This window comes from Pseudomonas sp. MWU13-2517, from assembly GCF_023242545.1.
GTDB lineage: Bacteria > Pseudomonadota > Gammaproteobacteria > Pseudomonadales > Pseudomonadaceae > Aquipseudomonas.
This window is the reverse complement of record NZ_JALMFA010000021.1, coordinates 57,672-112,857: the sequence shown is the minus strand read 5'-3', so window position 1 is coordinate 112,857 and position 55,186 is coordinate 57,672. Positions and strand designations below refer to the sequence as shown.

The following is a 55,186-nucleotide window of genomic DNA, read 5'->3' as shown; positions in this document are numbered from 1 at the left end:
AGAAGATCGAACCGTTAATAGAGCCAAACAACCTTGCCCTATCAACTCCTTCGGGGCTTCGATGAACTGAAGCCGTTCGCTGCTGATTCTGCGTAACATCTTGTTTAACAAGGAGTTTTCAGTTTCGACTGCGCCGGAAGTGGGGCGAATTATAGGCCTCCAGATTCTGCCGTCAAGCGCTAATTACGTTTTTGTTGCAGAAGGTGCTTTTTTCGCAATAAGGCGGGGAATTCGGCGCATCACTGGGGGCAATCGCAATACTAAAAGGAGCGCACCTATAGACGCATAGACGGCCCACTCCTTCAGATCAGCCCGCACAATCCACAACATATGCAGTAAACCGAGCCCAAGAACGGCATACACCAGGCGATGCAGCTTCTTCCAACGGCTACCCAACTGGCGCTGGCTATAGCGATTAGAAGTCACCGCAAGCACCAACAAGAAAAGGAACCCCAGCGCACCTACAATAATGTAAGGCCGTTTACGCAGCTCCACCCCGAATTGCGACCAATCAAGCCCCAGGATAAACAAGCAATAAGCTGCCAGGTGCAAAACCACATATGCGAAACACCAGAGCCCCAACTGTCGACGGACAGCAATCCACCCAGCCCACCCACTAAGCTTCTGCAGCGGTGTCATGCTCAAGGTGATCAACAGCAAGACCAACGCCCCAAGCCCCAACCGATCCATGAGCACTTTCCCAGGATCAGGCCCGAGCACAGAACGCCATGCTTCATAGAGCCAGTAAAACGGCCATATCGCCGCCACGATAAACACGCCAATGCGCCAGATCGGATAACGCATCAGTAGTTCTTCCGCAAATCGAGGCCCGTATAAAGAGAAGCGACCTCATCCGAATAGCCATTGAACATCTGCGTCTCGCGCACATTCGGACTGAACAAACCGCTCGGCAGGCGTCGCTCGCGTGCCTGAGTCCAACGAGGATGATCGACCGTAGGGTTCACGTTTGCGTAGAACCCATATTCGTCGGCCGCAATGCTCTGCCAGGTAGTCTTAGGCTGCTCACTAACCAGACTGATCCGCACAATGGACTTCACGCTCTTGAAGCCATACTTCCACGGCACCACTAAACGCAACGGCGCACCATTCTGGTTAGGCAGTTCCCGCCCATACATGCCCACAGCAAGGATTGCCAAAGGATTCATCGCCTCATCCAGGCGCAGCCCTTCTACATAAGGCCAATCGATCAAGCCGAAACTCGAACGCTGACCCGGCATGCTCTTAGGGTCCTGAAGCGTTTCAAAACGGATGTACTTGGCATTTGAGGTCGGCTCAACCTGCTTGAGCAAGGCAGAGATCGGAAAGCCGATCCACGGAATAACCATCGACCATGCTTCGACACAGCGCAAACGGTAGATCCGCTCCTCCAATTGATAAGGCTTCATGAAGTCTTCCAAGGCATAACGCCCCGGCTTAGCCACCTCGCCATCAATCACCACACTCCAGGGTTCGGTCTTGAGTGAGCCCGCGTTCGCCGCCGGGTCCCCCTTGTCGGTACCGAACTCATAAAAGTTGTTGTAGTGAGTTGCATCCTTGAACGGCGTAATAGCCTCGTCCTTTACCGTAACCGCCTGCCATTTGGCGCTCGACAGTTTCTCGGCGAACCAGGCCGGCGCCTTGCCCGGCTCAACATCAGCATAACGCGAAGCATCATCAGCACTGGCCCAGCGCGGCAAACTACTGGCGGCGATACCGCCAAGCGCACCACCGAGCAAGCTACGACGAGAGAGGTAGAAGGATTCAGGCGTGACATCCGATTCATGACAATCGGAGGCTTTGGGAAGTTTGATTAACATGGCTACTCCGCAGTATTGGAAGGCTGATGCACCAATAGACTGCGGAGTATGGGGGAAATTACATTAAGGCAATGTTTTGTCCCGGCGCAGATGCAGCAAATACTGAATCGGCCCCGACGCGGCATAGGCCAGGAAGGCCAGCAACAGAATGCGCGGCGGATCGCTGAAAACTACAGCGAACACCAACACCACCACCAGGATCGCCACGAAAGGCACACGCCCCTTGAGGTCGAACTCCTTGAAGCTGTTGTACTTGATATTGCTGACCATCAGCATGCCGGCCGCCGCTACCATCAAGGCCACCAGGAACGACATTTTCGAACCCTGGATGCCGTAGTCGCTGAAAGCCCACACGATACCCGCCACCACTCCCGCAGCAGCCGGGCTGGCCAAGCCAATGAAGTAACGCTTGTCAGCCGTACCCACCTGAGTGTTGAAACGGGCCAGGCGCAGGGCAGCACCAGCGACATAGATGAAGGCGACCATCCAGCCGACCTTGCCCATATCACCCAGGGCCCACGCAAACGCCAGAAGCGCGGGAGCCACGCCAAAGGCAACCATGTCCGACAGCGAGTCGTACTCTGCCCCGAAGGCGCTTTGAGTATTGGTCATGCGCGCAACGCGACCATCAAGGCCATCGAGCACCATGGCCACGAAAATCGCGATGGCGGCAAAGCCGAAATACTTGCTGGCACTCGCGGCATCACCTGCCGCCAGGGCGCTTTGGGCACTCATGGAGTTGATGATGGAATAGAACCCGGCAAACAGGTTCGCCGTGGTGAACAGGTTGGGCAGAAGATAGATGCCACGATGCCGGACCTTGCGGCCTTCCGCGTCATGCCCTTCTTCGACATGCTCATCGATTGGCAGCAGGCTTTCGGCGTCAGAAGCCTTGTTTGGCTCGTCGGGACGTTCGCTCATGGACTTTACCTTGCAACTGTTTGAAAAAATTCGACAAGTACTTGCGGCGTGTGTTCGCCCGCAAACGATGCAGCTTTATACCAGAACCCGCTCTCCCAAACGAAAAAACGCGGCCTAGGCCGCGTTTTCCCTTGATGCATCCGACTTAGTTTTTGGCTTTGTCGACGATCTTGTTGGCACCGATCCACGGCATCATGGAGCGCAGTTGCTCACCGATAATTTCGATACCGTGAGCGGCGTTGTTACGACGCTTGGCGGTCATCGAAGGGTAGCCGGTTGCGCCTTCGCTGATGAACATTTTGGCGTATTCGCCGTCCTGAATACGTTTCAGAGCGTTGCGCATAGCCTGACGCGACTCAGCGTTGATCACTTCCGGACCGGTCACGTACTCGCCGTATTCGGCGTTGTTGGAGATCGAGTAGTTCATGTTGGCGATACCGCCTTCGTACATGAGGTCAACGATCAGCTTCAGTTCGTGCAGGCATTCGAAGTAGGCCATCTCCGGCGCGTAGCCAGCTTCAACCAAGGTTTCGAAACCAGCCTTGACCAGCTCTACGGTACCGCCACACAGAACGGCTTGCTCGCCGAACAGGTCAGTTTCGGTCTCGTCCTTGAAGGTGGTTTCGATGATACCGGTACGACCGCCACCGACGCCGGAGGCATAGGACAGCGCAACGTTCTTGGCATTGCCCGAAGCGTCCTGGTAGATCGCGATCAGGTCAGGAATACCACCGCCTTTGACGAACTCGGAACGTACGGTGTGACCCGGCGCCTTAGGCGCGATCATGATCACGTCGAGGTCGGCGCGTGGCACCACCTGGTTGTAGTGAATCGCGAAACCGTGGGAGAACGCCAGGGTGGCGCCCTTCTTGATGTTCGGCTCGATTTCATTTTTGTACAGCGCGGACTGGAACTCGTCCGGGGTCAGGATCATGACCAGGTCGGCAGCAGCAACAGCGGAAGCAACATCAGTTACTTTCAGGCCATGGGCTTCTGCCTTGGCAACGGTAGCCGAGCCTTTGCGCAGGCCGACAGTCACGTCAACGCCGGAATCTTTCAGGTTGCAGGCTTGTGCGTGCCCCTGGGAGCCGTAGCCGATGATGGCGACTTTCTTGCCCTGGATGATCGACAGGTCACAATCTTTATCGTAATAAACTTTCATGAGGTTCCTCTATATATCCAGGCCGTAAGGCCATTCGCTAATTTGGGTTAGATGCTGAGTACTTTGTCGCCACGGGCAATCCCGGTGACACCACTGCGTACCGTTTCCAGAATCGAGGCCGTCCCGATCGACTGGATGAAGCTGTCCAGCTTGTCGCTTGTACCGGTCAGTTGAACGGTATAAACGCTGGCGCTCACATCGACGATCTGCCCGCGATAAATGTCGGTCGTGCGCTTGATCTCGGCACGTTGAGCACCCGTGGCCTTGACTTTAACCAGCATCAGCTCGCGCTCGATGTGGGCACTCTCCGACAGGTCGACCAGCTTGACCACTTCGATCAGCTTGTTGAGGTTCTTGGTGATCTGCTCGATCACTTCATCGTGGCCCACGGTGGTCAACGTCAGGCGCGACAGGGTCGGGTCTTCGGTTGGAGCCACAGTCAGGCTTTCGATGTTGTAGTTACGTTGCGAAAACAGGCCGACAACACGAGACAGAGCGCCGGGTTCGTTCTCCAGAAGCAGGGAGATAATATGCCGCATGATTAAGTACGCTCCGTCTTGTTCAACCACATGTCGCGCATAGAGCCGTCTTTGATCTGCATTGGGTAGACGTGCTCGCTGGTATCCACCTGAATATCGATGAACACCAGGCGGTCCTTCATGGCGAACGCCTCTTCCATCTTCGGCTTCAGATCTTTCAATTCAGTGATGCGAATGCCGACGTGGCCATAGGCTTCAACCAACTTGACGAAATCTGGCAGCGACTCCATGTAGGAATGGGAGTGACGACTGTTGTAGCTCATGTCCTGCCATTGACGAACCATGCCCAGCACGCCGTTGTTCAAGCACACGATCTTCACCGGAAGGCCGTACTGCAGGCAGGTCGACAGCTCCTGGATGTTCATCTGGATGCTGCCCTCACCGGTGACGCATGCAACGTCGGCGTCAGGGAAGCTCAGTTTCACACCCATGGCGGCCGGGAAACCAAAGCCCATCGTGCCCAGGCCACCGGAGTTGATCCAGCGGTTAGGCTTATCGAACTTATAGTATTGCGCGGCGAACATCTGGTGCTGGCCCACGTCGGAGGTCACAAAGGCGTCGCCCTTGGTCACTTCGCACAGGGTCTCGATCACGGTTTGTGGCTTGATGATGCTGCCGTCACCCTTGTCGTAAGGGAACAGGCCGCGGTCACCGCGCCATTCATCGATCTGCTTCCACCAGCTGGCAACGGACTCTTTGTTCGGCGCTTCGCCGATGTCCTTGAGCGCGGCGACCATTTCGGTCAATACGCTTTCCACCGGCCCCACGATGGGCACATCGGCCTTGATGGTCTTGGAGATGGACGCCGGGTCGATGTCGATGTGGATGATCTTGGCATTCGGGCAGAATTTGCTCGCGCCATTGATCACACGGTCATCGAACCGCGCGCCGACCGCCAGAATCACATCGGCGTGGTGCATGGCAAGGTTGGCGGTGTAGCTGCCGTGCATACCGAGCATGCCGACGAACTGACGGTCCGTACCCGGAAACGCGCCAAGGCCCATCAAGGTATTAGTTACCGGCAGGTTAAGCAGTTTGGCCAGTTCGGTGAGCGGCGCGGAACCGCCCCCCAGAATCACGCCACCGCCCGAGTACAACACAGGGCGCTTGGCCGCCAGGAGCATTTCCGCCGCCTTGCGAATTTGACCCGAGTGCCCACGAACGGCCGGGCTGTAGGAACGCAGCTTGGCTTTCTTCGGGAAGATGTATTCGAATTTTTCTGCCGGGTTGGTCATGTCTTTCGGGACATCGACCACCACAGGACCCGGGCGACCGGACTGTGCGAGGTAGAAGGCCTTTTTCATGACTTCCGGGATTTCCGACGGATGCTTGATCATGAAGCTGTGTTTCACGATCGGCCGGGAGATACCGATCATGTCGGTTTCCTGGAATGCATCGGTACCTACCATGGTGCTTGGCACCTGGCCGGAAATGATCACCATCGGGATGGAGTCCATATACGCAGTCGCGATGCCGGTAATGGCATTGGTTGCGCCTGGGCCGGACGTTACGAGTACCACGCCGGCTTTACCGGTGGCGCGGGCGTAACCGTCAGCCATATGGGTCGCGGCCTGTTCGTGGCGAACCAGGATGTGGGTAACAGCCGGTTCCTTGAACAGTGCGTCGTAAACATGCAACAGAGCACCACCTGGGTACCCGTAGATATAGTCGACGCCTTCGTCACGCAAAAAGCGGACGAGCATCTCACCACCAGATAAAAGCTCCACGTTGTTCACCTCTAAAACGCCAGAATACCGTCCGTTGAAACCGACGGGTCTTAATAGGTTTACTTCTCAACAGAGCATGAGCGACGGTGGTCGCCGACTACGTCAGCACTGACTGAGCAAGTATTGGGATCGTCCCAAGTGTTGCGGGCTTTTCCCACCCAGCGCGAGGTAACGCGTTGCGGGTGTTACAGGTCGGCGCGGATGTGCGCCTCATGATCTGCTGAGCGGGCCTGCTTCTGGCAGTCCCGATACAGCGGACTTTGGATTCTTCTGTTTCAGCCCCTTCAAGTCAAGCAATAATTGCGCTTTTTTCCAACAAAGCGCACGAGAACGTAGAAGAAAGGGGTTTGAGGAGGGATAAAACTCGCCTGAATGTCGTCAAGCGGTAGAAATATGCGCAAGACTGCCGAAAAAACCGGCAGTCAGGCAATTAACGAGCGTCGACGATCAGTTGGTCGAACTTTTTCAGCGCATTACGCAAACCAAGGCTTTCCACCGGCCGATCAGCGTAGACCATCTCAGCCATTTCCAGGATTCCCGACGCATTGGGCAGTGGCAGATCCTGCTCGAGAATCTGCTTCATGCGCACCAGGAAGATCCATTGCAGCCACTGATGGAAGTCCAAAGTATCGACCGCAAAGGGCTCGACGCTGCCGAGTGCATCGACGCTGGGAGGGACTTCGTCCCACCAGCCCTGCACACGCAACTCGCGCTCGATCAACAACAACTGTTCGGCAATCGCGGGCAAACGTGCATCCATCAGAGGCTGACCTTGGCTTTCTGCCGCGCTTGGGCAGCACCGGCGGCATCACCTTGGGCCGCACGCGCATCACCAATCAAAGCCCACAGGTTGGCCTGCAGGTCGGGGCGACCATTGGCCAGGCTCAGGCCACGACGGGCGAACTGTTCGGCTTGCGGTGCATCACCCTGAGCCATACGCACCTGGGCAAGTCGATACAGCACTTGCGGCTCGCGCGGTGCCACACGCTGGGCACGCTCAAGGCTCGACGATGCGCCGTTCAAGTCACCACCGGCTTGCTGTTGCTGGGCGGTCGTGAGCAAAGCCAGTACGGGTCCGTCCAATTGCTCGTCAGCCGACAGACCGCCAGCACTCGACGAAGGAATGCCGCTCGGTGTGGATGGTGGCATGTTGTAGGTACCCTGATTGATCGGTGCGGCCTGGACCGGCGCCGAATCAATCGGACCCGAAGTGCTCGGCCCGGGCGTCCACGGCTCGGCACTGATCGGCGCCGACGTAGCAGCACCGGCACCCGGCACCATGACGACCACACCCGAATCCTGCGGCACGGCTTGAGGCGCCTGGGCAGGACGCTTGACGACGGTCTGACGGAAACCGCCATTGGCCGAAATCCGGTCGTTGTTGGAAACGGTCGTGCTCGAATCCACCACGGGAATGGAGCCGCGTTGCACACTGGAGCAACCGTTGAGCAAAGCCAGAGCTGTAATAGCTGGAATCCACCACTTGTTCACTTGAAACCCTCTTTGCTTAATTCATCCAGCCCTTGACCCAATCCATCACCGACTCCGCACCAGCGGGGGCACTGCCACCGCACGCGGCGCCTGGTGGTGGCTCGCTGCCGCGAATATACGGCATCTGTACCGCGCCCGGACAGTTGGCATCAGAACCCTGGCCGGTGTGCGGATCAATCCACGCCTGCACGATGTTGTCCGGCTGCGGCATGTTCAGCGGCAGCGGATCAGCCTTGCGCATGAAGCTGGTCCAGACCTGCAATGCACCGGTGGCACCGGTGAATGGTGTCTTGCCGTTGTCATCTCGGCCCAGCCACACCACCGCCAGCACGTCCTGGCCGAAGCCGGCGAACCAGCTGTCGCGAGAATCGTTACTGGTACCGGTCTTGCCCGCCAGCGTCAGGTTGGATGGCAGCACGCTGTAGACCGAACGCCCGGTGCCTTCACGCATCACGCGTTGCATAGCGTTCTGAATCAGGTAGATGGAGCCCGCGTCGAAGCGTTGCTGAATCTGGAACGGATAACGTTTGAGCGGCTCACCCTCGGCGGTCAGCACGCTGCGAATGCCGCGCATCGGTGTATTGAAACCACCGTTGGCGAGAGTCTGGTACATCGTGGCCACTTCCATCGGGGTCATGGCCCCGGCGCCCAGCAGCATCGACGGGAACGCCGGAAACTCACGATTGATGCCCAGGCGCCCCAAGGTTTTCAGCACATTCGGCACACCCACTTCAAGCCCAAGGCGCGAGGTGGAGATATTGTAGGAATGCGCCAGGCCCTGATACAGGAACACGGTGCCGTGGGAGCGACGATCAAAGTTCTGCGGCGTCCACACTTGGCCATCGGCACCTTTGACCGACAGCGGATCATCCGACAGCCAACTGGTCAGGGTGTATTTGCTCGGTTTCTCCAAGGCCGTCAGGTAGACCGCGGGCTTGACCAGCGAGCCGATCGGGCGCACGGCATCCAGTGCACGGTTGAACCCGGCAAAACTGGCTTGGCGACTGCCGATCATGGCCTGGACTTCACCGGTTTCCGGGTTGGTCACAACCATGGCCGCTTCCACTTCATCCGAGCCCTTGCGACCTGTCAGACGCTTGAAGGTGTCATTGACGGACGCTTCGGCCTTCATCTGCAGAATCGGGTCGAAGCTGGTGAAGATCCGCAAGCCTTCTTCGGTCAAGTCTTCGTCGCGGTAGTCTTCACGCAGTTGGCGTTTGACCAGGTCGATAAAGCCTGGGAAGGAACTGTCGGCGAGCTTGCCGCGAGTTGTCACACCCAGTGGCATTTTCTTCGCCGCAGCTACTTGTTCGGCGGTGGCGACGCCCTGCTGCTCCAATACATCAAGCACCAGATTGCGGCGCTCGAGGGCACGCTCCGGGTTGCGACGTGGGTTGTAGTAGGAAGGCCCCTTGACCATCCCCACCAGCAACGCGACTTGATGCAGTTTCAATTCGGACAACGGCTGGCCAAAGAAGAACTGGCTGGCCAGGCCGAAGCCGTGCACCGCACGCTGGCCATCCTGACCGACGAATACCTCGTTGAGGTACGCCTCGAGGATCTCCTGCTTGCTGTAATGCAGTTCCAGCAACATCGCCATCATGGCTTCGGTGAGCTTGCGGGTGAGGCTGCGCTCATTGGTCAGGTAGAAGTTCTTGACCAGTTGTTGCGTAAGCGTACTGCCACCCTGAGTCATCCTGCCGCCGGACGTGTTGACCCAGATAGCCCGGGCAATCGACTTCGGCGACACGCCCCAGTGGCTGTAGAAATCGCGGTCTTCTACCGCGACCAGGGTTTCCAGCAGGTACGGAGGTACTTGGTCGAGCTTGATCAGGATGCGATCTTCAAGGTTCTTCGGGTAAATGCCGCCGATCAGCAGCGGCTCCAGCCGGACCACGGGTAATTTCGAGCCATTGAGCGAGGACAGCTCAGCCACATAATCGCCGGAGAAGCGCACGCGCACCGGCTGAGCTTTTTCCAGGCCCTCATAGAACTGGAAGCCACGGGTGTTCAGGTCGACGGTATTGCCACTGACGGCAGCCGCGCCCGGGCCGTTGCTCACGGGTTCGCGACGATAGCCCAGCGCGTCGAGCTCAGTGAGGAAGTCATCCTTGCTCAGTTTCTGGCCGGTGAACAATTCCAGCGGGCGAGCGTATACCTTGGCCGGGATGGTCCAGCGCTTGCCGGAGAATTTCTCCTGAACCACAGCGTCGAGGTACACCGCGAAGCCGGCAAGCACCACGAGGCCCACCAGGCTGAGCTTGAGCGCCCAGCCCAACCAGAGACGCATGCCGCGGGAAGGAGGTTTTTTACGGGAACGGGGAGATCGGGTTCGAGTCATGGCGGCGGATTATACGCACTTTATTGATGATCAACATGAGCCGGACAGCGGTTTGCATGACCGGCTGTAGCGGCCATAATGCCCGCCATGATTTCTCCCAGACTTTGAAGGATCGCCCGTGAGCCAGTCCCTGATCGCTGCCCTGCAAAACCCGGCTTTATACCCTCACCCGGTTGAAGCGTTTCAAGTCATCGAGACCCATATTTCCTGGGTGATACTGACTGGCTCTTATGCTTATAAACTGAAGAAACCGATGAACTTCGGCTTTCTGGACTTCACCAGCCTGGATGATCGCGGCCACTTCTGTCGTGAAGAATTGCGCCTGAACCAGCGCCTAACCGAAGATTTGTACCTTGAGGTGTTACCTATCACGGGTACCGCCGAAGCCCCGCAAATCGGCGGCGAAGGCCCAGTGATCGAGTACGCGTTGAAAATGCGCCAGTTCCCGCAAAGCCAGATGCTCAGCACCTTGCAGGCAAACGGCGAGCTGACCAGCACGCACATCGATGAAATGGCCAAGCAAATCGCGCACTTCCACCTCAATGCGCCGAAGGTTCCACAAGACCACCCTGCCGGCACCCCGGACGAAGTGATGGCACCGGTACGCCAAAACTTCGAACAAATCCGCCCGTTCCTCAGTGACAAGGCCGACCTGGTTCAATTGGAAGCGCTGCAAGCCTGGGCCGAAAGCAGCTTCGAACGCCTCAAACCACTGCTGGCACAACGCAAGCGCGATGGGTTCACCCGCGAATGCCACGGTGATATCCATTTGGGTAACGCCACCTTGATCGATGGCAAAGTCGTGATCTTCGACTGCATCGAATTCAATGAGCCGTTCCGCTTCACCGATGTGTACGCCGACACCGCCTTCCTGGCCATGGACCTGGAAGACCGCGGCCTCAAATCCCTGGCGCGACGCTTTATCAGCCAGTATCTGGAATTGACCGGCGATTATCAGGGCCTTGAGGTACTGAATTTCTATAAAGCCTACCGAGCATTGGTACGCGCCAAGGTTGCACTGTTCAGCATGCCGAGCGAAGCCGACCCGGTGCAACGCGCCACCACCCTGCGCCAATATCGTAACTACGCCAACCTGGCGGAAAGCTACAGCACCATTCCTTCGCGCTTCCTGGCAATTACCCACGGCGTATCGGCCGTGGGCAAAAGCCACGTCGCCATGCGCCTTGTTGAAGCGTTGGGTGCCATACGCCTGCGCTCGGATGTTGAGCGCAAGCGCTTGTTTGGTGAGCAGCAGATCGAGAACGCCCCGCAGGCCGGAATCTATAGCCAAGATGCCAGCGCTGTGACTTACGCGCGCCTGAACGAAATTGCCGACACGGTGCTGCGCGCGGGCTTCCCGGTGGTGCTGGACGCCACCTTCCTGAAGCGCGAGCAGCGTGAAGCAGCAGCCAAGGTAGCCGAGGCCACGGGGGCGCCTTTCCTGATTCTGGACTGCAATGCACCACAAGCCGTTATCACCAGTTGGTTGGCACAACGTCAGGCAGACAAAAACGATCCTTCTGACGCGACGCTCACTGTTATTGAAGAGCAGCAAGCCCACCGCGACGCCCTGACTGCCGAGGAGCTGCTCCTGAGCAAACGCGTAGAGACCAATGAAAGCGGGACTCTCGACGCACTCGTGGCGCACATTCGTCAGCGCCTACCCGGCCTGTAAGAAATATTTCTTGGCCGTGTCACTGAACTGCAGCGCACGGCCAAGAAATAGTGGCACTATAATGGCGTCATAATTCCACCAGGAGTCGCCATCATGGGTCAGCCCAAACTGCTTGATACTCCGCTCTACGCGCTCCTGCACAAAGACGACATTCGTGGCTTTAACCATGAGCGCCCTAAAGATGGTGTCATCAACCTGCGCGGCGGTGACTTTCGAGGGCTGGACCTGCGCGAACTGGATGCCACGGGCGTGGACTTCACCGATGCCTATTTCCGCTCAGCCGACCTGCGCGGCCTGGATCTACGCGACTGCTCGTTGGAAGGCGCCAGCCTGGCCCATGCACAGATCTCCGGAACCTACTTTCCACCAGAATTGACCGCCGATGAGATCCTGATGTCCGTCAATTTCGGCACCCGGCTTCGTTACCGCACCAAGTAAACCCGCCTTCCGCGCCCCCGGCACGCCCTCAAGCGTGTCGGCCATTGCTCGCCTGCCTGTCGCTGAAAATGCGGTGTCACTCTTATAGCTTTTCAGCCGTTTCCGCCCAAAGAACTACGCTTTTCCTACTGAGCGCTACACTCCTTTTCAGGTTTGCCTGGTCACGATACCCACCGCACCATTCGGCCGTCGCAAGGAGGCTTGATGAACGATGAGCTGCAACACCTGAAAAACCTTGGCAAGACGTCAGCGCAATGGCTGCATGCGGTGGGTATCCATAGCGCTTCGGACTTGCGCCGCCTGGGCGCGGTTGATGCCTACCGAGCCGTACGGACCCGCGGTTTCCGGGCATCGAAAGTGCTGCTGTATGCCATTGAAGGCGCACTGATGGATGTGCACTGGAACGACATTCCCGCAGAGCGCAAAGAGGCGTTGAACCGTCAGCTGGATGCAATTTCAGCGCGTCAGAAGAATTAGAACTGCCACGAAGCCCAGTATTTACAGGCATTCCAGACATTTTTTTGAGAAAACTCGGAAAGCTGCAAAAACAACTGTTGACTCACAAATGAGAATCGTTATGATTATCACAACTGGTCGCGAGATCAGCCGATAAACTGAAAGACCCTTGGTTCGGACTCTCAGATTATCTCCTCATCAGGCTAATCACGGTTATTTGACCCGGCTCTTGCCGGGTCTTTTTTTGCCTATAAAAAGCTGCCCGTAAAGCTGCGCTCAGCGCGCAATAATCAACGGATGCCCGAGTTCCGGATGCGGTTGAACCAGCACATCCAAACCAAACACGGCCTTGAGCAAGTCCGGCTGAAACACCTTCGACGGCGTGTCCAGGGCATGTGGGCGGCCGTTTTCCAGCAATAGAATACGATCGCAGTAGCGAGCCGCCAGGTTCAGGTCATGCAGAATCACTAATACCGCGGCCCCTTGGTCGGCAAAACGACGAATAGCCTGCAACGTCGTGTGTTGATGCAGAGGATCCAGCATTGATGTCGGCTCATCCAGCAGCAAGGTTTGACCCGCTTCGCCCGGCCATAGCTGCGCCAGCACCCGTGCCAGGTGCACACGTTGGCGTTCGCCGCCGGACAAAGCCAAATAGCTGCGACCACTCAAATGCCCGACATCCGCCGCATGCAAGGCAGCGGCGATGATTTCCTCATCACGCGCCTTCCCTGTCTGATGGGGCAAGCGGCCCATGCCGACGACCTCTTCGACACGAAAAGCAAAATCCAGGGTCGACGTCTGCGGTAATACCGCCAGGCACCGGGCACGTTGCGGGCCGCTCCAATGCGCCAACGCCTGTTGAGCCAGCCATACATTGCCCTGGTCCGGATGCAACTCCCCGCACAACGCACCGAGCAAGGTACTTTTGCCGGCGCCGTTAGGCCCGAGCACACCGAGCACTTCGCCTGGCAACAGATCCAGCGTGATATCCGTCAACACAACCTTGTGACCGCGCCGAATCTGCAGCCCTTCCACACGTAGCATCAGGCGCGCCCCCGCAACAACAGATAGAGAAAGAACGGCGCGCCAATGAACGCGGTCACGATGCCGATCGGCAGCTCAGCAGGTGCAAGGGCCAGGCGCGCCACCAAGTCCGCAAACAACAACAGGCTTGCGCCGGCCAGCACAGACGCCGGCAACAGCACCCGATGGTCCGGACCCGCCAGCAACCGCACCAGATGCGGCACCACCAGGCCGACAAATCCGATCATCCCCGCCGCCGCTACCGCAGCGCCCACCCCCAGCGCCGTGCAGAACACCAACTCGCGCTTGAGCCCTTCGACATCAATGCCCAAGTGATTGGCCTCGGACTCACCCAATAACAGTGCATTCAACGCATTGGCCCGGCGTGGCAACCAAAGTGCCACACCCGCGCTCACCAGCAGCAATGGCCATAACCGCGAATAGCTGGCGCCATTGAGGCTGCCCAGGTTCCAGAAAGTCAGGGTGCGCAAGGTGGCGTCGTCCGCCAAATAGGTGAACAGGCCCACCGCCGAGCTGCCGAGGGCCGTGAGTGCGATGCCGGCCAGCAACATCGTCGCGACATTTGTCTGGCCATTGCGGCGCCCCAACCGGTAGACCAGCGCGGTAACACCCAAACCACCAAGAAATGCACACAGCGACAACAAATAGGGGCCGAAGGCATCCGGCAATCCGCCAAAAAACGAACCACCGACAATCGCGATCGCCGCCCCCAGCGCAGCGCCGCTGGACACCCCGACCAGCCCGGGATCAGCCAACGGGTTGCGAAACAGGCCCTGCATCGCCACACCCGACAGCGCCAACACACCGCCCACCGCCAAGCCCAGCAACGTGCGCGGAAGACGGATTTGCCCCAGAATCAATTCGGCCTGCTCCAGACCTTGCGCTTCAATCGGCAAGCCTATCAAGCGCAACGCGGCCTTGAGCGTATCCAGCAATGGCAGGCTGACAGGCCCCAGTGCCAACGAAAGCCAGATTGCCAAGACACATAACAGCGACAACCCGACAAACAGCGTCTTCGGTTTTACCAATGTGGTCATGGGGCTGGTGTGGCCTGGAGTGGATAGAACCCGGCAGACAGCTCAGCCAGGCTTTTCGGCAAACGCGGTCCGAGGCCGCCGACCAGCAGGGTCGGGTCCAACTCAAACACTCGCCCCTGCTTGGCCGCCGGGGTTGAAGCCAGGATCGGGTTCTCTTTGAACAGGGCCGCACGCGCCGCATCGCCGGTCAAAGCGCGGTCGGCAAATACCAACACGTCAGGGCTCAACCCCGCCAGCGACTCGACCGAAAACGGTTTGTAACCGGTGTGGGTCGCCAGGTTATGGCCACCCGCTTGCTGCACTATCCAATCGGCGGCCGTGTCTTTACCCGCAATCAGCGGCTTGCCACCCGCGTGGCCCAGCAACAACAGCACACCCGGCACCTTTTGTGTAGCCTGCGCTTTGGCGACCCACTGCTTCTGCTGCTCTAGGGCGTGCTCATACCCGGTAAACAGTTCGTTCGCCTTGGCTTCACTTCCCAGCAATTTGCCCAAGTGCTGCAGGTTGCCTTTCAAGGCCGGCAAATCCGGTTGGGCCGAGAACATTTCCACCTGCACACCGGCACCACGAATCTGCGCCAGCACAGGCGGCGGCCCCATTTCTTCGGTACCGACAAGGATTTGCGGGCGCAGGCTGAGAATGCCCTCAGCCGACAGTTGCCGCTGGTAACCAATACTCGGTAATGCCTTGAGCGACGCCGGGTGCTGGCTGGTGGTGTCGACCCCCACCAACTTAGACTCCGCGCCCAAGGCCGTCACCCATTCCGACAACGCCCCACCGGCACTGACCCAGCGTTGTGGCTGTTCAGAGGCTTGTGCCCCGTGGTTGACCAGCAGTGAAGCAACAAGCGCAATAGCGCTGGTACTCAGGCGCATAACAGGGTTTCCTTCCAAAGGCAGGGCCACTCAAGCGCTCATTGATGTGACAGATAACGCCCGCCTTACATCGTATGAAGCACCCGGTCAGCCGACGGGCGAAGCGGGCATTTGATAATTGTTTGCATTTGAACGTCAAGGCACTTAAGGATTGAAATGAAGTTTCTCTGCCCCTCCGACATGCTCGCGCCCGACAGCAGCCGTGGCTTTGAAATCGACGGTTGCAAACTATTGGCCGTGCGCCGAGACGGCGTTGCCTACTTCTATATCAACCGTTGCCCCCATCGCGGCATTCCACTGGAGTGGCAGCCCGACCGGTTCCTGGACCCCAGCGCCAGCCTGATCCAGTGCGCCACCCATGGCGCGCTGTTTCTGATCGAGAGCGGCGAATGCATCGCCGGCCCCTGTGCCGGCCAAAGCCTCACGCCTCTGCACGGCCGCGAAGACGAACAAGGCTTGTGGGTTGAACTCTAGTCGCCCAGCACTACATCCAACCGACGGTCGACGTAAATTTCCTCAGGCGTCACTCGCACACCATAGGCCAGGACCTCCACACCGGCAGCCTTGGCCTCACGCAGCGCAGCGGCATAACCGGCATCAATCTCCACCGCAGGCCGCACCGCCTCGATCCCGGAGAGATTGACGCAATACAACTGCACCGCCCGCACACCGGCACGCGCCAAGTGCGCCAGCTCACGCAAGTGCTTGGCGCCGCGCTGGGTCACTGCGTCGGGAAAAGCCGCTACCGCCGAGCCGTCAAAACCCAGGGTGACGCTTTTCACCTCCACATAGGCTGCGCCATGGGGATATTCCAGGCGAAAGTCGATGCGGCTTTTTTCCTGGCCGTAGGGCACTTCGCGCTTCAACGCATTAAAGCCGTTGAGCTCGGTGATCACCCCGGCGTGCAGGGCTTCTTCTACCAACTGATTGGCGCGCGCCGTGTTGACGCATGCCAGTCGGCCTTGGGGCGTTTCGGCGATCTCCCAGGTGCCCGGCAGCTTGCGCTTGGGGTCGTCGGAGCGGCTGAACCAGACTTGCCCACCCTCCAGCATGCAATTGAGCATCGACCCGGTGTTCGGGCAGTGAATGGTCAGCAACTCGCCGGTAACCGTTTCAATATCGGTGAGAAAGCGCTTGTAGCGGCGAATCAGCCGCCCTTGTTCCAGAGGAGGATGAAAGCGCATCAGCCTTGCCAGCTCCGCAGCCCACGGGCAATCCGTTCTACCGCCTCTTGCAGCCGATCAAGGTTTTGCGTGTAGGCAAAACGCACATGGTGACTGGCTTGATAGCGTCCGAAATCCAGCCCGGGCGTAAAGGCGACATGCTCCGTTTCGAGGAAATGACGGCAGAATGCGAAGGCATCACCGCCGAACGCGCGGATATCGGCATACAAGTAGAAAGCGCCCTCAGGCTCCACGGCGATGCCGAAGCCCAAGTCGCGCAAAGCAGGCAGCAGAAAGTCCCGACGACGACCAAACTCCGCGCGGCGCTCCTCCAGAATCCCCAGGGTTTGCGGGGTAAAGCAGGCCAGTGCCGCATGCTGGGCCATACTTGGCGCGCTGATGTAGAGGTTTTGCGCCAGTTTCTCCAATTCCCCGACAGCAGCGGGCGGTGCTACCAGCCAACCCAGGCGCCAGCCGGTCATGCCGAAATACTTCGAAAAACTGTTCAGGACAAAGGCATCGTCGTCGACTTCCAGGACGCTGGCGGCGTCGGTGCCGTAAGTGAGGCCGTGATAGATCTCGTCCACTACCAGGTGGCCCTTATGCGCCCTGATCGCACTCGACAACCCGGCCAATTCATCGCGTGTGAGAATCGTACCGGTAGGGTTGGCAGGCGACGCCACCAATGCACCAACGCTGTCGTGATCCCAATACTTTTCAACCAGATCGGCATTCAATTGGTAACGCACCTCCGGGCCCACCGGCACCAGTTGCGCCGCACCTTCCACCAGCCGCAGGAAATGCCGGTTACAGGGGTAGCCGGGGTCCGCCAGCAGCCAGTGCTTGCCGGGGTCCACCAGCAAGCTGCTCGCCAGTAACAAGGCACCGGAGCCACCGGGCGTAATCAGGATGCGCTCAGGATCGACACTCAACCCGTAGCGCTGCTGATAGAAACCGCTGATGGCCTCGCGCAACTCAGGCAACCCACGCGCCGCGGTGTAGCGGGTTTTGCCGTTGGCCAACGCTGCCTGGCCCGCCTGGATGATGGGCTCGGCCGTGGTGAAGTCCGGCTCGCCGATCTCCAGATGAATCACATCATGACCCGCCGCTTGCAGTTCATTGGCTCGCGCCAGCAACGCCATGACATGAAAGGGTTCGATGGCGCGACTGCGCGCACTGTAGGGCTGAGCCATGAGCCTTCCTTAAACGTGAGGACAAAATTTGGATTCTACCGAACCCACGCGGTAAAACATGTTCTATTGCCTGCTCGGCCACTTGAACGGTGCGGGCACACGCGCACAAAAGGACTAAAATCAATATTCGAGACGATTCACACCCAGTCACGGCGGGCTGCTGCTATTTGCTCCCGTGCGATGGGCCTCGACAACCGGGAGTGGCGCACCCTGAATCTATCTGGTAAGTTCGCCCGCTTGCAGCCGCAGGGCCGGCAGGTGTCGGTGACGTTGCAATCCTGCGCAATGGATTAGAAGAGTGAGAGGCGGTCTATTCATGTCCACCCAAGCAAAGCAACAACAATCCTCAGCCCTCAGCGGCTTCACACCTTATGTTGAGACAAAAGGTGAGGAGTACATGAGCGAGCCCATGCGCAAGCACTTCTCCAATATCCTGAAGAAGTGGAAGCAGGACTTGATGCAGGAAGTCGACCGTACGGTTGACCACATGAAGGACGAAGCAGCCAACTTCCCGGACCCGGCCGACCGTGCCAGCCAGGAAGAGGAATTCGCCCTCGAGCTGCGCGCCCGCGATCGGGAACGCAAGCTCATCAAGAAAATCGACAAGACCCTGCAACTGATCGAAGACGAGGAATATGGCTGGTGCGAATCCTGCGGTGTCGAGATCGGTATTCGCCGCCTGGAAGCTCGCCCTACTGCGGACCTCTGCGTAGACTGCAAGACCTTGGCTGAAATCAAGGAAAAACAGGTCGGCAAGTAATTCCTGTCGGGCTGAACGAATGGAGCGTGCGAACGCTCCATTTTTGTTTCTGGGCTTTACCTACTTTCCAGTAATATCAGGCCCATGACAGCCTCTACCTATATCGGGCGCTTCGCCCCCACGCCCAGCGGCCATTTGCATTTTGGCTCCCTGGTTGCAGCCCTCGCCTCCTACCTCGATGCTCGCGCCAACCATGGCCGCTGGCTGATGCGCATGGAAGATCTCGACCCCCCGCGTGAAGAGCCCGGCGCCCAGGCGGCGATTCTGCATGCCCTGGAAAGCTACGGTTTTGAATGGGATGGCGAACTGGTCCGACAAAGCGAGCGGCATGATGCTTACGCCAAAGTGTTGAATGATATGTTCAACCACGGCTTGGCGTACGCCTGCACCTGCTCACGTAAACAGCTGGAAAGTTACAACGGGATTTACCCTGGCTTGTGCCGCAATGCGGGTCACGATCAGCAGGACGCCGCTATCCGTTTGCGTGTTCCAGAACTGGAATACCACTTTACCGACCGTGTACAAGGCGAATTCCGACAACACTTGGGTCGCGACGTAGGCGACTTCATCATCCGTCGCCGCGACGGCCTGTATGCCTACCAATTGGCCGTGGTGCTCGACGACGCCTGGCAAGGGGTAACCGATATTGTGCGCGGCGCCGACCTGCTCGACTCCACACCGCGCCAACTGTATCTGCAAGAGTTACTGGGCCTGCGTCAACCGCGCTACCTGCATGTGCCACTGATCATCCAGCCGGACGGTAACAAGCTGGGCAAATCCTACCGTTCCCCGCCGTTGGCACCCGACCAGGCCACGCCTTTGCTATTGAGAGCGTTGCGTGCCCTTGGCCAGCAACCGGGCGACGAACTGCTTCACGCCAGCCCCCGGGAGCTGCTGGATTGGGGCATTGCACACTGGGACGCCGCAAGGATCCCGCGCACACTCACGCTGGCCGAGGCGCAATTGAGCTGAAGGCGCTTGCAGCTTGCCAGCCATCCGTTACCATCGCCGCACGTTTTCACTCAGAGGCCAACATGTACATCTATCGATTGGTCCTGCTGCTGGTCGTCGGGATCTACCTGTTTTCCCCCGCCATCATGGATTGGTGGATCGACGCCACGGGCGCCTGGTACCGCCCTTATCTGCTGTGGCTGATCCTGATCGTCGTGACTTTCATCCTGCAGAGCCAAAAAGATGCCGATGAGCTTTAGCCTCACCCAGATGCTGTTGATCAGCGCCGCCTACCTGGCGGCGTTGTTCGGCGTCGCCTGGATCAGTGAGCGCGGAATGATTCCGCGGGCGATCATTCGCCATCCGCTGACTTACACCCTGTCCCTGGGCGTCTATGCCAGCGCCTGGGCCTTCTACGGCACCGTGGGCCTGGCCTATCAGTACGGTTATGGCTTCCTCTCCAGCTACCTCGGGGTTTCCGGCGCTTTCCTGCTGGCGCCCGTGTTGCTGTACCCGATCCTGAAAATCACCCGTACCTATCAGTTGTCATCCCTGGCAGACCTGTTTGCCTTCCGCTTTCGCAGCACCTGGGCCGGCGCGCTGACCACCATTTTCATGCTGATAGGCGTCCTGCCCTTACTGGCCCTGCAAATCCAGGCGGTGGCCGACTCCATCAGCATCCTGACCCGCGAGCCGGTGCAGCATCGAGTTGCCCTGGCCTTCTGCGCGCTGATCACCCTGTTCACGATTTTCTTCGGCTCGCGCCATATCGCCGCGCGTGAAAAACATGAAGGCCTGGTATTCGCGATTGCCTTTGAGTCAGTCATCAAGCTGATCGCCATCGGCGGCGTCGGCCTCTATGCGCTGTATGGCGTGTTCGACGGGCCGCAACAGCTGGAACTGTGGCTGTTGCAAAACCAGACCGCCCTCGCCGCCCTGCACACACCCTTGCAGGAAGGCCCGTGGCGCACCCTGCTGCTGGTGTTCTTCGCCTCGGCGATCGTGATGCCGCACATGTACCACATGACCTTCACCGAGAACCTCAACCCGCGCTCACTGGTCAGTGCCAGTTGGGGCTTGCCGCTGTTCCTGTTGCTGATGAGCCTGGCGGTACCGCTGATCCTGTGGGCCGGCCTGAAACTGGGGGCCACCACCAATCCGGAATACTTCACCCTCGGCGTCGGTATCGCCGCGAATAACCCGGCCCTGGCGCTACTCGCCTACGTTGGCGGTTTATCGGCGGCCAGCGGTCTGATCATCGTCACCACCCTGGCCCTCTCGGGGATGGCGCTCAACCATCTGGTACTGCCGCTCTACCAGCCGCCCGCCGAAGGCAATATCTACCGCTGGTTGAAATGGACGCGCCGCGCACTGATCGTGGCCATCATCATGGCCGGCTACGGTTTCTACCTGCTGTTGGGCGCCGGCCAAGACCTGGCCAACCTCGGGATCGTCGCGTTCGTCGCCACCTTGCAGTTCCTGCCGGGCGTGTTGTCGGTGCTGTACTGGCCGACGGCCAATCGCCGTGGCTTTATCGCCGGGTTGCTGGCAGGCATCCTGGTGTGGATCGTCACCATGTTGTTGCCATTGGTCGGCAACCTCCAGGGGTTCTACATTCCGCTGCTGAACATGATTTACGTGCTGGACGACACCAGTTGGCACATGGCGGCGATCGCATCCCTGGCCGCCAACGTGCTGATGTTCACCCTGATCTCACTGTTCACCAACGCCAGCCCCGAAGAAACCAGTGCCGCCGAGGCCTGCGCAGTCGACAACGTGCGCCGCCCGCAACGCCGCGAGCTGCACGCCGCCTCACCCCAGGAGTTCGCCACGCAACTGGCCAAGCCCCTGGGTGCCAAGGCGGCACAGAAAGAAGTCGAACAGGCGTTGCGCGATCTCTACCTGCCGTTTGACGAGCGCCGTCCCTATGCGCTGCGCCGCCTGCGTGACCGTATCGAAGCCAACCTCTCCGGCCTCATGGGGCCGAGCGTGTCACAGGACATGGTAGAAACGTTCCTGCCCTACAAGGCAGGCGGCGAAAACTACGTCACCGAAGACATTCACTTCATCGAGAGCCGACTGGAGGATTACCACTCACGCCTCACCGGCCTCGCCGCTGAACTCGATGCGCTGCGTCGCTACCACCGCCAGACCCTGCAGGAGCTGCCGATGGGCGTGTGCTCTCTGGCCAAGGATCAAGAGATCCTGATGTGGAACAAAGCCATGGAAGAACTCACCGGCATCGCCGCCCAGCGGGTGGTGGGTTCGCGCTTGAATACCCTGGGCGAGCCGTGGAAAGAACTGCTGCAAGGCTTCATCGACCTGCCCGACGAGCATTTGCACAAGCAGCACCTGGCGCTCGACGGCCAGACCCGCTGGCTCAACCTGCACAAAGCGGCGATTGACGAACCCCTCGCCCCCGGCAACAGCGGCCTGGTGCTGCTGGTGGAAGACCTGACCGAAACACAGATGCTCGAAGACAAGCTGGTGCACTCCGAGCGCCTGGCCAGCATCGGCCGACTGGCGGCGGGTGTGGCCCACGAAATCGGCAACCCGATCACCGGTATTGCCTGCCTGGCGCAGAACCTGCGGGAGGAGCGCGAGGAAGACGGTGAAATCACCGAGATCAGCGGGCAAATCCTCGAACAGACCAAACGTGTTTCGCGCATCGTGCAGTCGCTGATGAGCTTCGCTCACTCAGGGGCTCATCAGAACCAGGATGAAGCCGTGTGCCTGGCCGAAGTGGCGCAGGATGCCATTGGGCTGCTGGCCTTGAACCGGCGCAATTTCGAGGTACAGTTCTTCAATCTATGCGACCCCGATCACTGGGTCGACGGCGACTCCCAACGCTTGGCGCAGGTGCTGATCAACCTGCTGTCCAATGCCCGTGACGCATCACCGGCCGGCAGCGCGGTACGTGTCAAGAGCGAGGCTTTCGAGCATACGATCGATCTGATCGTGGAAGACGAAGGCAGCGGCATTCCACAGAACATCATGGACCGATTGTTCGAACCTTTCTTCACCACCAAGGACCCAGGTGAAGGTACCGGTCTGGGCCTTGCACTGGTCTATTCCATCGTTGAAGAGCATTATGGACAAATCACCATCGACAGCCCGGCTGACACCGAAAGCCAACGCGGCACCCGTATCCGGGTGACCTTGCCGCGTCATGTCGAAGCGACGTCCGCTGTGAACTGAGACCGTCGAGAGAATTGAATCAATGCCGCACATTTTGATCGTCGAAGACGAAACCATTATCCGCTCTGCCTTGCGTCGCCTGCTTGAACGTAATCAGTATCAGGTCAGCGAAGCCGGCTCGGTGCAGGAAGCGCAAGAGCGGTTCACTATTCCCACGTTCGACCTGATTGTCAGCGACCTGCGCCTGCCGGGCGCACCGGGTACCGAGCTGATCAAGCTGGGCCAGGGCACTCCGGTGCTGATCATGACCAGCTATGCCAGCCTGCGTTCGGCGGTCGACTCCATGAAGATGGGCGCGGTGGACTACATCGCCAAGCCCTTCGATCACGACGAGATGCTCCAGGCCGTGGCCCGCATCCTGCGTGACCATCAGTCGGCTGGCAGCGCACCGACCGAACAGCGTCCCACCGGCAAAGCCGCCAACGGCGCGGACAAGCCTGGGGTCGACAACAGTAATGGCGAGATCGGCATCATTGGCTCGTGCCCACCGATGCAGGATCTTTACAGCAAGATCCGCAAAGTCGCGCCTACCGACTCCAATGTGTTGATCCAGGGCGAATCGGGCACCGGTAAAGAACTGGTGGCCCGTGCGCTGCACAACCTGTCCAAGCGCGCCAAGGCACCGATGATTTCGGTGAACTGTGCGGCGATCCCCGAATCCCTGATCGAGTCCGAATTGTTCGGCCACGAAAAAGGCGCGTTCACCGGTGCCAGCGCCGGGCGTGCTGGCCTGGTGGAAGCAGCGGACGGCGGCACCCTGTTCCTCGACGAAATCGGCGAACTGCCCCTGGAAGCCCAAGCGCGATTGCTGCGGGTACTGCAGGAAGGCGAGATTCGTCGTGTAGGCTCGGTGCAATCACAAAAGGTCGACGTGCGACTGATTGCAGCCACTCACCGTGACCTCAAGAGCCTGGCCAAGATCGGCCAGTTCCGCGAAGACTTGTACTACCGCCTGCACGTTATCGCCCTCAAGCTGCCGGCGCTACGCGAGCGTGGTGCCGACGTCAACGAGATCGCCAACGCGTTCCTGCTGCGCCAAAGTGCGCGCATCAACCGTACCGACCTGAAGTTTGCCGCGGACGCCGAACAGGCGATTCGGCATTACTCGTGGCCGGGTAACGTGCGCGAGCTGGAAAACGCGGTGGAGCGTGCGGTGATTCTGTCGGAAAGCCCGGAAATTTCCGCTGAGCTGCTGGGCATCGATATCGAACTCAGTGATCTGGAAGATGACGACTTCCTCGAGCTGGCGCCACAGCAGGGCGGCGGTAGCAATACCAGCCATGAGCCGACGGAAGATTTGTCACTGGAAGACTACTTTCAGCATTTCGTTCTTGAGCATCAGGACCACATGACTGAGACCGAGCTGGCCCGCAAGCTTGGCGTCAGCCGTAAGTGCCTGTGGGAACGGCGCCAACGCCTGGGCATTCCACGGCGCAAGACCGGGGTAGCCAGCGAAAGTTGAAGGTGCGTGCCTGCGGGTAACACCCTCAGATGTGAAAAAACTGTTACCTCAGAATTTTTACGTAACAAAAGCCGGGGCTTACGGTAACGAAGCCCCGGCTTTTTTTCGCCCGGAAAAACCTTCGAAACCCCTCATCCCCCCGGTTTTGCTGGGCGGTGCAAAAGTTGGCACGCACCCTGCTATATGCTTAGTACAAAAACAATAACAAGCTTTGTACAAGACAATAAAAATAAGACGAATCGACTCACGCATAACAAAAACAACACGGCGGAGGCGCAGCTAACTGATTCTTTTGGAGAGGCGTTGCATTTGGGGCTTGCCCCGCAACCAGGCCGAGAACAACAAAAACTGCCCTAAGGCAGAGCCTGAACTGGTTGGATCATAGATCAGCAACACAGCGACCAAAGCAATCCGTTTGCTCTTGGCTCCCGATTGGGAGTGTCAGGAAGGTGAAGCTTCCTGGCGAGGGCGATCAACAAAAACAAGAAGCCCGAAACCAATAATAAAAATAGAGCACGCAACTACTTCTGGGGGAGCTTCGGCTCCCCTTGTAGTTTCTGGCATTTCGATTGAGCGATTTGGCGATTTAAAGCTAATGGCGCAAGGCCGCAGCTTGTTCCTACACCATCCCCCGACTAAATGCTAGAATCCCCGCCCATCATGCGGTCATTCTTCGTTATGGCCGAACATTCCTTCAAACAGTGCATCCCATGCTGAAGAAGTTGTTCCAGTCATTCCGTTCTCCCTTGCGTCGTACGCAACACAAACGCAGCACGCCTGAAGTGCTCAATAGCAGCCAGCATTCGCTGCAGCGCGCTCAATTCAGCCGTTATGCAGTGAACATCGTCGAACGTTTACAGAACGCCGGCTACCAGGCTTATCTGGTGGGCGGGTGCGTGCGCGACATGCTGCTCAATATCACGCCCAAGGACTTCGACGTCGCCACCAGTGCCACGCCTGAGCAAGTGCGCGCCGAGTTTCGCAATGCGCGAATCATTGGCCGCCGCTTTAAACTGGTGCACATCCACTTTGGTCGCGAGATCATCGAGGTCGCGACGTTCCGCGCCAATCACCCGCAAAACGATGAGGAAGAAGACACCAACCAGTCTTCCCGCAACGAGAGCGGGCGCATTCTGCGGGACAATGTCTATGGCACCCTGGAAGAAGACGCGCAACGCCGCGACTTCACCATCAACGCCTTGTATTACGATCCGGTCAGCGAGCGCATTCTCGATTACGCCAATGGCGTACACGACATTCGCAACAACCTGATTCGCCTGATCGGCGATCCGGTTCAGCGCTACCAGGAAGACCCGGTACGTATGCTGCGAGCGGTGCGGTTTGCCGCCAAGCTGAACTTCGGTATCGAGAAGCACACCGCCGCGCCAATTCGCGAGCTGGCGCCGATGTTGCGCGAGATTCCTTCCGCGCGCCTGTTCGAAGAAGTACTCAAGCTGTTCCTCTCGGGCTACGCCGCCGATACGTTTGAAATGCTCGTCGACCTGCAGTTGTTCGATCCACTGTTCCCGGCCAGCGCCGAGGCTTTGGAATACAACCCGACATACACCCACACACTGATCAGCGAAGCGCTGATCAACACCGACCTGCGCATCAAGCAGAACAAACCGGTGACCCCGGCGTTCCTGTTTGCCGCCCTGCTGTGGCCTGCCCTGCCCAAACGCGTATTGCGCCTGCAGGACCGAGGCATGCCACCGATTCCTGCCATGCAGGAAGCCGCTCACGAACTGATCGCCGAGCAGTGCCAGCGCATCGCCATTCCGAAACGCTTCACCATGCCGATCCGCGAGATCTGGGACATGCAGGAGCGCCTGCCGCGCCGCAGCGGCAAACGCGCCGACCTGCTGCTGGACAACCCACGTTTCCGTGCGGGCTACGACTTCCTGCTGCTGCGCGAAAGCGCTGGCGAACAGACCGACGGACTGGGCGAATGGTGGACTGACTATCAGGACGCCAATGACAGCCAGCGTCGCGACATGATTCGCGACCTCGGCAGCAAAGGCGAGGGAGAAGGCCCGAAAAAACGTCGCCGCAGCGGTACTAAACGCAAGCGCAGCGGCGCCGACGCTTCAGGCGAATAAACGTGGAGCGGATCTACATCGGCATGGGCAGTAACCTCGCTGCCCCGCAACAGCAACTGCGCAACGCCGTCCAGGCGTTGGCGCTGTTACCCGGCACGACCCTCGCAGGCGTATCGGCGTTCTATCAAAGTGACTCCCTGCTCCCGGGCCAGCCGCGCTACACCAATGCGGTTGCGGCCCTGGACAGCCGCCTGGCGCCACTGGAGCTGCTCGATGCGCTGCAAGCCATCGAGAATGACCAGGGCCGCGAGCGCCTGGAACGTTGGGGCCCGCGCACCCTGGACCTGGACATTCTGCTGTTTGGCGATCGCCTGATCGACGAACCTCGCCTGAAGGTACCGCACTACCAGATGCAGTTGCGGCCGTTCGTGCTCTACCCCTTGGCCGAGTTGGCACCCGCCGACCTGCAGCTGCCTGACGGTCGGCGACTCGGCACCTTGCTTGAAGCCTGCCCGTTTGTCGGCCTGGAACGCCTGGCTGCGGCTGAATCGCATCAGTAACACGGGTAACACCCCACTCGTAACAATGCGGTAACACATCCAATTGACTTCCCGTGTCCTCCTCACGACTATAGGCGTCCAGCTGCCGTCAACCCGGCACTGAAGGGCGCAATCCAGGCCATATAAGCACTGCTCTCAAGACAGTGCGCCTGTATAAACGAAGACTCACGCGCGTTACTCGCTGTTTCCAAGCGCCTGAACGAGGACCCTTTTCATGCCAAGCATTACCCTGACCACCTTGCAGAGCCTCAAGCTCAAGGGTGAAAAAATCACCATGCTCACCTGCTACGACGCCACCTTCGCCCACGCCAGTTGCCAGGCCGGGGTCGAGGTGCTGTTGGTAGGCGACTCCCTGGGCATGGTTCTTCAAGGGAATGACAGCACACTGCCTGTTACCACCGATGAACTCGCCTACCATACCGCCAGCGTCAAGCGCGGTAATGACGGTGCGTTCATCATCGCCGACTTGCCGTTCATGGGTTACGCCACCACCGAGCAGACCTTCCAGAACGCCGGCAAACTGATGCAAGCCGGTGCGCATATGGTCAAGATCGAGGGCGCCGTATGGCTCGCCGACTCGATCCGCCTGCTGGCTGAGCGCGGCGTTCCGGTGTGTGTGCACATGGGCCTGACGCCGCAGTCGGTGAATATCCTCGGCGGCTACAAGGTACAAGGCCGCAATGAAGCCCAGGCGCGCCAGATGCGCGCCGATGCCATTGCCCTGGAACAGGCCGGCGCAGCCATGATCCTGCTGGAATGCGTGCCAAGCGAACTCGCCGCAGAAATCACCCAAGCCGTCAAAGTGCCGGTGATCGGCATTGGTGCCGGGTCCGCGACCGACGGCCAGGTACTGGTGGTGCACGACATGCTTGGCCTGTCCATAAGTGGCCATGTGCCAAAGTTCGTCAAAAATTTCATGGCCGGCCAGGACAGCATCCATGCAGCACTGAGCGCTTACGTCAGCGAAGTCAAAGCTGTCACTTTCCCAGGCGCCGAACACGGATTCTCTGCATGAACACTGTAAAGACCGTACGTGAACTGCGGGCCGCCGTGACTCATGCCCGCAGCGCCGGCAAGCGCATCGGCTTTGTGCCGACCATGGGGAACTTGCACAGCGGCCATGCCACCCTGGTAACCAAGGCCGCCCAGCAGTCGGACTTCGTGGTCGCGAGTATTTTCGTCAACCCGCTGCAATTCGGCGCCGGCGAAGATTTGGACAAATACCCTCGCACCCTCGCCGCCGATCAGGAAAAGCTGCTGCAAGCCGGCTGCAACCTGCTGTTTGCGCCTACCGTCGAGGAAATGTACCCAGGCGGCATGACGGGCCAGACACGCGTCAGCGTCCCCCAGTTGTCCGAAGGCCTGTGCGGCGCCAGCCGTCCCGGGCACTTCGAAGGTGTGGCGACGGTAGTCAGCAAGCTGTTCAACATGGTCCAGCCGGACATCGCCGTATTTGGTCAGAAGGACTACCAGCAGTTGGCCGTGATCCGTGCCATGGTCCATGACCTGAACATGCCGATCCAGATCATCGGCGAGCCCACCGTGCGTGCCGAAGATGGCCTCGCGCTGTCTTCGCGCAACGGTTATCTCACCGACGAGCAGCGCGCCATTGCCCCGGTGCTTTATCGCAGCCTCAGCCAGATTGCCGCGTCGATCAAAGCCGGTGACCACGACTTCGCCAAGCTGCGTGCCGAACAGGTGCAGCAGATCGAAGCCGCAGGTCTGCGCATGGACTACCTTGAAGTGCGCCATGGCGTGAATCTGCGCCCCGCCACGGCCGAGGATCGCGATGTGGTGATTCTGGTAGCCGCCTACCTGGGCGCCACTCGCCTGATCGACAACCTGCATTTGACCCTCAACTGAATACCTTCAGTTGCCCTCCCCGCTGTGCCGGTATAAAAAAGTACCGGCTACAGCGCAGACAAAGCCAAGACATATCGACACGCTAGGTTTAATGTAATCGCCCTGCGCTCTTGGTTAGCGCTGTCCGGCATCGGCCACTTGATCAAAGACAGGACGTTCCGGACTTTGAAGTGTCCTAAAGGCAGTCCCCGTAATAAAAAGGAAACCCGCAGCGATGGCGTACTACCGCACTCCCCATGACGTTACCGCTCTGCCCGCCTGGCAAGCGCTCAATCAACATCGCCAAGCCATGCAGGATTTCAGCATGCGCGAGGCATTCAATGCCGATCCCCAGCGCTTTTCCCAATTCACGTTGAGCAGCTGCGGGCTTTTCCTCGATTACTCGAAAAACCTGATCACCCGCGAAACCCGTGACCTGCTGGTAGGCCTGGCCAACGAAGTCGGCCTCAAGGATGCGATCAACGCGCTGTACGCCGGTGAGCCGGTCAACTCGTCCGAAGGCCGTCCTGCCCTGCACACCGCGCTGCGCCGCCCGGTGGGCGACAAATTGTCGGTCAATGGCGTGAACATCATGCCGGACGTGCACAAGGTGCTGAACCAGATCACTGACCTGGTCGGCCGTATCCACGACGGCCTGTGGCGTGGCTACACCGAGAAGCCCATCACCGACGTGGTGAACATCGGCATCGGCGGCTCGTTCCTCGGCCCGGAGCTGGTCTCCGAAGCGCTGTTGTCCTACGCCCATAAAGGCGTGCGCTGCCATTACCTGGCGAACATCGACGGCAGCGAGTTCCACGAGCTGACCATGAAGCTGCGTGCCGAGACCACGTTGTTCATCGTTTCGTCGAAATCCTTCAACACCCTTGAAACCCTGAAAAACGCCCAGGCCGCCCGCGCCTGGTACCTGGCCCAGGGCGGTTCGGAAGCCGAGCTGTACCGTCACTTCATCGCCGTATCGAGCAACAACGCCGCGGCCGTGGCTTTCGGTATCCGCGAAGAAAACATCTTTCCGATGTGGGACTGGGTCGGCGGCCGTTACTCGCTGTGGTCGGCCATCGGCTTGCCAATCGCCCTGGCCATCGGCATGTCCAACTTCAAGGAACTGCTGTCCGGCGCCTACACCATGGACCAGCATTTCCAGAACGCTCCGTTCGAAGCCAACATGCCGGTGCTGCTGGGCTTGCTGGGCGTGTGGTACGGCAACTTCTGGGGTGCGCAGAGCCATGCGATCCTGCCGTACGACCACTACCTGCGTAACATCACCAAGCACTTGCAACAGTTGGACATGGAATCCAACGGCAAGAGCGTGCGCCAGGACGGCACACCGGTGTCGACCGATACCGGCCCGGTGATCTGGGGTGGCGTAGGCTGCAACGGTCAACACGCCTACCACCAGTTGCTGCACCAAGGGACCCAACTGATCCCGGCCGACTTCATCGTGCCGATCGTCAGCTTCAACCCGGTGTCCGACCACCATCAGTGGCTGTATGCCAACTGCCTGTCCCAGAGCCAGGCATTGATGCTTGGCAAAACCCACAGCGAAGCCGAGGCCGAATTGCGCGAGAAGGGCATTCCGGAAGCCGAAGTGCAGAAGCTGGCCCCGCACAAGGTGATCCCGGGCAACCGCCCAAGCAACACGATCGTGGTTGAACGCATCAGCCCGCGCCGCCTGGGCGCACTGGTGGCGATGTATGAACACAAAGTGTTTGTGCAGAGCGTGATCTGGGGCATCAACGCCTTCGACCAATGGGGCGTGGAACTGGGCAAAGAGCTGGGCAAGGGCGTGTACAACCGCCTGACCGGCACCGAAGAGACCTCGGCCGAGGACGCTTCGACCCAGGGCCTGATCAACTATTTCCGTGGTCGTCACCGCGGCTGATACAGGGCGTACAGGGCCAACGTCCACTTGGACGTTGGCCTTGAACCCTCCGTCCACAGGGCGCATCTTTATGACTTGTAGCAAAACAAGAATAAGGAACGCTCATGTTCGATATCAGCCTGTATCCCAACGCCGATGCCGTCCGCCGGGCTGCGCAACTCAGTCAGGAGGACTACCAGCGCCTCTATCGTCAATCCATCGAGCAACCCGATGCCTTCTGGGCTGAACAAGCCAAGGGCTTTCTCGACTGGATCGCCCCCTGGCATACCGTGCACAGCGCCGACATCAGCACGGGTGCCGCCCAATGGTTCGCCGGCGGCCAACTGAACGTCAGTTACAACTGTATCGACCGCCACCTGGCCGAACGTGCCGACCAACCGGCCTTCATCTGGGAAGGCGATGATCCTTCACACTCTTCCAAAATTACCTACCGCCAACTCCACCAGAACGTCTGCCGCCTGGCCAACGTACTGAAAAGCCGTGGCGTGAAGAAAGGCGACCGGGTATGCATCTATATGCCGATGATTCCGGAAGCGGCCTACGCCATGCTGGCCTGCACGCGAATCGGCGCCGTGCACTCGGTTGTGTTTGGGGGGTTCTCGCCAGATGCCTTGCGCGACCGCATTCTCGACGCCGACTGCCGCACCGTCATTACCGCCGATGAAGGCGTGCGTGGTGGTAAGCCGATTGCATTGAAAAAGAACGTCGACAAAGCCCTGGCCAGTTGCCCGAACGTCAGCACGGTATTGGTGGTACAGCGCACGGGCGCGGCCGTGAGTTGGAGCGCAGGCCGTGACCTTGCGTACCAGCAAGCCCTGGATGCAGCCAGAGATGACTGCCCGCCCGAGCCGATGGATGCCGAAGACCCGCTGTTCATTCTCTACACCTCCGGCAGCACCGGTAAACCCAAGGGCGTGCTGCACACTACCGGCGGTTACCTGTTGCAAGCGGCGATGACCTTCAAATACGTACTGGATTACCGCGATGGCGAAGTGTTCTGGTGCACCGCCGACGTGGGCTGGGTCACCGGGCACAGTTACATCGTGTATGGCCCGCTGGCCAATGGCGCTACCTCGTTGATATTCGAAGGTGTGCCGAGTTATCCCAACAGTTCGCGCTTCTGGCAGGTGATCGACAAACATCAGGTCAATATCTTCTACACCGCACCCACCGCGCTGCGCGCACTGATGCGTGAGGGCCACGGCCCGTTGGAGAACACGTCACGCGCCAGCCTGCGCTTGCTGGGCAGCGTCGGCGAACCGATAAACCCGGAAGCCTGGGATTGGTATTTCAATGTGGTGGGAGAGCAGCGCTGCCCGATTGTGGATACCTGGTGGCAGACCGAAACCGGCGGCATCATGCTCAGCCCGTTGGTCAGCGCCCAGCGTGTCAAACCCGGCTGTGCGACCCAGCCATTGTTCGGCGTACAGCCCGTACTGCTGGACGAGCACGGCAAGGAATTCAGCGGCGCCGGCAGTGGCATACTCGCGATCAAAGCCAGTTGGCCAGGGCAGATCCGTAGCGTCTACGGCGACCCGCAGCGCATGATCGATACCTATTTCAAACCTTACCCCGGCTATTACTTCACCGGTGACGGTGCACGACGCGATGAAGATGGCGACTATTGGATCACCGGGCGCATCGATGACGTGATCAATGTGTCCGGCCATCGGATCGGCACCGCCGAAGTGGAAAGCGCTCTGGTGCTGCACGACCAAGTGGCCGAGGCCGCCGTGGTGGGCTACCCCCATGACCTCAAAGGCCAAGGTATCTACGCGTTCGTCACGCCAATGAATGGCGTCGAGCCCAGTGATGCGTTGAAGAAACACTTGCTGGATCTGGTCAGCCAGGAAATCGGCAGCTTTGCCAAGCCGGAACTGATCCAATGGGCGCCAGCCTTGCCGAAAACCCGCTCGGGCAAGATCATGCGACGCATTTTGCGCAAGATCGCCTGCAACGAACTGGACAGCCTCGGTGATACCTCTACCCTGGCCGACCCCAGCGTTGTAGACGGCCTGATCGACAAACGCCTGAACCGATAGGAAACCCCGAGTCGCCATGGAATTTATCCGCAGCCGTATCGAAACCCAGCTGATGAGCCTGACCGGCCTGTCGCTGGGCCAGTTGGACCTGGAAAACCCCAAGGGCGATCCCGGCCTGTTCGGGCCGGACTCGGTGAGCTGGCAAGTGCATGGCGACTTCTGCAGCATGCTCATCGGCGGCATCACTGCGTTGATGCTGCAAGCCTTGCACCCACTGGCGCTGGCCGGTGTGTGGGACCACTCGAATTTCCGCCAGGACATGCTCGGGCGCCTGCGTCGGACCTCGCAGTTTATTTCCGGCACTACCTTCGGCTCGCGTAAGGATGCCGAATGGCTGATCGAAAAAGTGCGCACCATCCACCTGCAAGTGGTCGGGCATGCCCCGGACGGGCGACCCTATGCGGCCAGCGACCCAGAACTGCTGACCTGGGTGCATGTGGCTGAGGTCAGCAACTTCCTGGCCGCGCACCTGCGTTATCGCAACCCGCACCTATCGGGACGGGATCAGGATCGTTATTACAGCGAAATCGCCCTGGTAGCCGAACGGCTGGGGGCGAGGCATGTGCCACGTTCACGGCAGGAAGTCTCGGATTACCTGGCACGCATCCGCCCGCAGTTGCTGTGCGACGAGCGCAGCCGCGAAGTGCTGCGTCTGCTGGTCAATGCGCCCGCCCCAAGCACCCTGGCCAAACCCTTTGGCAGCCTGATGATGCAAGCCGGGATCGACCTGCTGCCGGACTGGGCCAGTGCCTTGCTTGAGCAACACCAGACCCCGTTGCAACGTCAGCTGATTCGCGCCGGGGTCAAGCGTAGCGCGCCGTTGCTGCGTTGGGCGATGCGCAATGGTTCTGTGCAACGTGCCCATCGGCGGATGGGGCTGATGTAGGCTGGCGCCTATAGCTGTTAAACTCCGCGCCCACCTTTACCCTCTCTTATCCAGCACGCAAGGCGCGTTCCATGTCCTCCCTGAATCAGGCGCTGCGCGCCGCCCTCGATCAACGCCAAGACCTGATCAATGAGCTGCACGCCCAAGGCACTGACTGCTACCGGTTGTTCCACGGCAGCCAGGAAGGCGCTGGCGGCCTGACCATCGACCGCTACGGCCCGCAATTATTGGTGCAGAGTTTTCACCAGCCCCTGGAAACAGCTGACCTGCTGGACGTGCATCAACTGATCAACCAGTTCATGGGCCTGGAGTTGCTGCTGGTGTACAACGACCGCTCCAGGGGCAACTCGCGGATCGACCGCGAAGACACGGTGTACCGCGCTGAGTCTGCAGCGCTGGAAGATCTGGTCGGCCATGAGTGGGGGCTCAATTACCGCGTACGCGGGCGCCACGCCGGGCAGGACCCGCTGCTGTTTCTCGACTTGCGCAATACCCGCGGCTGGGTCAAGGCGCACAGCGCCGGCAAGAGCGTGCTGAACCTGTTCGCCTACACCTGCGGCGTAGGCTTGAGCGCAGCCGCCGGGGGCGCGCGCGAGGTGTGCAACCTGGACTTCGCCGAGGGCAACCTGGCGGTCGGTCGTGAAAACGGCCTGCTGAACCCCGAACTGCCCACAATGCAGTTCGTGCAGTCCGATTACTTCCCGGCGATTCGCCAACTGGCGGGTTTGCCGATCACCCAGCGCCGTGGCCAAAAACTGCCGAGCTACCCACGCCTTGAGCAGCGCCAATATGACCTGGTATTACTCGACCCTCCGGCCTGGGCCAAGAGTGCTTTCGGTACCGTCGACCTGTTGCGTGACTATCAAAGCCTGCTCAAGCCTGCGCTGCTGTCCACCGCCGACAACGGCGTGCTGATCTGCTGCAATAACCTGGCAAAAGTCAGCATGGGTGACTGGCGCGAACAGGTGCTGCGTTGCGCCGAAAAAGCCGGGCGTCCGGTACGCGACTGGCAGATCATGACGCCGGGGGCGGACTTTCCCTCGCAGGACCAACAGCCGCCGCTGAAGACTTTGATCCTGCAATTGTAAGAGTTATCCCACCCCCCCCGGTTCTTCGGAACCGAAATCCCGTGCCATACTCCAAGGCACTCTCGTTCGATATAGATGCCGCCGCCCATGCCCAAAGGATTGATTCGCGCCATCGGCGCCGTGTTGACTGCTCTTGCTCTGTACAGCCTGCTCGGCTTCCTGATTTTGCCCGGTATCGCCCTTCGGGTTGCCAATCAACAGTTGGCCAACTACGCCACGGTGCCGGCACGTATCGAGCGCATCGAACTCAACCCGTTCAGCCTGGAAGTCACGGCATGGGGCCTGCAGATCGGTGAACCCGGCAAGGAACAGGTGGGTTTCGAACGTCTTTACGCCAACCTGCAGATCGACAGTCTCTGGACCCGCGCTCTGCACCTGGCGGATGTACAGCTGGACAAGCCCAAGACCGAGTTGCTGTTCGACAAGTCCGGCCAACTGAACCTGGCGCAGTTGTTCAAACTGCCGCCGAGCGAACCAACCCCGGCCGACCCAAACGCCAAACCCTTCCCTTTGCGTATCGACAGCATCAAGTTGGCGCGCGGTTATGTGCACTTTCAAGACCTGCGCCCCAGCGAGCCCATCGAGTTCCTCTACGACAAACTCGACTTCGAGCTGAAAAACCTCAGCACTTTGCCCGAAGACAACGCCAACATGACCTTGGTGGCCGCCGGTCCTCAAGGCGGGCAGATTGACTGGAAAGGTAATTTCAGCCTGATACCGATCACGTCCCAGGGCACACTGAAAGTCACTGATGGCAAGATGAAAGCCTGGTGGCCCTATGTACGTGACGCCTTGCCGCTGGTGCTTGAAGACGGCGTGCTCAACTTCAGCACCGATTACACGTTCAGCCTGGCCAAGGAAACCGAACTGAACCTGACCAATACCGCCGCCAGCATCGCCCCCTTTGCGATCAAGGCGCCGGACGGCCGCCCGTTGGCACGCCTGGAACGCCTGGACGTCAGCGAAACCACGGTAGACCTGGCCAAGCAGCAAGTGGTGGTCGGCAAGATCCGTAGTAACAAGCTGGAAACCTGGGCCGCCCGCGAGGCCGATGGGCAACTGGACTGGCAGAAACTGTTCGCCGGCCAACCGGCCAAACCAGCCAAGGCACCGGAGCCGAAGACCGCGCCGGCCACTGCCGACTCGCCAAAAGCTGAAGCCGCGGCCCCGAGCAAACCCTGGCAAGTACTGCTCAAGGACGTGCAGTTGCGTAATTACCAGGTGCACTTGGCTGACCGCGCGGCCAAGCCTGCGGTAGCGCTGGAGCTGGGCCCGCTGAATGTCGATATGCAGAACTTCGACAGCCTCAACCAGAGCCCCTTCACCCTGAAGGTCGACTCCGGCCTGGGCAAGCAAGGCAAGATCCAGGCAACCGGCGAGGTCAACCTCAACCCCGTCAGCGCCAGGCTGAAAGTGGACACCCAAGACATAGACCTGCGGGTTGCCCAGTCCTATATCAGCCCATTCATTCGCTTGGAACTGCGCAGCGGCATGCTGGGCAGCAACCTTGATGTGAACCTCAAAAGCACCGAACCACTGGCGTTGCAAGTCACCGGTCGCGCACAAGTCGACCAGTTGCATACGCTGGACACCCTCAAGACCCGAGACTTCCTCAAGTGGCAGCGCCTGGTACTGGAAGGCGTGAACTATCAGCACGGCCAGAGCCTGTCGATCGACAAGGTCAACCTGCTGCAGCCCTATGCACGCTTTATGATCAACGATGACCGCACCACCAACATCGACGATTTGCTGATTCCACAACCGGCCGGCAGCGGCACCAAGCCCACCACCAAATCGGCGGCGAGCAACGAGAAGCCACTGGGCATTCATATCGGACAAATTGCGATCAACGATGGCTCGGCCAACTTTGCCGACTTCAGTCTCACACCCAATTTCGCTACCGCCATTCAACAGCTGAACGGGCAGATCGGCACCATCGACAGTCGCCAAGCCAAACCGGCCAGTGTCGATATCAACGGCAAGGTTGACCGCTACGCGCCAGTGACCATCAAAGGCAGCGTGAATCCATTTGACCCGATGGCGGCGCTGGATATCGCCACCAGCTTCAAACGGGTCGAGCTGACGACGCTGACGCCCTACTCGGGCAAGTTCGCCGGCTTCCGCATTCGCAAGGGCCGTCTGAACCTGGACCTGCACTACGTGATCACCAAAGGCCAATTGAAAGCCGAAAACAAAGTGGTCGTCGAACAACTGCAACTGGGTGAGAAAGTCGACAGCGCCGATGCCGTGGACCTGCCGATTCGACTGGCGATTGCGTTGCTCAAAGACAGCGACGGCAAAATCTCTATCGAACTGCCGGTGAGCGGTGATTTGAACAACCCGCAATTCAGCGTAATGCCGATTGTGTGGCAGACCCTGCGCAACTTGGTGGTACGTGCGGCGACAGCGCCATTCAAATTCATTGGTGGGCTGATTACCGGGGGTGGCTCGGAAGACCTCAGCAGTGTGTCTTTCGCGGCGGGTTCCAGTGAGTTGAGTAAAAACGCAGAAGACGCCCTGAACACGTTGGCCAAGGCACTTAAAGAGCGTCCTGCGCTGCGCCTGGAAATCGAAGGCACGGCGGCAGCCAGCAGCGATGGTCCGCTCCTTGCGGCCCAACGCCTGGAGCGTGAATACCAATACAACTACTACAAGATGCTGCAACGCCGTGGCGACAAAGTCCCGGCCCAGGCCTCGTTGCTGGTTGTACCGGAGAAGGAAAAGGCGCCATTGCTGGAAGGCATCTACCGCACACGCTTGAAACAACAACCGCCGGCTGAATGGAAAGACCTGAGCGGTGATGACCGTACGGCGAAGCTCAAAGACGGTGTAATCAAGTTCTGGAGCACCAGTGACGTGCTGCTGCGCCAACTGGGTCAGGATCGGGCCGGCGCCATCAAGGACTACCTGGTGGATAAGGCGAAACTGGAGGATGACCGCGTTTACTTCATTGATGCGCAATTGGGGCAGGCTGAGAAAGATGGTCGTGTCATCACCCCCATGCATCTGGATGCTGAGTAACCCGCGACGGACAACCGATGGGGGAGCGGGCAAGCCGCCTCCCCTTTCTTCTCCGTGTGCTTTCTAGATATTTCTGCCCCCAAATAAAACAGGCCCCGGCACAAGTGCCGGGGCCTGTAATGACCACATCCGTGTGGTCGATCGCATGAACGCCAGAGGTGCATTAGGTGGATAGCTGACTCACCCTAAGCCGCCGCCGTCCAGTTCAGACGAAAAAATGTGCGTTACTCTGCGTGCAGGCCAGCAGCCGAAACAGATTTCACGCCTTTGATTCTCTTGGCAATGTTCACCGCGGTGGTTTTCTGAGCTTCGGTGATCGCTACAGTCGACGACAGGGAAACTACGCCGTTGTTGGTTTCGACTTTGATGTCGGTGCCAGGAATGCCTTTCTCGGTAACCAGGTCAGCTTTTACTTTGGTAGTGATCCAGGTATCCGAAGTCCCTTCCTTGGCTTTGTCGATATTGTCGGCTTTGACAGCACCGCCAGCCAGCAGGCCATCAGCGGAAACCGCTTTTACGCCTTTGATTTTCTTGGTGATTGCTACTGCAGTTTCTTTCTGCGCGTCAGAGATAGCGACTGTCGAGGACAGGGAAACCACGCCTTTGTTGGTTTCAACCTTGATGTCCGAACCAGGAATGCCTTTCTCGGTCAGCAGGTCAGCTTTTACTTTGGTGGTGATCCAAGTATCCGAGGTGGACTCTTTAGCCTTGGTCACTTCACCAGCTGCCAAAGTCATCGGGGCCTGGGAAGTCTGAGCAAAGGCTACGTTAGCACCCATGGCCAGGGTCAGAGCGGTAGCAGTAGCGAGAGCGAACTTCTTCATACGAGTAACTCCTGTTTTATTAAAAGTCTGCAGCGTGTAGACCTTGATGCTGCAGCGTTAACAGGGATATTGCAGGCAGTGTGCCAACTCAGAATCAGAACTAAACCTTTTAAAATCAATAACTTATAAAAATTGCCCATTTTCGGAATCGTGCAACTTGCATGAACCTCATCGTGCCTGCATGCAAGTTGCGGTTTTTTTCTTTGGCTAAATGGCTGATTTTGCTTACTTTTCCATCGCCCATAAAAAAAGGACTCCGAAGAGTCCTTTTTTCAGCCTGAGCTAAGGGTGATTAAACGCCCGACGCCTTGGCTGCTGCTACGTCCTTGATGGACAGCTTGATACGGCCGCGGTTGTCCACGTCCAATACCAGCACTTCCACTTCCTGGCCTTCTTTCAGAATGTCGGTCACTTTCTCAACGCGAGCATCGCTCAGCATGGAGATGTGTACCAGACCGTCTTTGCCCGGGAGGATGTTGACGAATGCGCCGAAATCGACGATGCGCTCAACTTTACCGACATAGATCTTGCCGATCTCGGCCTCAGCGGTGATGCCCAGAACGCGCTGGCGTGCAGCTTCAGCCGCTTCCTTGGTTTCGCCGAAGATCTTGATCGAGCCGTCGTCTTCGATGTCGATCGAAGCCTTGGTTTCTTCGCAGATCGCACGAATAGTCGCGCCGCCTTTACCGATGACATCACGGATTTTGTCGGTGTCGATTTTCATCGCGATCATGGTCGGAGCGTTTTCCGACAGTTCGGTACGGGACTGACCAATGATCTGGTTCATCTGGCCGAGGATATTCAGGCGCGCTTCCAGGGCTTGGCCCAGGGCGATTTCCATGATCTCTTCGGTGATGCCTTTGATCTTGATGTCCATCTGCAGCGCGGTCACACCTTTGGCGGTACCGGCTACTTTGAAGTCCATGTCGCCCAGGTGGTCTTCGTCACCCAGGATGTCGGTCAGGACGGCGAACTTCTCGCCTTCTTTAACCAGGCCCATGGCGATACCGGCAACCGGCGCCTTCATCGGCACACCGGCGTCCATCAATGCCAGGGAGGCACCGCAAACGGAAGCCATGGAGCTGGAACCGTTGGATTCAGTGATTTCCGACACAACACGGATGGTGTACGGGAACACGTCGGCGGCAGGCAGCATGGCCTGAACCGAACGGCGAGCCAGACGGCCGTGACCGATTTCGCGACGACCAGCACCACCCATGCGGCCACACTCGCCCACCGAGAACGGAGGGAAGTTGTAGTGCAGCATGAACGGGTCTTTTTTCTCGCCTTCCAGGGTGTCCAGCAGCTGTGCGTCACGGGCAGTACCCAGCGTCGCGACTACCAGAGCCTGAGTTTCACCACGGGTGAACAGGGCCGAACCGTGGGTCTTAGGCAGAACGCCGACTTCGATGTTCAGCGGACGTACGGTGCGGGTGTCGCGGCCGTCGATACGTGGCTTGCCGTTAACGATGTTTTCGCGAACGGTACGGTATTCGATTTCACCGAATGCAGCTTTGACGTCGCTGGCGGAAGGCTGGCCTTCTTCACCGGACAGCTTGGCTACAACCTGATCCTTCAGTTCGCCCAGGCGAGCGTAACGGTCGGCCTTAACGGTGATGGTGTAGGCATCGGAAATGGCAGCGCCGAATTCGGAACGGATAGCGCCCAGCAGCTCGGTGGCTTCCGGAGCGGCAGCCCAGGTCCAGGTTGGCTTGGCAGCTTCGGCAGCCAGCTCTTTAACAGCCTGGATAACAGCCTGGAACTCGTCGTGAGCAAACAGTACTGCGCCCAGCATCTGATCTTCGGTCAGCTCTTTAGCTTCCGATTCAACCATCAGGACGGCTTCCGAAGTACCGGCAACGACCATGTCCAGGCTCGAAGCTTTCAGTTGCTCGTAAGTCGGGTTCAGCAGGTAGCCGGTGCTTTCGTGGAATGCAACGCGGGCAGCGCCGATCGGGCCATCGAAAGGAATGCCGGAAATAGCCAGGGCCGCCGAGGTACCGATCATCGCAGCGATGTCCGGATCGGTCTTCTTGCTGGTGGAAACGACGGTGCAGACTACCTGCACTTCGTTCATGAAGCCTTCTGGGAACAGCGGACGGATCGGACGGTCGATCAGTCGGGAAGTCAGGGTTTCTTTCTCGGAAGGACGGCCTTCACGCTTGAAGAAACCGCCAGGAATCTTACCGGCAGCGTAAGTTTTTTCCTGGTAATGAACGGACAAAGGGAAGAAGCCTTTGCTCGGATCAGCGGTCTTGGCACCTACAACGGTCACCAATACGGTGACGTCGTCGTCAACGGTAACCAGCACTGCGCCGGAGGCTTGACGGGCAATACGGCCTGTCTCGAGGGTAACGGTCGACTGACCGAACTGGAATTTTTTGATAACCGGGTTCACGGTGTCCTACCTTCTTTGTGGCTCTTGGGGGAACTTGTCTTCTTGCGAAATTCTTGGGCAATGCCGGGAATCGGCCCGACTCTAGTCCAGGGTAAAACGTGTATCCAGATAAAACTTGAGGCTGGGAGCCTGCCATGGGTCAGCGGGAATCCCACTGACACACGACAGACAACCAACCTCTAGCGCAATCGCTTATTAGCGACGCAGACCCAGGCGACCGATCAGAGTCTGATAACGACCCAGATCCTTGCCTTTCAGGTAGTCCAGCAGCTTACGGCGCTGGTTTACCATGCGGATCAGACCACGACGGGAGTGGTGATCTTTACCGTTGGCCTTGAAGTGACCTTGCAGCTTGTTGATGTTGTGGGTCAGCAGTGCAACTTGCACTTCTGGCGAACCAGTGTCACCAACAGCTTGCTGATAGTCAGCTACGATTTGTGCTTTTTCTTGAACGTCGAGAGCCATGAGGCAATCCTTTTTTCAGGAAACCACCCAAGGGTGATCTCAACAGGCCAGGGACAAATCCCTGTATCAAAAAATGAGTGTTGACCGTGCCTGTTAACAGCCACACTCGTCCGGTCATTCTGACCGAATCAGTCGACGTGGCGCGATGCGCCCGTCTTCGCTCACTTCACCGATACCGATAAAGCGACCGTTATGATCCTGTACCCGCACCATACCGAACTTCGGAGCGTCCGGGGCACGTACCGGCTGGCCGTTGAGCCAGTAGAACGCGCTGTGCTCCGAAAAGTGCAGCAATGGCCAATCCAGCAAACCGCTGTCCGATGGCATGAGGAAGCGATCAACCGCTTCATTGCCGCCTTCGGCGTGTACGGCTTCCAATTCTTCCAGCGTAACGGTCTGCGCCAGGCTGAAAGGTCCGGCCTGCGTGCGTCGCAGTTCTGCAACGTAGGCGCCGCAACCAAGCTTTTCACCAATATCTTCCACCAGGGTACGGATATAGGTGCCTTTGCTGCAGTCCACCGCCAAACGAGCGGTGTCGCCTTCGCAGGCGAGCAATTCCAAGCGCGCAATAGTAACAGAACGCGGTTCACGCTCCACTACTTCGCCCGCACGTGCCAGCTTGTAAAGAGGTTGCCCATCACGCTTGAGTGCCGAGTACATCGGCGGTATCTGACTGATTTCCCCACGAAAAGCGGGTAAAGCAGCCTCGATATCAGCACGACCAACGGTCACATCGCGAACCTGCAAGACGTCACCTTCGGCATCGGCCGTGGTGGTGGTCTTGCCCAACTGCATCAGGGTTTCGTAACCCTTGTCGGAATCGAGCAAGTATTGCGAGAACTTGGTGGCCTCGCCGAAGCACAACGGCAGCACGCCGGTGGCCAGGGGATCGAGGCTGCCGGTGTGCCCGGCCTTCTCGGCATTGAGCAGCCAGCGGACTTTCTGCAACGCGGCATTGGAGGTAAAGCCAATGGGTTTGTCGAGCAGAATGATGCCGCTGACATTACGACGGATACGTTTGACCTGAGCCACCGATTACTCCTTGGCGTCTTCAGGTGTGGACGTGTGTTGGCTGTCTTCAGCCACGGCGCGCTCGATCAAGGCCGACAGGTGCGCACCACGCACGACGCTTTCGTCGTAGTGGAAGTGCAACTGGGGAACGCTGCGCAGCTTCATTTCGCGGGCCAACTGCATGCGCAGGAAACCTGCGGCCGAGTTGAGCACCTTGATGCTTTGCGCGATTTCTTCGCTACTGTCCTGGCCCATCACGGTGATGAAGATCTTGGCGTGACCCACGTCACGGCTCACTTCAACGGCGGTGATGGTCACCAGGCCAACGCGCGGGTCTTTGACTTCGCGACGGATCAGCTGGGCCAGCTCGCGCTGCATCTGATCGCCGATACGCTGGGTACGGCTGTATTCTTTTGCCATGTCTTGTTACCTGTTACTGCCACACGGTGAAACCCGTGGGGTCTGAAAGCGGCAAACGCCCGGCCTGACAAAAGCCAGACCGGGCGTTGCGTTTAGAGTCCGTACGCGGCTAGGGGCATCTGCATGCTCACACGCCGCGTGGCTCCTGAAGTGCGCGAGTTAGAGGCTGCGAGCAACCTGAACCTTCTCGAAGACTTCGATCTTGTCGCCAACCTTGACGTCGTTGTAGCTCTTGACGCCGATACCGCACTCCATGCCGGCACGTACTTCGGAAGCGTCATCCTTGAAGCGGCGCAGGGATTCCAGCTCGCCTTCGAAGATAACGATGTCTTCACGCAGTACACGGATTGGACGGTTACGGTACACGGTGCCTTCGATAACCATGCAGCCAGCGACCGCACCGAATTTAGGCGAACGGAACACGTCACGCACTTCGGCGATACCCAGGATGTTCTCCCGGACGTCACTGCCAAGCATGCCGGTGAGGGCTTTCTTGACGTCTTCGATGATGTCGTAGATGACGTTGTAGTAACGCATGTCCAGGCCTTCCTGCTCGACGATCTTGCGAGCGCCGGCATCGGCACGCACGTTGAAGCCGAACAGTACAGCGTTGGAAGCCAGTGCCAGGTTGGCGTCGGATTCAGTGATACCACCGACACCGCCACCGACAACACGCACTTGCACTTCGTCGTTACCCAGGCCGTTTAAGGCGCCGTTCAACGCTTCGAGGGAACCACGTACGTCAGACTTGAGGACGATGTTAAGCGTCTTCTTCTCTTCCTGGCCCATGTTCTCGAAGATGTTTTCCAGCTTGCCGGCGTGAGCACGGGCCAGTTTGACTTCGCGGAACTTGCCTTGACGGAACAGAGCCACTTCACGGGCTTTCTTCTCGTCGGCAACCACGCTCATCTCGTCACCAGCGTCCGGAGTACCGTCCAAACCGAGGATCTCGACCGGGATAGCCGGGCCAGCTTCCTTGATTGGCTTGCCGTTCTCGTCGAGCATGGCACGTACACGGCCGTAGTTCGAACCGACCAGTACCATGTCGCCTTGGCGCAGGGTACCGTCTTGAACCAGAACGGTCGCAACCGGGCCACGGCCCTTGTCGAGACGCGATTCAACTACAACACCACGGCCTGGGGCCGATGGCGTAGCGGTCAGTTCCAGAACCTCGGCTTGCAACAGAACAGCTTCGAGCAGTTCGTCAACGCCGGTACCCATCTTCGCGGAGACCGGTACGAATGGAGTGTCACCACCCCACTCCTCCGAAGTCACGCCATGCACCGACAGTTCGCTACGGATGCGATCGAGATCAGCGCCCGGCTTGTCGATTTTGTTCACGGCAACCACCAGTGGTACGCCAGCCGCCTGAGCGTGCTGAACAGCCTCGATGGTTTGTGGCATCACGCCGTCGTCCGCAGCAACCACCAGGATCACGATGTCGGTCGCCTTGGCACCACGGGCACGCATTGCGGTAAACGCAGCGTGACCAGGGGTGTCGAGGAACGTCACCATGCCACGGTCGGTTTCAACGTGGTACGCGCCGATGTGCTGGGTAATACCGCCGGCTTCGCCAGCAGCCACCTTGGCACGACGGATGTAGTCGAGCAGGGAGGTTTTACCGTGGTCAACGTGGCCCATTACGGTCACAACCGGTGCACGGGAAACCGCCTCACCTTCAAACTTCAGGGACTCGGCCAGGGAATCTTCCAGAGCGGTGTCGCTGACCAGGGTCACTTTATGGCCCAGCTCTTCAGCAACCAGCTGGGCAGTTTCCTGATCCAGTACCTGGTTGATGGTGGCCGGAGTACCCAGCTTGAACATGAACTTGATGATTTCAGCTGCCTTGACCGACATCTGCTGGGCGAGATCGCCCACAGTGATGGTCTCGCCGATCTTCACTTCACGCACGACAGGGCCGGTTGGGCTCTGGAAACCGTGGGCGTTGCGTTTTTTCAGCTTGGCCTTGCCGCGGCCACCACGACGGAAGCCATCGCTTTCTTCGTCAGTAGTACGCGGGGCAACGCGTGGAGCAGGCGCTTTCTCTTTGACCGAGGCACGATGTGGAGCGTTTTTACGCTCACCATCGCCGCCACCACCGCGACGATTGTTATCGTCGGCACGTGGCTTGTCCGGACGACGAGGTTCTTCACGCTTGCGCTCTGCTGCAGGCGCTGGAGCTGCGGCAACCGGAGCGGTCTCACGCACAGCTTCAACAGGCGCGCTAGGTGCGGCAACTGCATCAGCGGCAGCAGGTTGCGCAGCAGCAGGCTGGCGACGCGCTTCTTCTTCGGCGCGGCGCTTGGCTTCTTCTTCAGCCTTCTGACGAGCAGCATTTTCTACTGCACGACGTTCTTCCAGCTCGCGTTTACGCTCGGCTTCGATTTCTTCCGGGCTGCGCTGTACGAAGACTTTCTTCTTGCGTACCTCAACGCTGATGCTCTTGCTACCAGCAACACGCAGGGTGCTGGTGGTTTTGCGCTGCAATGTAATCTTGCGCGGTTCTTCCACTTTCGCCTTGTGGCTGCTCTTCAAGTGAGTCAGCAAAGACTGCTTCTCACTATCGCTCACACCTTCATCGGCGGCGGTGTGCGGCAGACCTGCCTCACGCATCTGCTGCAACAGGCGCTCTACCGGTGTTTTGACCTCATCGGCCAGTTGTTTCACCGTGACTTGCGTCATGCACTTCTCTCCTCAGGCCGCGCCTAATTACTCGAACCAATGGGCTCGGGCGGCCATGATCAACTTGCCGGCACGATCATCGTCAATGCCGTCGATGTCGAGCAGATCGTCAATAGACTGCTCGGCCAGGTCTTCGCGGGTAATTACGCCGCGCACCGCCAGTTCCATCGCCAAATCCTTGTCCATACCCTCAAGCGAGAGCAGGTCTTCGGCCGGATGGGCGTCTGCCAGCTTTTCCTCAGTAGCGATGGCTTTAGTCAACAAACGATCCTTGGCCCGAGCGCGAAGCTCGTTGACGATGTCTTCGTCAAAGCCGTCGATGTTGAGCATTTCTTCCAACGGTACGTAGGCAATCTCTTCCAGGCTGGTGAAGCCTTCATCTACCAGCACCTGAGCCAGTTCTTCGTCGACTTCCAGCTCGTCGATGAAGTTGCGCAGGATGTCACCGGTTTCAGCTTGCTGCTTAGCCTGGATGTCCGATTCGGTCATCACGTTCAGGGTCCAGCCGGTCAGTTGGCTGGCCAGACGCACGTTCTGACCACCACGACCAATGGCCTGAGCCAGATTGTCTGCGCCAACGGCGATGTCCATTGCATGGGCATCTTCGTCAACGATAATTGCCGCCACTTCAGCCGGCGACATGGCGTTGATCACGAACTGCGCCGGGTTGTCGTCCCACAGGACGATATCCACACGCTCACCGCCCAATTCGCCCGACACTGCCTGGACGCGCGAACCGCGCATACCAATGCAAGCGCCCTGCGGGTCGATGCGTTTGTCCTTGGAGCGGACCGCGATCTTGGCGCGCGAACCCGGGTCGCGGGACGCAGCCATGACTTCGATCAGGCCTTCGGCGATTTCCGGCACTTCGATACGGAACAGCTCGATCAGCATTTCCGGCGCAGTACGCGACAGGATCAACTGAGGGCCGCGGTTCTCGGTGCGGATTTCCTTGAGCAACGCACGCAGACGCACGCCGACACGGAAGGTTTCGCGAGAGATGATGTCTTCGCGGGCCAACAACGCTTCGGCGTTGTTACCCAAGTCAACGATCACGTTGTCGCGAGTCACTTTTTTCACGGTACCTGAGATGATTTCACCCAGGCGCTCGCGATAGGCGTCAACGACTTGAGCGCGCTCAGCTTCGCGAACCTTCTGCACGATGACCTGCTTGGCGGTCTGTGCAGCAATACGGCCGAATTCGATCGACTCGATCTTTTCTTCGACGACATCACCGACCTTGGCGCCAGGATGCGTTTCGGCAACCTTGCTTGGCCAGGTTTCGATGGCCGGATCATCAAGATCGGCTTCTTCGACAACCGTCCAGCGACGGAAAGTCTCATAGGCACCGGTGTGGCGGTTGATTTCCACACGCAGATCAACTTCGTCTTCAAAACGCTTTTTGGTAGCAGTGGCCAGGGCCAGCTCCAGCGCCTCAAAAATCACGCTTGCCGGTACACCCTTTTCATTGGATACCGACTCAACAACCAGCAGTACTTCTTTGCTCATCGTACGCCTCGCCTTTCGCAAGCCATTGGATCCGCGGGATCCGCGTCTCAGTCAAAACTGGGAATAATGTTGGCCTTGTCGATCATATCGATCGGCAACAGGAACTCATGGTCTTCTACCTGCACCACGACATCCTGTTCTTCTACACCGCGCAGAAGGCCCTGAAAGTTGCGTCGCCCTTCAAAGGGAGATCGCAGCTTGATCTTCACTTGTTCACCGGCAAATTTTGCAAACTGATCAATAGTGAACAGTGGGCGTTCCATGCCTGGCGAGGAAACTTCGAGGGTGTATTCAACGGAGATCGGATCTTCAACATCCAGCACACCGCTGATCTGACGGCTGACAATGGCACAATCGTCCACCAGCACGCCGCCCTCTTTATCGATATAAACGCGCAACATTGAGTGGCGACCTTGAGCCGAAAACTCAATACCCCAGCATTCATAGCCTAGGGCCACGACCACCGGGGCCAACAAGGCCTGCAACTCTTCTAGCTTGCTCGACACCTGAACCCCCTCGTGCATGTATGTGCATGCTGTGCAAAATAAAAAAATGGGCGAAACGCCCATCCTTGAAACGCCGTCGAACAGCGGCGTTGAAAGTGTCCAGCTAACAAAAAGCCCCTTAAAAGGGGCTCCGCTAAAACTGGTTGCGGGGGCCGGATTTGAACCGACGACCTTCGGGTTATGAGCCCGACGAGCTACCAGACTGCTCCACCCCGCGACAAAGCTGGGGCGGAAGTATACGACCGATCCCTTACAGGGTCAATGTAACCTTCCACCTACAAGAAAGCCCGCAACAGCGGGCTCTCCTGATAATTGGTACCGAGAAGGGGACTCGAACCCCTACACCCTATGGGCACAACCACCTCAAGGTTGCGTGTCTACCAATTCCACCACCTCGGCAATACAGCGTCTACAACCCTTCTTACTTCTGCTCTTGAGCTGGAGGTACGTCAGTCGCTGGAGTAGCCGACTTTTGCTCTTGAAGCACCGGGACATCATCAGAAGCCGGTTTTGCTTTTGGTACTTCCAACACTGCTGGGTTTGGCAAACCTACTTGAGTCAGCACATGAGCTTTCTCTTTAGCAAAGTAACCTAACCCTAAGCTGGTTATGAAGAAACCTGCGGCAAGTATAGCAGTAAACTTACTAAGAAAGGTAGAGGAACCTTGGCTTCCGAATACAGTATTTGAAGCACCTGCACCGAAAGACGCACCAGCATCCGCACCTTTACCCTGTTGCAACAAAACCAGGGCAACTACGCCCAGGGCAGCCAACAGATGAAAAACGACTACGACTGTTTCCAGCATTTTTTCAGTTTCCCGCGGCGCGACAGATCGCACCGAACTCATCTGCATTCAGGGAAGCTCCACCAATGAGCCCCCCATCGATATCCGGCATGCCGAACAGTTCGACCGCATTGGCCGCCTTCACGCTGCCGCCGTATAGAAGACGCACACCTTGTGCGACTTCAGAATTCTCTGCCGCCAACTGCGCGCGAATGGCTGCATGCACATCCTGCGCTTGTTGCGGTGTAGCAGTCAGCCCGGTGCCAATGGCCCAGACCGGCTCATAAGCAATTACCGCTCTTGCAAATGCACCAACACCCAACTCTTCTATGATGCTGCCCAGCTGACGCGAGACAACTTCAAGAGTCTTGCCCGATTCACGCTGCTCAAGGGTCTCCCCGATGCACAACACCGGAATCAAGCCACAAGCCTGTGCTGCTGCGAACTTGCGATTGAGTGTTCCATCACGCTCGCCCATCATCTGACGGCGTTCGGAGTGCCCAACAAGCACATAGGAACAACCTGCATCAACCAGCTGACTCGGCGAGATCTCGCCGGTCAAAGCACCTTGCATGGGCTCCACCGCAGAGTTCTGCGCGCCGACCTGAATCGACTTGCCCTTCAAGCCATCAATCACTTGATTGATATGCAAGCAAGGCGGGAAAACCGCAACATCAACACCGCTAGGCAAGGCCAAATGACGAAGGCCATTGATCAGCTCAGCGACACTGGCGCGGGTACCGTGCATCTTCCAGTTACCAGCTACCATAGTGCGACGCATGCTGTACCCCGTCGGTCAAAGTGGGCGCAGATGTTACCCAACCACACCCTCACTGGCAAGCCGAATTCAGCCGCAAACTTCAGTTACCAGTTTTGCCAGATCCTCGGCATGACCGCGAACCTGAATTTCATCATCACCTTCGACCATAACGCGCACCAGAGGCTCTGTGCCGGACTTACGCAGCAGCACACGCCCACGCCCCGACATTGCCAGGGTTACGCGCTCGCAAGCCTCCTTGACGGCTGGATGTTCGATTGGATTTTCACCACCGGCAAAACGCACATTGAGCAGAACCTGCGGGCACTTGCGCAGCGCCTGGCGCGCTTGAGCGAGGCTCTCGTCACGACGGCGCAGCGACAACAAGACCTGCAAGGCAGCAATAATCGCGTCACCCGTGGTGGTGTGCTGGAAGCAGACAACATGCCCGGAATTCTCGCCACCCACCTGCCAGTTGCGCTCCAGCAACTCAGCGATGACATAACGATCACCCACATTGGCACGCACGAAGGGAATACCCAGATCAGCCAAGGCCAGTTCCAGGCCAAGGTTACTCATCAGCGTGCCGACGACACCGCCTTGCAGCTTGTTACGCTCGTGCAGGTCACGGGCAATTATGAACAACAGGTCATCACCGTCGACCACGGCACCCGTGTGATCCACCATCAGAACCCGGTCGCCATCACCGTCAAAAGCGATACCCAGATCAGCATGCTCCGCCAGGACTGCGGCCTGCAGTTGACCCATATGGGTGGATCCACAGTTTTCATTGATGTTCAAGCCGTTGGGCTGGGCCGACAGCACCGTCACATTAGCCCCCAACTCCTTGAACACGCTTGGCGCCACTTTGTAGGTGGCCCCATGGGCACAGTCCACAACGATCTTGAGCCCAGCAAAATTGGTACTGCTAGGTACGCTGCTCTTGCAAAACTCGATGTAACGGCCAGAAGCGTCGTTGATACGCGATACCTTACCCAGCTTACCGGACTCGACCACCGTCATTGGCGCATCCAAAAGCTCCTCAATCATCAACTCGATCTCGTCTGGCAGCTTGGTACCCTGCCCCGAGAAAAACTTGATGCCATTGTCGTCATGAGGATTGTGCGAGGCGCTAATCACGATACCGGCTTCAGCGTGAAACGTACGCGTCAGGTAAGCGATCGCCGGCGTCGGCATAGGCCCCAGCAACATCACATCAGCCCCTGCGGCGGATAAACCGGCTTCCAGCGCAGACTCAAACATGTAACCCGAAATGCGGGTGTCTTTACCGACCAGGATGCGGCACGCGCCCATGCTACGGAACGCCATACCTGCCGCCCAACCCAGTTTCAGCATAAAGTCTGGAGTAATAGGGAATTCGCCGACACGGCCACGAATGCCGTCGGTACCAAAATATTTTTTAGTCATAAGTACTCCATCATTCTTATTCAGCGGATTCTACAGCTTCGATCATGCGCACCACGTCGACGGTCTCTGCGACATCATGCACGCGCAAAATACGCGCACCCTTGGCCACTGCGAGCGCCGCGAGCGCAAGACCGCCATAAAGCCGCTCACCCACAGGGCGATTCAAAGCCAGCCCTATCATGCTTTTACGCGAAACACCGACCAACAGAGGCCGGCCAAGCGCGTGCAAGGACTCCATGTGCTTAAACAGGCTCAAGTTGTGCTGCAATGTTTTGGCAAAGCCAAAACCGGGGTCGAGGATAACCTTCTCAGGGGCAATGCCCACTGCGACGCATTGAGCAATACGCTCAGCAAGAAACCCACTGACCTCACCCACCAAGTCATCGTAATGAGGACAGTCCTGCATATTGCCGGGCTCGCCCAGCATATGCATCAAGCAGACCGGCAGACCGGTAGCCGCTGCCGCATCCAATGCGCCATCACGCCTGAGAGATCGTACGTCATTGATCAGCCCTGCCCCCAAACGCGCCGTTTCACGCATGACAGCCGGGGTCGATGTATCAACCGAGATGATCACATCCAGCTCGCGCGCAATGAGTTCGACGACCGGGGCCACCCGCTCCAGCTCCTCCAACGGAGAAACCACACGGGCACCAGGCCGAGTCGACTCGCCGCCGACATCAATCAGGGTCGCGCCAGCGGCCACCATTGCCTCGGCATGACGCAACGCAGCGTCCAATTGGCTGAAGCGGCCGCCATCGGAAAAGGAGTCGGGAGTTACATTAAGAATACCCATCACATGGGTGTGGGCCAAATCAAGAACCCGGTTGCCGCAAAGCAACCGGGTGGAGGAGGACAACGCAGAAGTCATTTCAAACCTTAATGGTCAGCTGCAGGGCCGCCGATCGGGGTTTCAGGGCGTTCATTCTGTACCACGGGCGGAGTGCCCGAGGTGCCCGAACCACCTTCCCAATCGCGAGGCTCACGAGGTGGACGCCCCGCCATGATGTCGTCGATCTGGTCGGCATCAATGGTTTCATACTTCATCAGCGCATCAGCCATCGCATCAAGCTTGTCGCGATTGTCGGTCAGGATCTGCTTGGCAGTGCCGTAGCACTGGTCAATGATGCTGCGCACTTCAGAGTCGATCAGCTTGGCTGTGTCGCCGGAGAAGCTGGCATTCTGACCACCACCGCCACGCCCCAGGAACACTTCGCCCTCTTCCTCTGCATACATCAAAGGACCGAGTTTTTCCGACAAGCCCCACTTGGTGACCATGTTCCGCGCAATCTGGCTGGCACGCATGATGTCGTTAGAGGCGCCGGTGGTTACGCCATCGAAACCAAGGGTCATTTCTTCAGCAATCCGACCACCGTACAGCGAGCAGATCTGGCTGATCAACGCACGCTTGGAAAGACTGTAACGATCCTCTTCCGGCAGGAACATGGTGACACCCAGCGCCCGGCCACGAGGGATGATCGATACTTTGTAGACCGGGTCGTGCTCAGGCACAACGCGACCGACAATGGCGTGACCCGCTTCGTGATAAGCCGTGTTCTGCTTCTCTTTTTCGGACATGACCATTGATTTGCGCTCTGCGCCCATCATGATCTTGTCTTTCGCCAACTCGAACTCTTTCATTTCGACGATGCGCTTGCCAGTACGAGCAGCGAACAACGAGGCTTCGTTCACCAGGTTGGCCAAGTCAGCACCCGAGAAGCCTGGAGTACCACGGGCAATCACCGCAGGAGCCACGTCATCGCCCATCGGTACCTTGCGCATGTGCACTTTAAGGATCTGTTCGCGACCACGGATATCCGGCAGGCCGACGACAACCTGACGGTCGAAACGCCCCGGACGCAACAGCGCAGGGTCGAGTACGTCCGGACGGTTAGTGGCAGCGATGACAATGATGCCGTCATTCATTTCAAAGCCGTCCATCTCAACCAGCAACTGGTTGAGCGTCTGCTCACGCTCATCATGACCGCCGCCCATGCCAGCGCCACGATGGCGACCGACAGCATCGATTTCGTCGATAAAGATGATGCATGGCGCGTGCTTCTTGGCCTGTTCAAACATATCGCGAACACGGCTGGCACCGACACCGACGAACATTTCGACAAAGTCGGAACCGGAAATGGTAAAGAACGGCACCTTCGCCTCACCGGCAATAGCCTTGGCGAGCAAGGTTTTACCAGTACCAGGAGGACCTACCATCAGTACGCCGCGAGGAATACGGCCACCCAGGCGCTGGAACTTGCCCGGATCACGCAGGAACTCGACCAGCTCACCCACTTCTTCCTTGGCTTCATCGCAACCTGCAACGTCAGCCAATGTGGTCTTCACTTGATCCTCGGAGAGCAGGCGTGCCTTGCTCTTGCCGAAGCTCATCGGCCCGCCCTTGCCTCCCGCGCCACCTTGCATCTGGCGCATGAAGAACATGAATACGGCGATGATCACCAGGATCGGGAAGCTCGCTACGAGGAGCTGAGTCCAGATGCTCTGCTGTTCAGGCTGCTTGCCTTCAACCACTACGTGATTATCCACCAGATCGCCAATCAGACCGTTGTCCTGAATGGCCGGACGAATGGTCTTGAAGCTGTCACCATCGTTGCGTTTGCCGGTAATCACGTAGCCATCAACCGCTACGCGCTCGACCTTGCCATCCTTAACTTGCTGGATGAAGTCGGAATAGTTGAGGGTCTGCGGCTCGTTAGGGCTGGAGAAGTTGTTCATCACCGTCACCAGGACAGCCGCGATGATCAACCACAGGATCAGATTCTTTGCCATATCGTTCAATTAACTACCCTCTGAAGCAAGCTCCGCTACTGGCGCGCGCTTCGCATGATATTCACCGGCCTAACTTACTACATTACCTACAACTCTGGCAGGCGCCGTCTGTAACCCTTTGTGAAACTTTGACTACACAATATTCGTAAAGCTTCGTGACGAAAGCGATATAAAAAAACCTATCGACTCCCTTGAAACCTTCAAAGACGCTCATCGCTGGCGGCGCCTTCGATACCGCGGAACCCCCGCGCCAACAGATATTGCTCGCGAGACCGGTCCCGGGAAGAGTCTGGCTTGCGCATTTGCACCTTGTCGAATAGCTTGCGGATGTTCTTGTGATACTCGTCGAAGCCTTCACCCTGGAAAACCTTGACCAGAAAATCACCACCCGGGCGCAATACCCGTCCCGCCAGATCCAATGCCAATTCGCAAAGGAACATGGCTCGTGGCATATCGACAGCCGGTAATCCACTCATATTGGGGGCCATGTCGGAAATCACAAGGTCTACCTGCGAATTTCCCACCGCCTCCAGGATCTCGGCCAGTACGGCATCCTGAGTAAAGTCGCCATGTACGAAGGTCACGTCCGGGATACTGTCCATCTCAAGAATATCCGACGCAATCAACCGACCTTGCCCACCAATCAGCCGACTGGCCACCTGGGACCAGCCGCCGGGAGCGGCGCCCAGGTCGATGACGCTCATGCCGGGACGAAACAATTTGTCCTTGTCCTGAAGCTCCAGCAACTTATAGCTGGCACGGGAACGATAGCCATCCTTTTGCGCCTTCTTGACGTAAGGATCGTTGAAATGCTCTTGCAGCCACTTAAGGCTAGTTTTGGAACGGGCCACGGGCCACCTCGAAAATAAAACGGGTCGTGATTAACTGGGCGGTCCCGGACTCGCTCGGGTAAACTGGCCGCCGCTTTTTACAAGATCAGACGCAGGGGTCAGATTATGCCGCTCACTCAAGAGCAGAAGAAACAGTACAAATCCATTGGCCACCATCTGAAACCAGTTCTGATTGTGGCAGACAACGGTTTGACTGAAGGTGTATTAGCCGAATTTGAACGCGCACTGAACGATCATGAGCTGATCAAAATCAAGGTCAACATCCTTGATCGCGAAGCACGCCTGGCCGCCATTGCTGAGTTGTGCAAGGTTGGCAAAGCGGACCTGGTTCAGGTCATCGGCAAGATGGCGCTGCTGTATCGCAAGAATTTCAGCGTCAACAAGCAACTGTCGAACGTTCATCGCTTCAAGTAACAAGGGTTACGGGCGTGCTTCGCACGCCCTACCACTCCATCCTGGCGCGGGCTGCAAAACCAGCACCAAGCCGGAGAACCCTAGCACAAGATAACTGAATAGCTGCCAGCGCAACGCTTCCGGCAGCCACACATGCACCACGCAAAACATTGCGCATGCATACAGCGCCATCAACAGCAGTTGGCCGCGAATATCCTGCCACAAACTTCCCAAGCCTTCGGCCTTGATCAGCACCAGCACCTGGAGCGTCACGCACGCCGCCGCAAAACCCACCAGCAACGCACTAAGCAATCCATCGATTTCATCGATCAGCAACGGCGCCAGACCGATCAGGCCCAGCACCGGCAACACGCCAATGTGAAACAACCACAGGCCACCCACCCAAAGCATCTGGGCAAGCTGCCAAAGCATGGCGCCCGCACGAAGCGGGCGCCGCCTTTCAGATGTGACGAACTTCAACAATCTCGTACTCGGTTACGCCGCCTGGCGTTTTAACGCTCACCACATCGCCCTCTTCCTTGGCAATCAAGGCGCGGGCCAGCGGGGAACCTACAGATATCTTGCCGAGCTTGAAGTCAGCTTCATCTTCACCAACGATGTGGTAAACCACGCTTTCGTCAGTTTCAACGTTGGCGATTTCAACCGTCGTACCGAAAATCACCTTGCCGGTCTTCGGAATGGTTGTCACATCAATGACCACCGAGTTCTGCAGGCGGCCT

At 58.4% G+C, this 55,186-nt stretch carries 49 protein-coding genes and 2 tRNA genes (1 of these 51 running past the window's edge); 19 read left to right on the top strand and 32 right to left on the bottom strand.

Annotated elements, in window-relative coordinates:
* Positions 1-183: 183 nt before the first annotated feature.
* From msrQ to mrcB, 9 genes are all read right to left on the bottom strand, one after another.
* Positions 184-804: a protein-methionine-sulfoxide reductase heme-binding subunit MsrQ gene (gene msrQ, locus M5B97_RS25620; protein ID WP_248733046.1), complete on the bottom strand. Its 621-nt coding sequence runs from the start codon at positions 802-804 to the stop codon at positions 184-186.
* Complete coding sequence (msrP, locus tag M5B97_RS25615) at positions 804-1,817, bottom strand: protein-methionine-sulfoxide reductase catalytic subunit MsrP (RefSeq protein ID WP_248733045.1); 1,014 nt, start codon at positions 1,815-1,817, stop codon at positions 804-806. Before msrP ends, msrQ begins: the two co-directional genes overlap by 1 nt.
* A 63-nt stretch (positions 1,818-1,880) precedes the next feature.
* A complete protein-coding gene (gene pssA, locus M5B97_RS25610; RefSeq protein ID WP_248733044.1) occupies positions 1,881-2,738 on the bottom strand; it encodes a CDP-diacylglycerol--serine O-phosphatidyltransferase in 858 nt (285 codons plus the stop codon).
* A gap of 145 nt (positions 2,739-2,883) precedes the next feature.
* Complete coding sequence (gene ilvC, locus M5B97_RS25605) at positions 2,884-3,900, bottom strand: ketol-acid reductoisomerase (RefSeq protein WP_123715881.1); 1,017 nt, start codon at positions 3,898-3,900, stop codon at positions 2,884-2,886.
* 47 nt (positions 3,901-3,947) lie between these two features.
* The gene (gene ilvN, locus M5B97_RS25600) at positions 3,948-4,439 is read right to left on the bottom strand and encodes an acetolactate synthase small subunit (protein WP_003176102.1); all 492 of its coding nucleotides are present in this window, start codon (positions 4,437-4,439) and stop codon (positions 3,948-3,950) included.
* A gap of 2 nt (positions 4,440-4,441) precedes the next feature.
* Positions 4,442-6,166 carry an acetolactate synthase 3 large subunit gene (locus tag M5B97_RS25595; RefSeq protein ID WP_123715885.1) on the bottom strand — a complete coding sequence of 575 codons (1,725 nt, stop codon included), beginning with the start codon at positions 6,164-6,166 and terminating at the stop codon, positions 4,442-4,444.
* 430 nt (positions 6,167-6,596) lie between these two features.
* Positions 6,597-6,926 (bottom strand): YqcC family protein, encoded by a 330-nt coding sequence (locus M5B97_RS25590; RefSeq protein ID WP_248733043.1) that lies wholly within the window; start codon positions 6,924-6,926, stop codon positions 6,597-6,599.
* On the bottom strand, positions 6,926-7,657 hold the full coding sequence (locus tag M5B97_RS25585) for a tetratricopeptide repeat protein (RefSeq protein ID WP_134660632.1): 732 nt from the start codon (positions 7,655-7,657) through the stop codon (positions 6,926-6,928). The genes M5B97_RS25590 and M5B97_RS25585 overlap by 1 nt, the downstream gene beginning before the upstream one ends.
* Positions 7,658-7,673: 16 nt before the next feature.
* Positions 7,674-9,998 carry a penicillin-binding protein 1B gene (gene mrcB / locus M5B97_RS25580; protein WP_248733042.1) on the bottom strand — a complete coding sequence of 775 codons (2,325 nt, stop codon included), beginning with the start codon at positions 9,996-9,998 and terminating at the stop codon, positions 7,674-7,676.
* A 118-nt stretch (positions 9,999-10,116) separates the two neighbouring features.
* On the opposite strand from mrcB, the gene M5B97_RS25575 reads away from it, so the two are divergent.
* From M5B97_RS25575 to M5B97_RS25565, 3 genes are all read left to right on the top strand, one after another.
* The gene (locus tag M5B97_RS25575; protein ID WP_248733041.1) at positions 10,117-11,673 is read left to right on the top strand and encodes a bifunctional aminoglycoside phosphotransferase/ATP-binding protein; all 1,557 of its coding nucleotides are present in this window, start codon (positions 10,117-10,119) and stop codon (positions 11,671-11,673) included.
* 93 nt (positions 11,674-11,766) lie between these two features.
* Complete coding sequence (locus M5B97_RS25570; protein ID WP_123715876.1) at positions 11,767-12,111, top strand: pentapeptide repeat-containing protein; 345 nt, start codon at positions 11,767-11,769, stop codon at positions 12,109-12,111.
* Between the two features lie 204 nt (positions 12,112-12,315).
* Entirely contained in the window at positions 12,316-12,588 is a 273-nt protein-coding gene (locus tag M5B97_RS25565) for a TfoX/Sxy family protein (RefSeq protein ID WP_010562703.1), read from the top strand.
* Between the two features lie 255 nt (positions 12,589-12,843).
* Here M5B97_RS25565 and M5B97_RS25560 read toward each other — a convergent pair whose 3' ends face one another.
* Genes M5B97_RS25560 through M5B97_RS25550 form a run of 3 tightly spaced genes read right to left on the bottom strand, consistent with a single transcriptional unit; the run spans position 12,844 to position 15,523 of the window.
* Positions 12,844-13,611 (bottom strand): heme ABC transporter ATP-binding protein, encoded by a 768-nt coding sequence (locus M5B97_RS25560; RefSeq protein ID WP_248733040.1) that lies wholly within the window; start codon positions 13,609-13,611, stop codon positions 12,844-12,846.
* Positions 13,611-14,648, bottom strand: a complete 1,038-nt coding sequence (locus tag M5B97_RS25555) for an iron ABC transporter permease (RefSeq protein WP_248733039.1) — start codon at positions 14,646-14,648, stop codon at positions 13,611-13,613. The genes M5B97_RS25560 and M5B97_RS25555 overlap by 1 nt, the downstream gene beginning before the upstream one ends.
* Entirely contained in the window at positions 14,645-15,523 is an 879-nt protein-coding gene (locus tag M5B97_RS25550) for an ABC transporter substrate-binding protein (RefSeq protein ID WP_248733038.1), read from the bottom strand. Before M5B97_RS25550 ends, M5B97_RS25555 begins: the two co-directional genes overlap by 4 nt.
* Positions 15,524-15,679: 156 nt before the next feature.
* On the opposite strand from M5B97_RS25550, the gene M5B97_RS25545 reads away from it, so the two are divergent.
* Positions 15,680-15,997: a Rieske 2Fe-2S domain-containing protein gene (locus M5B97_RS25545; RefSeq protein ID WP_248733037.1), complete on the top strand. Its 318-nt coding sequence runs from the start codon at positions 15,680-15,682 to the stop codon at positions 15,995-15,997.
* On the opposite strand, the gene sfsA is transcribed toward M5B97_RS25545, so the two are convergent.
* Together sfsA and M5B97_RS25535 are read right to left on the bottom strand one after the other, a co-directional pair.
* Positions 15,994-16,707: a DNA/RNA nuclease SfsA gene (gene sfsA, locus M5B97_RS25540; RefSeq protein WP_248733036.1), complete on the bottom strand. Its 714-nt coding sequence runs from the start codon at positions 16,705-16,707 to the stop codon at positions 15,994-15,996. The genes M5B97_RS25545 and sfsA overlap by 4 nt on opposite strands.
* A complete protein-coding gene (locus tag M5B97_RS25535) occupies positions 16,707-17,879 on the bottom strand; it encodes a pyridoxal phosphate-dependent aminotransferase (RefSeq protein ID WP_248733035.1) in 1,173 nt (390 codons plus the stop codon). Before M5B97_RS25535 ends, sfsA begins: the two co-directional genes overlap by 1 nt.
* A 316-nt stretch (positions 17,880-18,195) precedes the next feature.
* On the opposite strand from M5B97_RS25535, the gene dksA reads away from it, so the two are divergent.
* From dksA to M5B97_RS25465, 14 genes are all read left to right on the top strand, one after another.
* Complete coding sequence (dksA, locus tag M5B97_RS25530) at positions 18,196-18,639, top strand: RNA polymerase-binding protein DksA (protein ID WP_123715869.1); 444 nt, start codon at positions 18,196-18,198, stop codon at positions 18,637-18,639.
* 84 nt (positions 18,640-18,723) lie between these two features.
* The gene (gene gluQRS / locus M5B97_RS25525; protein ID WP_248733034.1) at positions 18,724-19,611 is read left to right on the top strand and encodes a tRNA glutamyl-Q(34) synthetase GluQRS; all 888 of its coding nucleotides are present in this window, start codon (positions 18,724-18,726) and stop codon (positions 19,609-19,611) included.
* 62 nt (positions 19,612-19,673) lie between these two features.
* Positions 19,674-19,850: a hypothetical protein gene (locus M5B97_RS25520; protein WP_003176118.1), complete on the top strand. Its 177-nt coding sequence runs from the start codon at positions 19,674-19,676 to the stop codon at positions 19,848-19,850.
* Positions 19,834-22,788, top strand: a complete 2,955-nt coding sequence (locus M5B97_RS25515) for a sensor histidine kinase (RefSeq protein ID WP_167659704.1) — start codon at positions 19,834-19,836, stop codon at positions 22,786-22,788. Before M5B97_RS25520 ends, M5B97_RS25515 begins: the two co-directional genes overlap by 17 nt.
* 22 nt (positions 22,789-22,810) lie before the next feature.
* Complete coding sequence (locus M5B97_RS25510; protein ID WP_248733033.1) at positions 22,811-24,250, top strand: sigma-54 dependent transcriptional regulator; 1,440 nt, start codon at positions 22,811-22,813, stop codon at positions 24,248-24,250.
* A gap of 710 nt (positions 24,251-24,960) precedes the next feature.
* A complete protein-coding gene (locus tag M5B97_RS25505) occupies positions 24,961-26,349 on the top strand; it encodes a polynucleotide adenylyltransferase PcnB (RefSeq protein ID WP_123715865.1) in 1,389 nt (462 codons plus the stop codon).
* A 2-nt stretch (positions 26,350-26,351) separates the two neighbouring features.
* On the top strand, positions 26,352-26,849 hold the full coding sequence (gene folK / locus M5B97_RS25500; RefSeq protein WP_248733032.1) for a 2-amino-4-hydroxy-6-hydroxymethyldihydropteridine diphosphokinase: 498 nt from the start codon (positions 26,352-26,354) through the stop codon (positions 26,847-26,849).
* A gap of 214 nt (positions 26,850-27,063) precedes the next feature.
* Positions 27,064-27,864 carry a 3-methyl-2-oxobutanoate hydroxymethyltransferase gene (gene panB / locus M5B97_RS25495; protein WP_123715863.1) on the top strand — a complete coding sequence of 267 codons (801 nt, stop codon included), beginning with the start codon at positions 27,064-27,066 and terminating at the stop codon, positions 27,862-27,864.
* On the top strand, positions 27,861-28,712 hold the full coding sequence (gene panC / locus M5B97_RS25490) for a pantoate--beta-alanine ligase (protein ID WP_248733031.1): 852 nt from the start codon (positions 27,861-27,863) through the stop codon (positions 28,710-28,712). The genes panB and panC overlap by 4 nt, the downstream gene beginning before the upstream one ends.
* Before the next feature lie 214 nt (positions 28,713-28,926).
* Complete coding sequence (gene pgi / locus M5B97_RS25485) at positions 28,927-30,591, top strand: glucose-6-phosphate isomerase (protein ID WP_248733030.1); 1,665 nt, start codon at positions 28,927-28,929, stop codon at positions 30,589-30,591.
* 104 nt (positions 30,592-30,695) lie between these two features.
* Positions 30,696-32,633, top strand: coding sequence for an acetate--CoA ligase (gene acs, locus M5B97_RS25480; RefSeq protein WP_123715860.1), 1,938 nt, complete (start codon positions 30,696-30,698; stop codon positions 32,631-32,633).
* A 16-nt stretch (positions 32,634-32,649) separates the two neighbouring features.
* Positions 32,650-33,519 (top strand): oxygenase MpaB family protein, encoded by an 870-nt coding sequence (locus tag M5B97_RS25475; protein ID WP_123715859.1) that lies wholly within the window; start codon positions 32,650-32,652, stop codon positions 33,517-33,519.
* Positions 33,520-33,590: 71 nt separating this feature from the next.
* Positions 33,591-34,607 carry a class I SAM-dependent methyltransferase gene (locus M5B97_RS25470; RefSeq protein ID WP_248733029.1) on the top strand — a complete coding sequence of 339 codons (1,017 nt, stop codon included), beginning with the start codon at positions 33,591-33,593 and terminating at the stop codon, positions 34,605-34,607.
* Positions 34,608-34,694: 87 nt separating this feature from the next.
* The gene (locus M5B97_RS25465) at positions 34,695-37,628 is read left to right on the top strand and encodes a DUF748 domain-containing protein (RefSeq protein ID WP_248733028.1); all 2,934 of its coding nucleotides are present in this window, start codon (positions 34,695-34,697) and stop codon (positions 37,626-37,628) included.
* A gap of 224 nt (positions 37,629-37,852) precedes the next feature.
* Here M5B97_RS25465 and M5B97_RS25460 read toward each other — a convergent pair whose 3' ends face one another.
* From M5B97_RS25460 to rlmE, 16 genes are all read right to left on the bottom strand, one after another.
* The gene (locus M5B97_RS25460; RefSeq protein WP_248733027.1) at positions 37,853-38,452 is read right to left on the bottom strand and encodes a BON domain-containing protein; all 600 of its coding nucleotides are present in this window, start codon (positions 38,450-38,452) and stop codon (positions 37,853-37,855) included.
* 292 nt (positions 38,453-38,744) lie between these two features.
* Entirely contained in the window at positions 38,745-40,850 is a 2,106-nt protein-coding gene (gene pnp, locus M5B97_RS25455) for a polyribonucleotide nucleotidyltransferase (RefSeq protein WP_123715855.1), read from the bottom strand.
* Positions 40,851-41,045: 195 nt separating this feature from the next.
* A complete protein-coding gene (gene rpsO, locus M5B97_RS25450; protein WP_003177875.1) occupies positions 41,046-41,315 on the bottom strand; it encodes a 30S ribosomal protein S15 in 270 nt (89 codons plus the stop codon).
* 114 nt (positions 41,316-41,429) lie between these two features.
* Positions 41,430-42,347: a tRNA pseudouridine(55) synthase TruB gene (truB, locus tag M5B97_RS25445; protein ID WP_034117853.1), complete on the bottom strand. Its 918-nt coding sequence runs from the start codon at positions 42,345-42,347 to the stop codon at positions 41,430-41,432.
* Positions 42,348-42,350: 3 nt separating this feature from the next.
* Positions 42,351-42,746, bottom strand: a complete 396-nt coding sequence (rbfA, locus tag M5B97_RS25440; RefSeq protein ID WP_123715853.1) for a 30S ribosome-binding factor RbfA — start codon at positions 42,744-42,746, stop codon at positions 42,351-42,353.
* Positions 42,747-42,905: 159 nt separating this feature from the next.
* Entirely contained in the window at positions 42,906-45,428 is a 2,523-nt protein-coding gene (gene infB / locus M5B97_RS25435; RefSeq protein WP_123715852.1) for a translation initiation factor IF-2, read from the bottom strand.
* Between the two features lie 27 nt (positions 45,429-45,455).
* The gene (gene nusA, locus M5B97_RS25430) at positions 45,456-46,937 is read right to left on the bottom strand and encodes a transcription termination factor NusA (protein WP_096513508.1); all 1,482 of its coding nucleotides are present in this window, start codon (positions 46,935-46,937) and stop codon (positions 45,456-45,458) included.
* A gap of 47 nt (positions 46,938-46,984) precedes the next feature.
* Positions 46,985-47,443: a ribosome maturation factor RimP gene (rimP, locus tag M5B97_RS25425; protein WP_003235029.1), complete on the bottom strand. Its 459-nt coding sequence runs from the start codon at positions 47,441-47,443 to the stop codon at positions 46,985-46,987.
* A 140-nt stretch (positions 47,444-47,583) separates the two neighbouring features.
* Positions 47,584-47,660: transfer RNA gene (locus M5B97_RS25420), tRNA-Met, on the bottom strand.
* Positions 47,661-47,756: 96 nt separating this feature from the next.
* Positions 47,757-47,842: transfer RNA gene (locus tag M5B97_RS25415), tRNA-Leu, on the bottom strand.
* A gap of 22 nt (positions 47,843-47,864) precedes the next feature.
* Positions 47,865-48,248, bottom strand: a complete 384-nt coding sequence (secG, locus tag M5B97_RS25410) for a preprotein translocase subunit SecG (RefSeq protein ID WP_010206600.1) — start codon at positions 48,246-48,248, stop codon at positions 47,865-47,867.
* A 4-nt stretch (positions 48,249-48,252) separates the two neighbouring features.
* Positions 48,253-49,008, bottom strand: a complete 756-nt coding sequence (gene tpiA / locus M5B97_RS25405) for a triose-phosphate isomerase (protein WP_123715851.1) — start codon at positions 49,006-49,008, stop codon at positions 48,253-48,255.
* Positions 49,009-49,074: 66 nt separating this feature from the next.
* Positions 49,075-50,412, bottom strand: a complete 1,338-nt coding sequence (glmM, locus tag M5B97_RS25400) for a phosphoglucosamine mutase (RefSeq protein ID WP_134660615.1) — start codon at positions 50,410-50,412, stop codon at positions 49,075-49,077.
* 16 nt (positions 50,413-50,428) lie between these two features.
* Positions 50,429-51,283, bottom strand: a complete 855-nt coding sequence (folP, locus tag M5B97_RS25395) for a dihydropteroate synthase (protein WP_248733026.1) — start codon at positions 51,281-51,283, stop codon at positions 50,429-50,431.
* Between the two features lie 8 nt (positions 51,284-51,291).
* Positions 51,292-53,202, bottom strand: coding sequence for an ATP-dependent zinc metalloprotease FtsH (ftsH, locus tag M5B97_RS25390; protein ID WP_248733025.1), 1,911 nt, complete (start codon positions 53,200-53,202; stop codon positions 51,292-51,294).
* Positions 53,203-53,402: 200 nt separating this feature from the next.
* Positions 53,403-54,053, bottom strand: a complete 651-nt coding sequence (gene rlmE, locus M5B97_RS25385; RefSeq protein WP_010206606.1) for a 23S rRNA (uridine(2552)-2'-O)-methyltransferase RlmE — start codon at positions 54,051-54,053, stop codon at positions 53,403-53,405.
* 105 nt (positions 54,054-54,158) lie between these two features.
* On the opposite strand from rlmE, the gene M5B97_RS25380 reads away from it, so the two are divergent.
* The gene (locus M5B97_RS25380; protein WP_010206607.1) at positions 54,159-54,467 is read left to right on the top strand and encodes a YhbY family RNA-binding protein; all 309 of its coding nucleotides are present in this window, start codon (positions 54,159-54,161) and stop codon (positions 54,465-54,467) included.
* A 6-nt stretch (positions 54,468-54,473) separates the two neighbouring features.
* Here M5B97_RS25380 and M5B97_RS25375 read toward each other — a convergent pair whose 3' ends face one another.
* Together M5B97_RS25375 and greA are read right to left on the bottom strand one after the other, a co-directional pair.
* Entirely contained in the window at positions 54,474-54,878 is a 405-nt protein-coding gene (locus tag M5B97_RS25375; RefSeq protein WP_123715848.1) for an MFS transporter, read from the bottom strand.
* 28 nt (positions 54,879-54,906) lie between these two features.
* A protein-coding gene (gene greA / locus M5B97_RS25370; protein WP_033898259.1) for a transcription elongation factor GreA crosses the window boundary here: on the bottom strand, positions 54,907-55,186 show its 3' portion. It continues 197 nt past the right edge of the window; only the last 280 of its 477 coding nucleotides appear in the window; its start codon lies off the right edge, out of view — the gene reads right to left on this strand; the stop codon is at positions 54,907-54,909.

Coding starts and splice junctions, on each gene's coding strand:
- M5B97_RS25510 (WP_248733033.1), top strand. CDS start 22,811: ATGCCGCACATTTTGATCGTCGAAGACGAAACCATTATCCGCTCTGCC.
- pssA (WP_248733044.1), bottom strand. CDS start 2,738: ATGAGCGAACGTCCCGACGAGCCAAACAAGGCTTCTGACGCCGAAAGC.
- M5B97_RS25475 (WP_123715859.1), top strand. CDS start 32,650: ATGGAATTTATCCGCAGCCGTATCGAAACCCAGCTGATGAGCCTGACC.
- secG (WP_010206600.1), bottom strand. CDS start 48,248: ATGCTGGAAACAGTCGTAGTCGTTTTTCATCTGTTGGCTGCCCTGGGC.
- folP (WP_248733026.1), bottom strand. CDS start 51,283: ATGACTTCTGCGTTGTCCTCCTCCACCCGGTTGCTTTGCGGCAACCGG.
- M5B97_RS25375 (WP_123715848.1), bottom strand. CDS start 54,878: ATGCTTTGGCAGCTTGCCCAGATGCTTTGGGTGGGTGGCCTGTGGTTG.
- M5B97_RS25565 (WP_010562703.1), top strand. CDS start 12,316: ATGAACGATGAGCTGCAACACCTGAAAAACCTTGGCAAGACGTCAGCG.
- M5B97_RS25520 (WP_003176118.1), top strand. CDS start 19,674: ATGTACATCTATCGATTGGTCCTGCTGCTGGTCGTCGGGATCTACCTG.
- sfsA (WP_248733036.1), bottom strand. CDS start 16,707: ATGCGCTTTCATCCTCCTCTGGAACAAGGGCGGCTGATTCGCCGCTAC.
- M5B97_RS25470 (WP_248733029.1), top strand. CDS start 33,591: ATGTCCTCCCTGAATCAGGCGCTGCGCGCCGCCCTCGATCAACGCCAA.
- panC (WP_248733031.1), top strand. CDS start 27,861: ATGAACACTGTAAAGACCGTACGTGAACTGCGGGCCGCCGTGACTCAT.
- infB (WP_123715852.1), bottom strand. CDS start 45,428: ATGACGCAAGTCACGGTGAAACAACTGGCCGATGAGGTCAAAACACCG.
- rbfA (WP_123715853.1), bottom strand. CDS start 42,746: ATGGCAAAAGAATACAGCCGTACCCAGCGTATCGGCGATCAGATGCAG.
- M5B97_RS25380 (WP_010206607.1), top strand. CDS start 54,159: ATGCCGCTCACTCAAGAGCAGAAGAAACAGTACAAATCCATTGGCCAC.
- M5B97_RS25515 (WP_167659704.1), top strand. CDS start 19,834: ATGCCGATGAGCTTTAGCCTCACCCAGATGCTGTTGATCAGCGCCGCC.
- mrcB (WP_248733042.1), bottom strand. CDS start 9,998: ATGACTCGAACCCGATCTCCCCGTTCCCGTAAAAAACCTCCTTCCCGC.
- ftsH (WP_248733025.1), bottom strand. CDS start 53,202: ATGGCAAAGAATCTGATCCTGTGGTTGATCATCGCGGCTGTCCTGGTG.
- panB (WP_123715863.1), top strand. CDS start 27,064: ATGCCAAGCATTACCCTGACCACCTTGCAGAGCCTCAAGCTCAAGGGT.
- M5B97_RS25570 (WP_123715876.1), top strand. CDS start 11,767: ATGGGTCAGCCCAAACTGCTTGATACTCCGCTCTACGCGCTCCTGCAC.
- M5B97_RS25555 (WP_248733039.1), bottom strand. CDS start 14,648: ATGACCACATTGGTAAAACCGAAGACGCTGTTTGTCGGGTTGTCGCTG.
- M5B97_RS25590 (WP_248733043.1), bottom strand. CDS start 6,926: ATGGATGCACGTTTGCCCGCGATTGCCGAACAGTTGTTGTTGATCGAG.
- msrP (WP_248733045.1), bottom strand. CDS start 1,817: ATGTTAATCAAACTTCCCAAAGCCTCCGATTGTCATGAATCGGATGTC.
- tpiA (WP_123715851.1), bottom strand. CDS start 49,008: ATGCGTCGCACTATGGTAGCTGGTAACTGGAAGATGCACGGTACCCGC.
- pgi (WP_248733030.1), top strand. CDS start 28,927: ATGGCGTACTACCGCACTCCCCATGACGTTACCGCTCTGCCCGCCTGG.
- M5B97_RS25535 (WP_248733035.1), bottom strand. CDS start 17,879: ATGGCTCAGCCCTACAGTGCGCGCAGTCGCGCCATCGAACCCTTTCAT.
- gluQRS (WP_248733034.1), top strand. CDS start 18,724: ATGACAGCCTCTACCTATATCGGGCGCTTCGCCCCCACGCCCAGCGGC.
- ilvN (WP_003176102.1), bottom strand. CDS start 4,439: ATGCGGCATATTATCTCCCTGCTTCTGGAGAACGAACCCGGCGCTCTG.
- M5B97_RS25465 (WP_248733028.1), top strand. CDS start 34,695: ATGCCCAAAGGATTGATTCGCGCCATCGGCGCCGTGTTGACTGCTCTT.
- rpsO (WP_003177875.1), bottom strand. CDS start 41,315: ATGGCTCTCGACGTTCAAGAAAAAGCACAAATCGTAGCTGACTATCAG.
- M5B97_RS25460 (WP_248733027.1), bottom strand. CDS start 38,452: ATGAAGAAGTTCGCTCTCGCTACTGCTACCGCTCTGACCCTGGCCATG.
- M5B97_RS25550 (WP_248733038.1), bottom strand. CDS start 15,523: ATGCGCCTGAGTACCAGCGCTATTGCGCTTGTTGCTTCACTGCTGGTC.
- M5B97_RS25560 (WP_248733040.1), bottom strand. CDS start 13,611: ATGCTACGTGTGGAAGGGCTGCAGATTCGGCGCGGTCACAAGGTTGTG.
- nusA (WP_096513508.1), bottom strand. CDS start 46,937: ATGAGCAAAGAAGTACTGCTGGTTGTTGAGTCGGTATCCAATGAAAAG.
- glmM (WP_134660615.1), bottom strand. CDS start 50,412: ATGACTAAAAAATATTTTGGTACCGACGGCATTCGTGGCCGTGTCGGC.
- dksA (WP_123715869.1), top strand. CDS start 18,196: ATGTCCACCCAAGCAAAGCAACAACAATCCTCAGCCCTCAGCGGCTTC.
- msrQ (WP_248733046.1), bottom strand. CDS start 804: ATGCGTTATCCGATCTGGCGCATTGGCGTGTTTATCGTGGCGGCGATA.
- M5B97_RS25545 (WP_248733037.1), top strand. CDS start 15,680: ATGAAGTTTCTCTGCCCCTCCGACATGCTCGCGCCCGACAGCAGCCGT.
- M5B97_RS25505 (WP_123715865.1), top strand. CDS start 24,961: ATGCTGAAGAAGTTGTTCCAGTCATTCCGTTCTCCCTTGCGTCGTACG.
- acs (WP_123715860.1), top strand. CDS start 30,696: ATGTTCGATATCAGCCTGTATCCCAACGCCGATGCCGTCCGCCGGGCT.
- ilvC (WP_123715881.1), bottom strand. CDS start 3,900: ATGAAAGTTTATTACGATAAAGATTGTGACCTGTCGATCATCCAGGGC.